The 56,090-nt window shown below is 63.8% G+C and carries 53 protein-coding genes and 1 pseudogene (2 of these 54 running past the window's edge); 33 read left to right on the plus strand and 21 right to left on the minus strand.

All coding sequences use genetic code 11. The annotated features are described in order from the left end of the window. The 3 genes from PVT71_RS19770 to PVT71_RS19780 all read left to right on the plus strand — a co-directional run. A protein-coding gene (locus PVT71_RS19770) for a sarcosine oxidase subunit alpha family protein (RefSeq protein WP_353474168.1) crosses the window boundary here: on the plus strand, window positions 1–38 show its 3' end. It extends 2,908 nt beyond the left edge of the window; 38 of the gene's 2,946 nt are visible here — the last part of the coding sequence; the start codon falls outside the window, past its left edge; the stop codon is at window positions 36–38. Further along, window positions 31–588: a sarcosine oxidase subunit gamma gene (locus PVT71_RS19775; protein ID WP_353474169.1), complete on the plus strand. Its 558-nt coding sequence runs from the start codon at window positions 31–33 to the stop codon at window positions 586–588. Before PVT71_RS19770 ends, PVT71_RS19775 begins: the two co-directional genes overlap by 8 nt. 90 nt (window positions 589–678) lie before the next feature. After that, window positions 679–885, plus strand: coding sequence for a SlyX family protein (locus PVT71_RS19780; protein ID WP_353474170.1), 207 nt, complete (start codon window positions 679–681; stop codon window positions 883–885). Window positions 886–898: 13 nt separating this feature from the next. Here the strand turns inward: PVT71_RS19780 and PVT71_RS19785 are convergent, their stop codons facing one another. Next, window positions 899–1,675 carry a hypothetical protein gene (locus tag PVT71_RS19785; protein ID WP_353474171.1) on the minus strand — a complete coding sequence of 259 codons (777 nt, stop codon included), beginning with the start codon at window positions 1,673–1,675 and terminating at the stop codon, window positions 899–901. 145 nt (window positions 1,676–1,820) lie between these two features. Further along, window positions 1,821–5,318 (minus strand): DNA polymerase III subunit alpha, encoded by a 3,498-nt coding sequence (gene dnaE / locus PVT71_RS19790; RefSeq protein ID WP_353474172.1) that lies wholly within the window; start codon window positions 5,316–5,318, stop codon window positions 1,821–1,823. Between the two features lie 288 nt (window positions 5,319–5,606). Between dnaE and xdhA the strand changes: the two genes are divergently transcribed. The 9 genes from xdhA (at window position 5,607) to PVT71_RS19835 (ending at window position 15,838) form a co-directional block, all read left to right on the plus strand. Then, a complete protein-coding gene (gene xdhA / locus PVT71_RS19795; protein ID WP_353474173.1) occupies window positions 5,607–7,019 on the plus strand; it encodes a xanthine dehydrogenase small subunit in 1,413 nt (470 codons plus the stop codon). After that, window positions 7,016–9,466 carry a xanthine dehydrogenase molybdopterin binding subunit gene (gene xdhB / locus PVT71_RS19800; protein WP_353474174.1) on the plus strand — a complete coding sequence of 817 codons (2,451 nt, stop codon included), beginning with the start codon at window positions 7,016–7,018 and terminating at the stop codon, window positions 9,464–9,466. The genes xdhA and xdhB overlap by 4 nt, the downstream gene beginning before the upstream one ends. Next, window positions 9,456–10,403 carry a xanthine dehydrogenase accessory protein XdhC gene (gene xdhC / locus PVT71_RS19805; RefSeq protein ID WP_353474175.1) on the plus strand — a complete coding sequence of 316 codons (948 nt, stop codon included), beginning with the start codon at window positions 9,456–9,458 and terminating at the stop codon, window positions 10,401–10,403. The genes xdhB and xdhC overlap by 11 nt, the downstream gene beginning before the upstream one ends. Then, window positions 10,373–11,893, plus strand: coding sequence for an ABC transporter ATP-binding protein (locus PVT71_RS19810; protein ID WP_353474176.1), 1,521 nt, complete (start codon window positions 10,373–10,375; stop codon window positions 11,891–11,893). The genes xdhC and PVT71_RS19810 overlap by 31 nt, the downstream gene beginning before the upstream one ends. Next, the gene (locus PVT71_RS19815; RefSeq protein WP_353474177.1) at window positions 11,880–12,056 is read left to right on the plus strand and encodes a hypothetical protein; all 177 of its coding nucleotides are present in this window, start codon (window positions 11,880–11,882) and stop codon (window positions 12,054–12,056) included. The genes PVT71_RS19810 and PVT71_RS19815 overlap by 14 nt, the downstream gene beginning before the upstream one ends. Further along, complete coding sequence (locus PVT71_RS19820; RefSeq protein WP_353474178.1) at window positions 12,053–13,138, plus strand: ABC transporter permease; 1,086 nt, start codon at window positions 12,053–12,055, stop codon at window positions 13,136–13,138. Before PVT71_RS19815 ends, PVT71_RS19820 begins: the two co-directional genes overlap by 4 nt. Continuing rightward, entirely contained in the window at window positions 13,138–14,046 is a 909-nt protein-coding gene (locus PVT71_RS19825; protein WP_353474179.1) for an ABC transporter permease, read from the plus strand. Before PVT71_RS19820 ends, PVT71_RS19825 begins: the two co-directional genes overlap by 1 nt. 69 nt (window positions 14,047–14,115) lie before the next feature. After that, window positions 14,116–15,189: a BMP family ABC transporter substrate-binding protein gene (locus PVT71_RS19830; protein WP_353474180.1), complete on the plus strand. Its 1,074-nt coding sequence runs from the start codon at window positions 14,116–14,118 to the stop codon at window positions 15,187–15,189. Window positions 15,190–15,337: 148 nt separating this feature from the next. Continuing rightward, complete coding sequence (locus PVT71_RS19835; protein ID WP_353474181.1) at window positions 15,338–15,838, plus strand: YdcF family protein; 501 nt, start codon at window positions 15,338–15,340, stop codon at window positions 15,836–15,838. 21 nt (window positions 15,839–15,859) lie between these two features. On the opposite strand, the gene PVT71_RS19840 is transcribed toward PVT71_RS19835, so the two are convergent. After that, window positions 15,860–16,291: a DUF1489 domain-containing protein gene (locus PVT71_RS19840; RefSeq protein ID WP_353474182.1), complete on the minus strand. Its 432-nt coding sequence runs from the start codon at window positions 16,289–16,291 to the stop codon at window positions 15,860–15,862. Window positions 16,292–16,513: 222 nt separating this feature from the next. Here PVT71_RS19840 and PVT71_RS19845 point away from each other — a divergent pair, with 222 nt between their 5' ends. After that, window positions 16,514–18,802 (plus strand): adenosylcobalamin-dependent ribonucleoside-diphosphate reductase, encoded by a 2,289-nt coding sequence (locus tag PVT71_RS19845; RefSeq protein WP_353474183.1) that lies wholly within the window; start codon window positions 16,514–16,516, stop codon window positions 18,800–18,802. Window positions 18,803–19,181: 379 nt separating this feature from the next. Here the strand turns inward: PVT71_RS19845 and PVT71_RS19850 are convergent, their stop codons facing one another. The 3 genes from PVT71_RS19850 to PVT71_RS19860 form a co-directional block, all read right to left on the minus strand. Next, a complete protein-coding gene (locus PVT71_RS19850; protein ID WP_353474184.1) occupies window positions 19,182–19,619 on the minus strand; it encodes a hypothetical protein in 438 nt (145 codons plus the stop codon). A 45-nt stretch (window positions 19,620–19,664) separates the two neighbouring features. Beyond that, window positions 19,665–20,087: a hypothetical protein gene (locus tag PVT71_RS19855; RefSeq protein WP_353474185.1), complete on the minus strand. Its 423-nt coding sequence runs from the start codon at window positions 20,085–20,087 to the stop codon at window positions 19,665–19,667. 341 nt (window positions 20,088–20,428) lie between these two features. After that, a complete protein-coding gene (locus tag PVT71_RS19860) occupies window positions 20,429–21,625 on the minus strand; it encodes a Mu transposase C-terminal domain-containing protein (protein WP_353474187.1) in 1,197 nt (398 codons plus the stop codon). Window positions 21,626–21,726: 101 nt separating this feature from the next. On the opposite strand from PVT71_RS19860, the gene PVT71_RS19865 reads away from it, so the two are divergent. Next, window positions 21,727–22,835, plus strand: a protein-coding gene (locus tag PVT71_RS19865) for an IS3 family transposase (protein ID WP_353474188.1) whose coding sequence is annotated in 2 segments (ribosomal slippage) — window positions 21,727–21,976 and window positions 21,976–22,835 — 1,110 coding nt in all. Because the reading frame shifts where the segments join, the coding sequence is not laid out codon by codon here. Here the strand turns inward: PVT71_RS19865 and PVT71_RS19870 are convergent. Both PVT71_RS19870 and PVT71_RS19875 read right to left on the minus strand, forming a co-directional pair. Continuing rightward, a complete protein-coding gene (locus PVT71_RS19870) occupies window positions 22,800–23,846 on the minus strand; it encodes a hypothetical protein (protein ID WP_353474190.1) in 1,047 nt (348 codons plus the stop codon). The two genes, PVT71_RS19865 and PVT71_RS19870, sit on opposite strands and share 36 nt — an antisense overlap. Then, a complete protein-coding gene (locus tag PVT71_RS19875) occupies window positions 23,846–24,589 on the minus strand; it encodes a hypothetical protein (protein WP_353474191.1) in 744 nt (247 codons plus the stop codon). The genes PVT71_RS19870 and PVT71_RS19875 overlap by 1 nt, the downstream gene beginning before the upstream one ends. A gap of 1,166 nt (window positions 24,590–25,755) precedes the next feature. Here PVT71_RS19875 and PVT71_RS19880 point away from each other — a divergent pair. Continuing rightward, window positions 25,756–26,502 (plus strand): annotated as a pseudogene (locus PVT71_RS19880) (IS5 family transposase); the annotation flags it as partial. A 95-nt stretch (window positions 26,503–26,597) separates the two neighbouring features. Here PVT71_RS19880 and PVT71_RS19885 read toward each other — a convergent pair. From PVT71_RS19885 to PVT71_RS19895, 3 genes are all read right to left on the minus strand, one after another. Then, the gene (locus PVT71_RS19885) at window positions 26,598–26,936 is read right to left on the minus strand and encodes a VOC family protein (RefSeq protein ID WP_353474193.1); all 339 of its coding nucleotides are present in this window, start codon (window positions 26,934–26,936) and stop codon (window positions 26,598–26,600) included. A 90-nt stretch (window positions 26,937–27,026) separates the two neighbouring features. Further along, complete coding sequence (locus tag PVT71_RS19890; protein WP_224917255.1) at window positions 27,027–27,770, minus strand: SDR family oxidoreductase; 744 nt, start codon at window positions 27,768–27,770, stop codon at window positions 27,027–27,029. Between the two features lie 35 nt (window positions 27,771–27,805). Beyond that, the gene (locus PVT71_RS19895) at window positions 27,806–28,216 is read right to left on the minus strand and encodes a DoxX family protein (protein WP_224917257.1); all 411 of its coding nucleotides are present in this window, start codon (window positions 28,214–28,216) and stop codon (window positions 27,806–27,808) included. A 155-nt stretch (window positions 28,217–28,371) separates the two neighbouring features. Here PVT71_RS19895 and PVT71_RS19900 point away from each other — a divergent pair, with 155 nt between their 5' ends. Then, the gene (locus PVT71_RS19900; RefSeq protein ID WP_321208913.1) at window positions 28,372–28,734 is read left to right on the plus strand and encodes a helix-turn-helix domain-containing protein; all 363 of its coding nucleotides are present in this window, start codon (window positions 28,372–28,374) and stop codon (window positions 28,732–28,734) included. A gap of 135 nt (window positions 28,735–28,869) precedes the next feature. On the opposite strand, the gene PVT71_RS19905 is transcribed toward PVT71_RS19900, so the two are convergent. The 6 genes from PVT71_RS19905 to PVT71_RS19930 all read right to left on the minus strand — a co-directional run bounded on the left by PVT71_RS19905 (window position 28,870) and on the right by PVT71_RS19930 (window position 33,859). Next, entirely contained in the window at window positions 28,870–29,562 is a 693-nt protein-coding gene (locus PVT71_RS19905; RefSeq protein ID WP_353474194.1) for a GNAT family protein, read from the minus strand. 132 nt (window positions 29,563–29,694) lie between these two features. Continuing rightward, window positions 29,695–30,438 carry an SDR family oxidoreductase gene (locus PVT71_RS19910; protein ID WP_353474195.1) on the minus strand — a complete coding sequence of 248 codons (744 nt, stop codon included), beginning with the start codon at window positions 30,436–30,438 and terminating at the stop codon, window positions 29,695–29,697. A 103-nt stretch (window positions 30,439–30,541) separates the two neighbouring features. Beyond that, window positions 30,542–31,306, minus strand: a complete 765-nt coding sequence (locus tag PVT71_RS19915) for an SDR family NAD(P)-dependent oxidoreductase (RefSeq protein ID WP_353474196.1) — start codon at window positions 31,304–31,306, stop codon at window positions 30,542–30,544. A 48-nt stretch (window positions 31,307–31,354) separates the two neighbouring features. Then, complete coding sequence (locus tag PVT71_RS19920) at window positions 31,355–31,789, minus strand: lipocalin-like domain-containing protein (RefSeq protein WP_353474197.1); 435 nt, start codon at window positions 31,787–31,789, stop codon at window positions 31,355–31,357. A 110-nt stretch (window positions 31,790–31,899) separates the two neighbouring features. After that, the gene (locus PVT71_RS19925) at window positions 31,900–32,646 is read right to left on the minus strand and encodes an SDR family oxidoreductase (RefSeq protein WP_224917267.1); all 747 of its coding nucleotides are present in this window, start codon (window positions 32,644–32,646) and stop codon (window positions 31,900–31,902) included. Next, a complete protein-coding gene (locus tag PVT71_RS19930) occupies window positions 32,639–33,859 on the minus strand; it encodes an MFS transporter (protein WP_353474198.1) in 1,221 nt (406 codons plus the stop codon). The genes PVT71_RS19925 and PVT71_RS19930 overlap by 8 nt, the downstream gene beginning before the upstream one ends. A gap of 102 nt (window positions 33,860–33,961) precedes the next feature. Between PVT71_RS19930 and PVT71_RS19935 the strand changes: the two genes are divergently transcribed. Further along, window positions 33,962–34,876 (plus strand): LysR family transcriptional regulator, encoded by a 915-nt coding sequence (locus PVT71_RS19935; protein WP_353474199.1) that lies wholly within the window; start codon window positions 33,962–33,964, stop codon window positions 34,874–34,876. 136 nt (window positions 34,877–35,012) lie between these two features. Here PVT71_RS19935 and PVT71_RS19940 read toward each other — a convergent pair whose 3' ends face one another. Then, window positions 35,013–36,536, minus strand: coding sequence for a PLP-dependent aminotransferase family protein (locus PVT71_RS19940; protein WP_353474200.1), 1,524 nt, complete (start codon window positions 36,534–36,536; stop codon window positions 35,013–35,015). Between the two features lie 165 nt (window positions 36,537–36,701). On the opposite strand from PVT71_RS19940, the gene dctP reads away from it, so the two are divergent. From dctP to PVT71_RS19955, 3 genes are read left to right on the plus strand one after another with little or no spacing between them, the layout of a single operon-like run. Next, the gene (dctP, locus tag PVT71_RS19945) at window positions 36,702–37,706 is read left to right on the plus strand and encodes a TRAP transporter substrate-binding protein DctP (RefSeq protein ID WP_353474201.1); all 1,005 of its coding nucleotides are present in this window, start codon (window positions 36,702–36,704) and stop codon (window positions 37,704–37,706) included. A gap of 57 nt (window positions 37,707–37,763) precedes the next feature. Continuing rightward, entirely contained in the window at window positions 37,764–38,279 is a 516-nt protein-coding gene (locus tag PVT71_RS19950; RefSeq protein ID WP_353474202.1) for a TRAP transporter small permease, read from the plus strand. Then, window positions 38,269–39,576: a TRAP transporter large permease subunit gene (locus tag PVT71_RS19955; RefSeq protein WP_353474203.1), complete on the plus strand. Its 1,308-nt coding sequence runs from the start codon at window positions 38,269–38,271 to the stop codon at window positions 39,574–39,576. Before PVT71_RS19950 ends, PVT71_RS19955 begins: the two co-directional genes overlap by 11 nt. 119 nt (window positions 39,577–39,695) lie before the next feature. On the opposite strand, the gene PVT71_RS19960 is transcribed toward PVT71_RS19955, so the two are convergent. Beyond that, the gene (locus PVT71_RS19960; protein WP_224917279.1) at window positions 39,696–40,109 is read right to left on the minus strand and encodes a nuclear transport factor 2 family protein; all 414 of its coding nucleotides are present in this window, start codon (window positions 40,107–40,109) and stop codon (window positions 39,696–39,698) included. 317 nt (window positions 40,110–40,426) lie between these two features. Between PVT71_RS19960 and PVT71_RS19965 the strand changes: the two genes are divergently transcribed. From PVT71_RS19965 to PVT71_RS19980, 4 genes are all read left to right on the plus strand, one after another. Next, on the plus strand, window positions 40,427–42,010 hold the full coding sequence (locus PVT71_RS19965; RefSeq protein ID WP_353474204.1) for an aldehyde dehydrogenase family protein: 1,584 nt from the start codon (window positions 40,427–40,429) through the stop codon (window positions 42,008–42,010). A 26-nt stretch (window positions 42,011–42,036) separates the two neighbouring features. Then, window positions 42,037–42,759, plus strand: coding sequence for a pyridoxamine 5'-phosphate oxidase family protein (locus tag PVT71_RS19970; protein ID WP_353474205.1), 723 nt, complete (start codon window positions 42,037–42,039; stop codon window positions 42,757–42,759). Between the two features lie 170 nt (window positions 42,760–42,929). Continuing rightward, on the plus strand, window positions 42,930–44,435 hold the full coding sequence (locus tag PVT71_RS19975; RefSeq protein WP_353474206.1) for an amidohydrolase family protein: 1,506 nt from the start codon (window positions 42,930–42,932) through the stop codon (window positions 44,433–44,435). A 10-nt stretch (window positions 44,436–44,445) separates the two neighbouring features. Next, window positions 44,446–45,378 carry a GTP-binding protein gene (locus PVT71_RS19980; protein ID WP_353474208.1) on the plus strand — a complete coding sequence of 311 codons (933 nt, stop codon included), beginning with the start codon at window positions 44,446–44,448 and terminating at the stop codon, window positions 45,376–45,378. Between the two features lie 160 nt (window positions 45,379–45,538). Here PVT71_RS19980 and PVT71_RS19985 read toward each other — a convergent pair whose 3' ends face one another. Then, window positions 45,539–46,240, minus strand: a complete 702-nt coding sequence (locus tag PVT71_RS19985; protein WP_353474209.1) for an XRE family transcriptional regulator — start codon at window positions 46,238–46,240, stop codon at window positions 45,539–45,541. 306 nt (window positions 46,241–46,546) lie between these two features. Here PVT71_RS19985 and PVT71_RS19990 point away from each other — a divergent pair, with 306 nt between their 5' ends. The 7 genes from PVT71_RS19990 (at window position 46,547) to PVT71_RS20020 (ending at window position 52,829) form a co-directional block, all read left to right on the plus strand. After that, a complete protein-coding gene (locus tag PVT71_RS19990; protein WP_224917291.1) occupies window positions 46,547–47,620 on the plus strand; it encodes an Ldh family oxidoreductase in 1,074 nt (357 codons plus the stop codon). Window positions 47,621–47,642: 22 nt separating this feature from the next. Next, window positions 47,643–48,293 carry a pyridoxamine 5'-phosphate oxidase family protein gene (locus PVT71_RS19995; protein ID WP_224917293.1) on the plus strand — a complete coding sequence of 217 codons (651 nt, stop codon included), beginning with the start codon at window positions 47,643–47,645 and terminating at the stop codon, window positions 48,291–48,293. A 23-nt stretch (window positions 48,294–48,316) separates the two neighbouring features. Continuing rightward, entirely contained in the window at window positions 48,317–49,180 is an 864-nt protein-coding gene (locus PVT71_RS20000; RefSeq protein ID WP_353474211.1) for a branched-chain amino acid ABC transporter permease, read from the plus strand. Further along, window positions 49,177–50,097 (plus strand): branched-chain amino acid ABC transporter permease, encoded by a 921-nt coding sequence (locus PVT71_RS20005; protein ID WP_353474213.1) that lies wholly within the window; start codon window positions 49,177–49,179, stop codon window positions 50,095–50,097. The genes PVT71_RS20000 and PVT71_RS20005 overlap by 4 nt, the downstream gene beginning before the upstream one ends. Then, the gene (locus PVT71_RS20010) at window positions 50,094–50,870 is read left to right on the plus strand and encodes an ABC transporter ATP-binding protein (RefSeq protein ID WP_353474214.1); all 777 of its coding nucleotides are present in this window, start codon (window positions 50,094–50,096) and stop codon (window positions 50,868–50,870) included. Before PVT71_RS20005 ends, PVT71_RS20010 begins: the two co-directional genes overlap by 4 nt. Further along, window positions 50,860–51,564, plus strand: a complete 705-nt coding sequence (locus tag PVT71_RS20015; protein WP_224917301.1) for an ABC transporter ATP-binding protein — start codon at window positions 50,860–50,862, stop codon at window positions 51,562–51,564. Before PVT71_RS20010 ends, PVT71_RS20015 begins: the two co-directional genes overlap by 11 nt. 65 nt (window positions 51,565–51,629) lie before the next feature. Beyond that, a complete protein-coding gene (locus PVT71_RS20020) occupies window positions 51,630–52,829 on the plus strand; it encodes an ABC transporter substrate-binding protein (RefSeq protein WP_353474215.1) in 1,200 nt (399 codons plus the stop codon). A 163-nt stretch (window positions 52,830–52,992) separates the two neighbouring features. Here the strand turns inward: PVT71_RS20020 and PVT71_RS20025 are convergent, their stop codons facing one another. Beyond that, window positions 52,993–53,925, minus strand: a complete 933-nt coding sequence (locus tag PVT71_RS20025) for a LysR family transcriptional regulator (protein ID WP_353474216.1) — start codon at window positions 53,923–53,925, stop codon at window positions 52,993–52,995. 191 nt (window positions 53,926–54,116) lie between these two features. On the opposite strand from PVT71_RS20025, the gene PVT71_RS20030 reads away from it, so the two are divergent. Next, window positions 54,117–55,400, plus strand: a complete 1,284-nt coding sequence (locus PVT71_RS20030) for a TRAP transporter large permease (RefSeq protein ID WP_353474217.1) — start codon at window positions 54,117–54,119, stop codon at window positions 55,398–55,400. A gap of 38 nt (window positions 55,401–55,438) precedes the next feature. After that, window positions 55,439–56,090: the 5' portion of a TRAP transporter substrate-binding protein gene (locus PVT71_RS20035; RefSeq protein WP_353474218.1), read on the plus strand. It continues 323 nt past the right edge of the window; the window shows 652 of its 975 coding nt (coding positions 1–652); it begins with the start codon at window positions 55,439–55,441; its stop codon lies beyond the right edge, outside the window.

The raw sequence follows: 56,090 nt of genomic DNA on the forward strand, positions 1-56,090 counted from the left end.
ATTTCGTCGACCCCGAAGGAGCGCGCCTGCGTGACTGACCTCGTTCCCCTCACCGCCCTCGGTGCCGAAACCCCGCGCCGCGCCGCGTTCGGCGCGCTGACCCTGACCGAACGTCCGGACATCGCCCTCGCCTCGCTGGCCCTGCGCCGCGGCGGCGCCGCGCCCGCACCCTTCGGCCTTGCTCTGCCGGGGCCGGGCGGGCTGGTGCAGGCGGATGATCACGCCGCGTTCTGGACCGGGCCGCAGCAGTGGATGCTGATGGCCGGGGGCGGGGCCGGTGCGGATTTCGCCGCCGCCCTCCTCGCCGCCGTGCCGGGCGCCTCGGTGACCGAACAGACCGACGGCTGGGCGATCTTCGACATCTCGGCCCCCGCGGCGGAGCCGCTGGAGCGCCTGCTCGAGCGGCTGGTCAACCTGCCGCCCGAGGCCACCGCCCCGGGCCGCGCCACCCGCACCATGCTGCACCACATGCCGGTCTTCGTCCTGCGCCGCGGCGCCACGGAGATCACGCTCCTCGGCATGCGCTCTGCGGCGCAGGGCCTCTGGCACGCGCTCGAGACGGCCGCCCGGCGGCAGGCGGCGGGCTGAGCGCCCGCAGCTGCCATGGACAAGCCGGGCCGCGCCGCCTATCTGCAGGGCACACCCCCAAGGCCGCCGGCCAGAGGCAAGGAGCCCCGCATGCCGCATCAGATGGAAGACCTGCAGGAACGCATCGCGCATCTGCAGCGCGCGGTGGACGACCTGTCCGAGACCGTCGCCCGGCAGGACCGCGACATCGCCCTGCTGCAGCACCGCGTGCAGATGCTGATGGAGCGCGAGGCCGCGCGCGAGAGCGACGGCGGCGGCGGGGTGATCCTCGGCGACGAGCGCCCGCCGCACTACTGAGCCGCCCGCGGCCTCAGTGCTGCTCGAGGGCGACGACCCGTCCGTCGTGCAGCAGCAGGTTCACGTAGCTCGAACTGCCGAAGGCCGGGTAGACGCTGACGAAGGCCGTGTCCCGCGCCAGCCGCGTCATGGCCCGGCCGCAGGGGCGCCCGGCGGGCACGCCGCAGACCTCGGCCTTCACCACCTCGTAGGCGCCGTCCACCGGCCCGGTCGGCAGCGTCCGTCCCGCCAGCCCGTAGCGCAGCTGCTCGTGCAGCGCCGGCTCGCCGAAGAGCGCCAGCGCGCCGGTCACCTGCCGGGCGCAGCCATCGCCGAAGCCGGTGATGTAGAGCGCGCGCGGCGCCATGGTGCCGGGCTGGCTGTCGTAGAGCACGTAGCCGCGGCGGGTCTCGGGATATTGCGCCACCGGCACGCCGAGCCGTCTTTCGCTTACGCCGCAGACCCGGGCGATCTCGCCGAAGGGCAGGGCGGTGCCGAAGGGCACCTGCCGCGCGTCGGGCCCCGTGCCCTTGGCCGCTGCGGCCTGCCCGCCGAGCCAGCCCAGAAGCCCGCCCTGCGGCGCGGCCTGCGCGCGCGGGGCCGGGGTCTCGCGGCTTTGGAGGAAGCCGCCCTCCTCGGACAGCTCGGCCCCGGAGGGCAGGGCGGCGCTCTGCCCGGCGCTTTCGTCGAGCTCGACGTCCGAGAGGCGCGGCACCTCGTCCGGGGTCTCGCAGGCGGCGAGCGCAAGGGCGGCAAGGCAGCCGAGGATGGGCAGCGCCCGCGGGGGGCGGCTCGGGGCGGGGCGTGACACGAAGGGCCTCCACGCAAGGGACCGTCGAACGCCTCCGGCCGCGCGAAGCCGCGCGCGGGCCGAAAACGTTAATCTTCGTGTAACCTTTCCCTTGCGGCAGGTCTACAAGCCCTTGGCGAGGCGCGGAAAACCGGCGGCGGACCGCTCAGAAATCCTCGACCGCCAGCACCCCGCCCAGCGATTTCACCGCGCCCTTGATCTCGGGGGTCACCGGGAAATCCTGCTGCAGGTCCATCTCGACCTCGCCCGGCAGCCCGTGGTCCGCAAGGCAGAGCCGCACCGGGCCGCGCCCGGCCTTCGGCATCTGCTCGGCCGCGCGGCTCAGCACCGAGGCGATCTGGCTGATCGCCCCTGCGCCCTCGATCCAGATCTTCAGCCCTGTCGCGCCAGCGCCCGCGACCACCTGCTCGACCGGACCCACCGAGCGCGCCAGCAGCTTGAGCTGGTCCGCCTCCATCGTGGCCTCGACGGTGATCACCACCTTCGAGCCGGTCTCGAGGAACTCGCGGCTCTTCTCCAGCGTCTCGGAGAAGAGCGTCACCTCGTAGGCCCCCGTGGGATCGGAAAGCTGCGCAAAGGCAAAGCGGTTGCCCTTGGCGGACTTGCGTTCCTGCCGCCCGGCGACGACACCCGCCAGCTTGGCGATGCAGGGCCCGCCGCGCGCCTTGTTGGTCGCCTCTTCCAGAGTCATCACGTCGCGCCGCTTCAGCGCCGGCATGTAATCGTCGAGCGGGTGGCCCGAGAGGTAGAAGCCGATCGCCTTGAACTCTTCCGAGAGCCGCTCGGCGGGCAGCCAGTCGGGCACCGGCGAAAGCCGCGGCTCGGGCAGGTCGTCCCCGGCCTCGCCGAAGAGCGAGACCTGAGCCGAGGCCTTCTGCTCGTGGATCGCGGCGGAATAGGCGACCAGCGCATCGAGGCTGTCGAACACCCGGCGGCGGTTCTTGTCGAGAATGTCGAAGACACCCGCGCGGGCCATCATCTCCATCGGGCGCTTGCCGACACGCTTCAGATCCACGCGCCGCGCCACGTCGAAGAGCGTGGTGAAGGGCGTGCTGCCGCGCCCCTCGACCACCAGCCGCATCGCCTCGACGCCGACGTTCTTCAGCGCGCCGAGCGCGTAGACCAGCTCGCCGTCCACCACGTCGAAGGTCGCCTGCGAGCGGTTGATGCAGGGCGGCACGAAGGGCAGCTTGAGCCCGTTCTTCATCTCGTCGAAATAGACGGCGAGCTTGTCGGTGAGGTGGATATCGCAGTTCATCACCCCGGCCATGAACTCGACCGGGTGGTTCGCCTTCAGCCAGGCGGTCTGGTAGGACACCACCGCGTAGGCCGCCGCGTGCGACTTGTTGAAGCCGTAGTTGGCGAATTTCTCGAGAAGGTCGAAGACCTCGGAGGCCTTCTTCTTGTCGACGCCGTTCTCGGCCGCGCCCTTCTCGAACTTCGGGCGCTCGGCGTCCATCGCCTCCTTGATCTTCTTGCCCATGGCGCGGCGCAGAAGGTCGGCGCCGCCCAGCGAGTAGCCCGCCATGACCTGCGCGATCTGCATCACCTGTTCCTGGTAGACGATGATGCCCTGCGTTTCGGCCAGGATGTGGTCGATCGAGGGGTGCACCGAGGTAATCTCGCGCAGGCCGTTCTTGACCTCGCAATAGACCGGGATGTTCTCCATCGGGCCGGGACGGTAGAGCGCCACGAGCGCCACGATGTCCTCGATGCAGGTGGGCTTCATGCGCTTGAGCGCATCCATCATGCCCGAGCTTTCCACCTGGAACACCGCAACCGTCCTGGCCGCGGAATAGAGCTCGTAGGTCGCCGCGTCGTCGAGCGGGATGAGGTTCATCTCGTTCTCGGCGCCCTCGGGCGGATCGTAGAGCTGCGTGCCGTCGGCGGCGACATGGATCGGCCGGCCCGACTTCAGGATCAGGTTCACCGCGTTCTGGATCACCGTCAGCGTCTTCAGGCCGAGGAAGTCGAACTTCACGAGGCCCGCCTGTTCCACCCATTTCATGTTGAACTGGGTGGCCGGCATGTCCGAGCGCGGATCCTGATAGAGCGGCACCAGCTGGTCCAGGGGCCGGTCACCGATCACCACGCCCGCGGCGTGGGTCGAGGCGTTCCTGAGCAGCCCCTCGACCTGCTGGCCGTAGGTCAGCAGCCGGTCCACGACCTCCTCGTTGCGCGCCTCCTCGCGCAGGCGCGGCTCGTCCTGCAGCGCCTTCTCGATCGAGACGGGCTTCACCCCCTCGACCGGGATCATCTTCGACAGCCGGTCGACCTGGCCGTAGGGCATCTGCAGCACCCGCCCGACGTCGCGCACCGCGGCCTTGGACAGCAGCGCGCCGAAGGTGATGATCTGCCCGACCCGGTCGCGGCCGTATTTCTCCTGCACGTAGCGGATCGTCTCCTCGCGCCGGTCCATGCAGAAGTCGATGTCGAAGTCGGGCATCGAGACCCGCTCGGGGTTGAGGAAGCGCTCGAAGAGCAGCGAGTAGCGCAGCGGGTCGAGGTCGGTGATGGTCAGCGCGTAGGCCACCAGCGAGCCCGCGCCCGAACCCCGGCCCGGGCCGATGGGAATGCCGTTGTCCTTCGACCACTTGATGAAGTCGGCCACGATCAGGAAGTAGCCGGGGAAACCCATGCCCTCGATGATGCCGAGCTCGAAGTCGAGCCGCTGCTGGTACTCCTCGACGCTCACCGCGTGCGGGATCACCGCGAGCCGCGCCTGCAGCCCCTCGTTGGCCTGCCGCCGCAGTTCCTCGACCTCGTCGTCGGCGAATTTCGGCAGGATCGGATCGCGGCGGTAGGCCATGAAGGCGCAGCGCTTCGCGATCTCGACGGTGTTGTCGATGGCTTCCGGCAGGTCGGCAAACAGCGTCGCCATCTCCTGCGGGGTCTTGAGGTAATGCTGCGGCGTCAGCCTGCGGCGCGGCTCCTGCTGGTCGACATAGGCGCCCTCGGAGATGCAGATGAGCGCGTCATGCGCCTCGTACATGTCGGCCTTGGGGAAGTAGACGTCATTGGTGGCCACGAGCGGCAGGCCCATCTCGTAGGCCATCTCGACATGGCCGCGCTCGGCAAGCCGCTCCTCGGGCGGCAGGCCGGTCTCGCCCGGATGGCGCTGCAGCTCGACGTAGAGCCGGTCGGCGTAGATCTGGTGCAGCCGCGTCAGCAGCGTCTGCGCTGCGGCGCGGTGGTTGTCGCGCAGGTGGCGGCCGATGGGGCCGTCGGGGCCGCCGGTGAGGCAGATCAGCCCCGCGCCATGGGTCTCGAGATCGTGGAGCGTCACGTGCGGCTCCTGCCCGTCACCGCGCAGGTAGAGGCAGGAGTTCAGCTTCATCAGGTTCTCGTAGCCGAGCTCGGACTGCGCCAGCAGCACGATCGGGGCGGGGGGCTTCGGCTTCTCGCCCGGCACCGGCGTCACGTAGAGCAGATCAAGCTGGCAGCCGATGATCGGCTGGATCCCCGCGCCGCTGGCCCCGACCGAAAACTCCAGCGCGGCAAAGAGGTTGTTGGTGTCCGTCACCGCCACGGCGGGCATGTCCATGGCCTCGCAGAGCCCGGGCAGCTTCTTCAGCCGCACGGCGCCCTCGAGCAGGGAATATTCGGTATGGACGCGGAGGTGGATGAATCGTGGATCGCTCATGGCGCCAGAGTAGGGCGGCGCGCGGGGGGGCGAAAGCCCTCGCGTGCGCCGCGACCGGAACGAGCGGGGCGCCGGGCGCGGGACTCCCCGCCCGCGCGGCGGCCCGCGCCATGCGCAAATCCGCGCCAGCCCCGCGCACTCTGCCTGCCAAACGGGCAAATTCTTCTTGCCAACCCCGAAATCCCCCGCCTAGCCTTGGGGAAAGAGACAAGAATCCGCGCGCCTTCTACGCCGCATCGAGGGCGCGCACCGGGGAAACAACCAATGGTAAGGCGGCGGGTCATCGAAATGGACATCTCCTTTCTTCTGAACGGGGAAAGCGTGGTGCTGCGCGACGTGTCTCCCACGCGCACGGCGCTCGACTGGCTGCGCGAGGAGCGCGGACTCAGGGGCACCAAGGAAGGCTGCAACGAGGGCGATTGCGGCGCCTGCACGGTGATGCTCACCGATGCGCGCGGCAGCCGGGCGGTGAACGCCTGCATCCTGCTGCTGCCGCAGCTTCACGGCAGGGCGCTGCGCACGGTCGAGGGCATCGCGGGCCCCAAGGGCGCGCCGCACCCGGTCCAGCAGGCGATGGTCGACCACCACGGCTCGCAATGCGGCTTCTGCACGCCCGGTTTCGTGGTCTCGATGGCCACCGCGCATCTCAACGGCGATACCGGCCACGACGACGCGCTGGCGGGCAACCTCTGCCGCTGCACGGGCTACGCGCCGATCATCCGTGCCGCCGAGGCCGCCACCGCCGCGCCGGTGCCCGAGTGGTTGGACGACCGGTCCTTCCTCATGTCGCAAATATCCTCGGGGGGGCTCGGCGCAGCCGAGCGGGGGGCAGACAGCCCCCCTCCGGCGGTGGCCGCCCCCGAAACCGCGGACGAGCTGGCGCGCCTCTACGAGGCGGCTCCCGACGCGACGCTGGTGGCCGGCGCCACCGACGTCGGGCTCTGGGTCACCAAGCAGCTGCGCGATCTGGGGCCGGTGATCTTCCTCAACCGCTGCGCCGACCTGCAGCAGGTCGAGGTCTCCGAAGAGACCATCCGCATCGGCGCGGGCGTCACCATGGACCGCGTGCTCACGCTGATGAAGGACCATTACCCCAGCTATGCCGAGATGCTGCGCCGCTACGGCTCGGCGCAGGTGCGCGCGGCGGCGACGCTCGGCGGCAACATCGCCAACGGCTCGCCGATCGGGGACAACCCGCCCGCGCTCATCGCGCTCGGTGCGGCGCTGCACCTGCGCAAGGGCGAGACGCGCCGCGAGATGCCGGTCGAGGCGTTCTTCCTCGATTACGGCAGGCAGGACCGGCAGCCCGGCGAGTTCGTCGAGGCGGTGACCATCCCGCGCAAGCCCGATCACCTGCGGGTCTACAAGCTCTCCAAGCGCTTCGATCAGGACATCTCCGCCGCCTGCGGCGCCTTCTGGATCGAGGTAGACGGAGGCGCGGTGACCGAGGCGCGCATCGCCTTCGGCGGCATGGCGGGCACCCCCAAGCGTGCCTCCCATGTCGAGCAGGCCCTCATCGGCCAGCCGTGGAGCGAGGAAACCCTGCGCGCCATCTCGGGCGAATGGGAGAAGGACTTCCAGCCGATGACCGACATGCGCGCCAGCGCCGGCTACCGGCTCGAGGCCGCGCGCAACATGCTGACGCGCTGCCTGCTCGCCGATCAGGGCGCGGCCACCGACGTGCGGGAGGTGCGGGCATGAGCGTCTCGAAGCCCCTGCCGCATGACGCGGCGCCGCTGCATGTCTCGGGCAAGGCCCGCTACATCGACGACATCCCCGTGCCGGCGGACTGCCTGCACCTCGCCTTCGGCCTCTCGACCATCGCGGCGGGGACGATCACCTCGATCGACCTCTCGGCGGTTCGCGCCGCCCCCGGCGTTGTGAAGGTCTGGGAGGCGAAGGACCTGCCCTCGGACTGCGACTGCTCGGCCTCGCTGCACGACGAGCCGCTGCTTTCGGACGGTAGCATCAACTACCTCGGGCAGCAGATCTTCCTCGTCGCCGCCACCAGCCACCTCGCTGCGCGCAAGGCGGCGCGGCTGGCCAGGATCACCTACGCGCAACGCGAGCCCATCCTCACCATCGAGCAGGCGCTCGCCGCCAACTCGCGCTTCGAGGAAGGCCCGCGCATCTGGGAGAAGGGCGATGCCGCCGAGGCGCTGAAATCCGCCCCGATCACGCTGGAAGGCTCGCTCGAGATGGGCGGGCAGGAGCATTTCTACCTCGAGAGCCAGGCCGCGCTGGTGCTGCCGCAGGACAATGGCGATCTGGTCGTCGCCAGCTCCACCCAGCACCCGACCGAGATCCAGCACAAGGTCGCCCACGCGCTGCACCTGCCGATGCATGCGGTGCGGGTCGAGACCCGGCGCATGGGCGGAGGCTTCGGCGGCAAGGAGAGCCAGGGCAACGCGCCCGCCATCGCCTGCGCCGTGGCGGCCTCCGAGACCGGGCGTCCGGCGAAGCTGCGCTACGACCGCGACGACGACATGATGATCACCGGCAAGCGGCACGACTTCCGGATCGACTACACCGTCGGTTTCGACGAGACGGGTCGCGTCCAGGCGGTGGACTTCCGGCACTATACCCGCTGCGGTTGGGCGCAGGATCTCTCGCTCGCCGTCGCCGACCGCGCCATGCTGCATGCCGACAACGCCTATGACATCGCCGCGCTGCGGGTCGAGAGCCACCGGCTCAAGACCAACATGCAGAGCGCCACGGCCTATCGCGGCTTCGGCGGCCCGCAGGGCATGTTCGGCATCGAGCGGGTGATGGACCACGTCGCCCATCACCTGAAGATGGACCCGGCCGAGCTGCGCCGCCGCAACTACTACGCCGACCTCGTCCCCGCGGGGACGGGGGCGCAGGGGGGGCCCCCGGGGGAGGCGGCGCGGGGTGCCCCGGGGGGGACGGCAAGCAAGAGCGTCCCCGCGGGGACAGATACGCTGGCGCATGACGACAGGGATGACCTCGCCTCGCGCGGCGCGCTCGGCGGGGCAGGCGCGGGCCATGCCCCGCAGGAGACCCATTACGGCCAGCCGGTCGAGGATTTCATCCTCGGCGCGCTCACCGCGAAGCTCGAGGAGAGCAGCGGTTACGCCGCCCGGCGCAAGGCGGTGGACGACTGGAACGCCGCGAACCCGGTGCTGAAGAAGGGCCTCGCCCTCTCGCCTGTGAAGTTCGGCATCTCCTTCACGCTCACCCACCTCAACCAGGCCGGGGCGCTGGTGCACGTCTACCAGGACGGCTCGATCCAGCTCAACCATGGCGGTACCGAGATGGGGCAGGGGCTCTTCCAGAAGGTGGCGCAGGTCGCTGCCGCGCGCTTCGGCGTGCCGATGGAAAGGGTGAAGATCACCGCGACCGACACCGGCAAGGTGCCCAACACCTCGGCCACGGCGGCCTCCTCGGGGTCCGACCTCAACGGCATGGCGGTGAAGGCCGCCTGCGACACGATCCGCGACCGCATGGCGCATCACCTCGCCGAACTGCACCAGGACCTGCCCGAGAACGTCCGCTTCGCCGGTGGCATGGTCCACGTGGGCGGCACCGACATCCCCTTCGAGGAGGCGGCGGTGCTCTGCTACCAGGGGCGCGTGTCGCTGTCCTCGACCGGCTACTACAAGACGCCCAAGGTGGACTGGGACCGCATCCGCGGGCAGGGTCGGCCGTTCTTCTACTTCGCCTATGGCGCGGCGGTCACCGAGGTGGTGCTCGACACGCTGACCGGCGAGAACCGCATCCTGCGCACCGACATCCTGCACGACTGCGGCGCCTCGCTGAACCCGGCGCTGGACATCGGCCAGATCGAGGGCGGCTACGTGCAGGGCGCGGGCTGGCTGACCACCGAGGAACTGGTCTGGGACGGCAAGGGCGCGCTGCGCACCCATGCGCCCTCGACCTACAAGATCCCCGCCTGCTCGGACCGGCCCGAGGTGTTCAACGTGGCGCTCTGGGAGGGCCACAACATCGAGGAGACGATCTACCGCTCCAAGGCTGTCGGCGAGCCGCCGTTCAACCTCGGCATCTCGGCCTTCCTCGCGCTCTCGGACGCGGTGGCCGCCTGCGGCGAGGGCTACCCGGATCTCGTGGCCCCGGCGACGCCCGAGAACCTGCTGGCGGCGGTGCGGAGGGTGCGCGATGGGCTTTGACCTCGCTGGGCTGAAGGCGGCGGTAGCGGCCCAAGGGCGCGTCGCCCGCGTGGTCATCGCCGAGGTTTCGGGCTCGGCCCCGCGCGAGGTCGGCTGCGCCATGCTGGTCTGGAAGGAGCAGGGAAAACTCTGCCAGAGCGGCACGATCGGCGGCGGCGCACTGGAACTGATGGCGGTCGAGCAGGCCCTCGGCGCGCCCGGCCTCACCCGACACCCGCTCGGCCCGGGGCTCGGCCAGTGCTGCGGCGGCGCGGTGGTGCTCTGGACCGAGGTCTTCGATGCCGAAAGCGTCGCGGCGCTCGCGGGGCAGGAGGTCATCGCGCGCGGCGCGGGCGCGCGCCCGCTTGCCGTGGAGCGGCTGATCGACCGCGCCCGCGCGCAGGGCAGGGCGCCCGAACCGCAGCTGGTGCAGGGCTGGATGGTCGAGCCGCTCGCCCGCCCCGCCCGGCAGCTCTGGATCTGGGGCGCGGGCCATGTCGGTCGCGCCACGGTGCAGGTCATGGCGCCGCTGCCCGATCTTGCGATCACCTGGGTCGACACCGGCCCCGAGCGCTTCCCCGCGGCGGTGCCGCAGGGCGTCACCGTGCTGCCCGCCGCCGATCCCGCGCGGGCGGTGCGCCACGCGCCGCAGGAGGCCGAGCACCTCATCCTCACCTACAGCCACGAGATCGACCTGCAGCTCTGCCATGCGCTGCTGCTGCACGGCTTCACTTTCGCCGGGCTGATCGGCTCCGAGACCAAATGGGCACGGTTCCGCAGCCGTCTGCGGGCGCTGGGGCATGCCGATGCCCAAATTGCTCGCATTTCTTGTCCGATTGGTCAAAAAACATACGGGCGGCACCCGCAGGCGATTGCCATCGGCGTGGCCGGGCAGCTATTGGGGCAGAAAAAAGGGGACGGGACGGCGTGGATACACTCCTCAGCATCCGGGGCCTGACCAAGGCCTATCCCGGTGTCGTGGCCAATGACGATGTCTCCTTCGACATCGGCAAGGGCGAGATCCATGCGCTGCTCGGCGAGAACGGCGCGGGCAAGTCGACGCTGGTGAAGATGATCTTCGGGCTGGTCAAGCCCGACGCGGGCGAGATGGTCCTGGACGGCGCGCCCTACGCGCCGGCCAAGCCCTCGGACGCGCGCCGCTCGGGCGTCGCCATGGTGTTCCAGCACTTCTCGCTCTTCGAGGCGCTTGACGTGGCCGAGAACGTGGCGCTCGGCATGGAGAACCCGCCGAAGGCGCGCGACCTCGCCCGGCAGATCCGCGAGGTCTCGGAAACCTACGGCCTGCCGCTCGACCCCGCGCGCACCGTCGGCACGCTCTCCGCCGGCGAGCGCCAGCGGGTCGAGATCATCCGCTGCCTGCTGCAGAACCCGCGCCTCTTGATCATGGACGAGCCGACCTCGGTGCTGACCCCGCAGGAGGTCGACATCCTCTTCCAGACGCTCAACAAGCTGCGCGCCGAGGGCACCTCGATCCTCTACATCTCGCACAAGCTCGAGGAGATCCGCGCGCTCTGCGACGAGGCGACGATCCTGCGGCTCGGCAGGAACGTCGGCACCTGCACCCCGCGCGAGGTGACCGCCCGGCAGATGGCCGAGCTGATGGTCGGATCGAGCTTCAACGCCCCCGAGGCCCGCGCCGGCGAGAAGGGCGCGGTGCTGCTGCGCACCGACAAGCTCTCGCTGCCCGCGCCGGGCGCCTTCGGCACGCCGCTGCGCGAGGTCTCGCTCGAGGTCCGCGCCGGCGAGGTGCTGGGCATCGGCGGCGTCGCGGGCAACGGACAGGACGAGCTCCTGATGGCGCTCTCCGGCGAGCGCCTGGCCCCCGCCGGCTCGATCTTCTTCAGGGACCGGGACATCAGCCGCCTCGGCCCGATCGGCCGCCGCGACGCGGGGCTGCTCTCGGGCCCCGAGGAGCGGCTCGGCCACGCCGCCGCCCCGAACATGAGCCTCACCGAGAACGGCGTGCTGACCGCCGCCCGCCGCGAGGGGCTGCTGCAGGGCGGCTTCATCGACTGGGGCAAGTCGAAGGCCTTCGCCGAGAAGGTGATCGAACGCTTCGACGTGCGCACCCCCGGGCCCGGCACCGCGGCGCGGGCGCTCTCGGGCGGCAACCTGCAGAAATTCGTCGTCGGGCGGGAGATCCTGCAAAGCCCCGACGTCTTCGTGGTCAACCAGCCGACCTGGGGCGTCGACGCCGCCGCCGCCGCGGCGATCCGGCAGGCGCTGCTCGATCTCGCGGCGCAGGGCGCGGCGATCATCGTCATCTCCCAGGACCTCGACGAGCTGATCGAGATCTCGGACCGCTTCGCGGCGCTCAACGAGGGGCGCCTGTCGCCCGCCCGCGCCGTGGCCGAGCTCGACATCGAGAAGATCGGCCTGATGATGGGCGGGGCGCATGACATGGAGGTGGCCCATGTCGACGGCTGACCCCCGGCGCGGTGCGGTCTGGCAGGCGCCGGATATGCGTATTTTCGAAGAGAAGAAGCCGCAGGCTTCGGTCTTCCGCGCAGCCCTTTCCGCTTCTTCTCTTTCCAAATACGCATGGCGCGGCGGTGACACCCGCGCGGCGCCGGTGGGAGGCTCCGCATGATCCGCCTCGAGAAACGTCCCCAGCCGTCGCGGCTCTGGACCATCCTGACCCCGCTGCTCGCGGTGGTGCTGACCATGATCGTGGGCGGCATCATGTTCGCGCTGCTCGGCAAGCCGCCGCTGGAGGCGATCCGCACGATCTTCTGGGACCCGCTGTTCCACCCGCAGTTCGCCAGCTACTCGCGGCCGCAGCTGCTGGTCAAGGCGGGGCCGCTGATCCTCATCGCCATCGGCCTCTCGATCGGCTTCAAGGCGGGGATCTGGAACATCGGCGCCGAGGGGCAGTACATCATCGGCGCGGTCACCGGCGCGGCGGTGGGGCTGGCCTTCTACCCCTCGGAGAGCGTGCTGCTCTTCCCGCTGATGGTGGTCGCGGGCGCGCTCGGCGGCTGGGCCTGGGCGATGATCCCGGCGGTGCTGAAGACGAAGTTCGGCACCAACGAGATCCTTGTCTCGCTGATGCTGGTCTACGTCGCCGAGAACATCCTCGCCTCGGCCTCCTCGGGCTGGCTGCGCAATCCCGAGGGCATGGGCTTCCCCGGCTCGCGCAACTTCAAGCAATGGGCCGCGGTGCACAATGACGAGCTGATCACCGGCACCGGCATGCACTGGGGCGTCGTCGCGGCGCTGATCGCGGTGATTGCCGCCTACGTGCTGATGGCGCGGCACATCCAGGGCTTCAACATCCGCCTCTCGGGCGAGGCGCCGCGGGCGGCGCGCTTCTCGGGGGTGAACCCGTCGCGCATCGTCTTCCTCTGCCTCGGCATCTCGGGGGCGCTGGCGGGCATGGCGGGGCTGTTCGAGGTCACCGGCCCGGCGGGGCAGATCACCATCGACTTCGGCTCGGGCTACGGCTTCACCGCGATCATCGTCGCCTTCCTCGGGCGGCTGCACCCGGTCGGCATCCTGCTCGCGGGTCTGCTGATGGCGCTGACCTACATCGGCGGCGAGCTGGCGCAGCTCATGCTCGGCCTGCCGGGCGCGTCGATCCAGCTCTTCCAGGGCATGCTGCTGTTCTTCCTGCTGGCCACCGACGTCTTCACCAACTACCGCATCCGCTTCGCCAAGAGGGAGCTGGCCTGATGGATCCCGTACTGCTTGTCGCCTCGATCATGGTCTCGGCGACGCCGATCCTGCTGGCGGCCATCGGCGAGATGGTGGTGGAAAAGGCCGGGGTGCTGAACCTCGGCGTCGAGGGCATGATGATCACCGGCGCGGTGGTCGGCTTCGCCGCGGCGGTGAGCACCGGCTCGCCGCTGGTCGGCTTCGCGGCGGCGGCGCTGGCCTCGGCGGTGCTGTCGCTGAGCTTCGGCTTCCTGACCCAGGTGCTGCTGTCGAACCAGGTGGCGACGGGCCTCGGCCTGACGCTGGTGGGGCTGGGGCTCTCGGCGCTCGTCGGCGCCTCCTTCGAGGGGGTGCGCGCGCCCGGCATGCACAAGCTGCGGATCCCGCTGCTGGCCGACATTCCGGTGTTCGGGCCGATGTTCTTCCGCCATGACGTCATGGTCTACGTGAGCCTGCTGCTGGTGCTCGCCGTCTGGGCCTTCCTGAAATACACCCGCGCCGGGCTGATCCTGCGCGCGGTGGGCGAGGACCACGAGAGCGCCCATGCGCTCGGCTACAAGGTGGTGCGGGTGCGGATGGCGGCGATCTTCTTCGGCGGCGCCTGCGCCGGGCTCGGCGGCGCCTACGTCAGCCTCGTGCGCGTGCCGCAATGGACCGAGGGCATGACCGCCGGCGCCGGCTGGATCGCGCTGGCCATCGTCGTCTTCGCCAGCTGGCGGCCGCTCGGCGTGCTGATCGGCGCCTATCTCTTCGGCGGCGTCACCGTGCTGCAGCTCAACCTCCAGGCGGCGGGTGCCAACGTGCCGGTCGAGCTGCTGTCGATGTCGCCCTACCTGATCACCATCCTCGTGCTGGTGATCATCTCGGCCCGCGGGGTGCATGGCGCGCCCGGTTCGCTGGGCCGCTCTTTCCACGCCTCGACCTGACATGACCGGCGGGGCGCCGACCACATCCGGGAACGACCGGACCTTCTGAAGACAGGGAGACTGACCACAATGAAACGCAGAACGCTTCTTGCCACCGCCGCGATGGGCCTCGCGCTCGCCGGCTCACCGGCCTTCGCGCAGGACAAGCCGAAGATCGCCTTCGTCTATGTCGGCCCGGTGAACGACGGCGGCTGGTCGCAGCACCACCATGAAGCCGCGATGAAGATGAAGGAGCACTTCGGCGACGCCATCGAGGTGATCGAGCAGGAGAGCGTGCCCGAGGGTGCCGACGCCGAGCGCGTGCTGACCCAGATGGCGCTCAGCGGCGCGGATCTCATCTTCACCACCTCCTTCGGCTACATGGACGCGACGATCAACGTCGCCGCCAAGTTCCCGGACGTGAAGTTCGAGCACGCCACCGGCTACAAGACCGCCGACAACGTCTCGGCCTACTCGGCACGCTTCTACGAGGGCCGGGCGATCACCGGCTACCTCGCCGGCGCGATGACCAAGTCGAACAAGATCGGCTACATCGGCTCCTTCCCGATCCCGGAAGTGATCCGCGGCATCAACTCGTCCTTCCTGCACGCCCGCAAGGCGAACCCGAACGTCGAGATGTCGGTCGTGTGGCTGTCGACCTGGTTCGACCCGGCGAAGGAAGCCGACGCGACCCAGGCGCTGCTCGACCAGGGCGTCGACGTGGTGCTGGCGCACACCGACTCGACCGCGCCGCTGGCGGTGCTCGAGAAGGCCGGCGGCTTCGGCTTCGGCCAGGCCGGCGACATGTACGACTACGCGCCGCAGCCGCGCATCAGCTCGATCATCGACGAGTGGGCGCCCTATTACATCGACCGCGTGCAGGCGATCATCGACGGCACCTGGGCCAGCCAGAACGTCTGGCAGGGCATCGGTGACGGCATGGTCGGCATCGGCGAGATCACCGGCCCGGTGCCGGAGGACGTCAAGGCCACCGTGCTGAAGATGAAGGACGACATCGCCTCGGGTGCCTACCACCCGTTCACCGGCCCGATCAACAAGCAGGACGGTTCGGCCTGGCTGGCCGAGGGCGAAGTGGCCGAGGACGGCGTGCTGGCCGGCATGGACTTCTACGTCGAGGGCCTGACGGCCGAGATCCCGCACTGATCCGCAGCGCGGTAGGGAACCGACGCCGCCGGGAGCGATCCCGGCGGCGTTTGCTTTTGGCGCCGGGCGTGCTTTGCTGAAGCGGTGCGCCGTGCGGTTCGGCCGCGCGGGCGTATTTGGAAAGAGAAGAAAGCGAAGAAGGGCAGGGATGCGGGAGACGCGCGCGGAGCGGGTGGCGCTGGTGCTGGGGGCGGCGGTCTGGTCGGGCGGGCGGGCCTCGCCGACGCTCGAGCGGCGGGCGCTGCACGCGGCGGCGCTGTGGCGGGCGGGCGAGGTCGGGCTGATCCTCGCCTCGGGCGGCGTCGGGCGCCATGGCCCCTCGGAGGCGGCGGTGATCGCGCGGCTCTGCCGCGCCGCCGGGGTGCCCGGGGAGGCGCTGCTGCTCGAGGAGCGCGCGACCTCCACCGAGGAGAACCTGCGCTTCGCGCTGCCGCTGCTGCGGCAGGCCGGGGCCGGGCAGGTGGTGATCGTCACCGATGGCTTTCACGCGCCGCGCGCGCGGCTCGCGGCGCGGCGGCTGGGGCTGCACGCGGAACTGGGGCCGGTGCGCAGCGACTCGCCCCGCGCGCCGCTCTCGGTGAACCGCGTGAAGGCAGGGCTGCGGGAGGTGCCTGCCTACCTCTGGTACGTGCTGCGCCTGCGCGGCTGAGCGGGCAGGGGGCGGCCGGGGCTAGAGAATGCCGATCTCGGCGAGCGCCCCGGCGAGCTCGGGCGGCAGCTCGTCGTCGTCGGCGCGGGCGGCCGTGAGGTCGGGCGGCGCGTCCCTGGGGTCGAGGTAGCGCCAGCCCTGGAAGGGGCGGCGCGGGCTGGTGGCGACGCGGTGCAGCTCGGGATCGAGCACCAGCGCGCAATGCCGCGTGCCGTCGTGGCCGGTCACCTCGTCGAGCCGCAGCACGCGCTGGCGGCATTGGATCATGCCCTTGAAAACCCAGTAGATCGAGCCGCCGTTCAGCAGCTCCGCCTCGCGCTTGGGCCACATGCGGGTGACGTGGCAGGGCAGGCGGTCGGCGGTCTGCGCGGCGCGGCCGGACTGCCAGGCGGCCAGCGTCTTGACGCTTTCGGTGCCGACGCTGAGCTTGATCAGATGGATGAACTTATCCACGGAATGCTCCACAGAGTCCTCAACAGGATGAGAATATATTGTAGCCTTTGTGTCCGGAGCTTCAAGCAGTGGTAGGCCCACGGGGGAAAAACGTGTATTCTTACGTATCGCGCGTCCTTGCATCGGGCGGCGGTCGCGAGTAGTCACACCGCCCTGCCACCTGCCGCGCGACACTGCCGCCGCGCCCTCGAAATTGACGAGCCAACAAGGAAGTCTGCTGCCATGACTCGCTTTGCCGCCCCCATCGCCGAACAGATCTGGGACATGAAATACCGCTTCAAGGAGGCGGATGGCACCCCGATCGACCAAAGCGTCGAGGACAGCTGGCGCCGAATCGCGCGTGCCCTCGCCGAGGTGGAGCAGGAGCCCGCGGTCTGGGAGAAGAAGTTCTACGGCGCGCTCGAGGATTTCCAGTACCTGCCCGCCGGCCGGATCACCGCCGGCGCCGGCACCGCGCGCTCGGTCACCCTGTTCAACTGCTTCGTCATGGGCACGATCCCCGACAGCATGTCGGGCATCTTCGACATGCTGAAGGAGGCCGCGCTGACCATGCAGCAGGGCGGCGGCATCGGCTATGACTTCTCGACCATCCGTCCCAAGGGCGCGCATGTGGCGGGCGTCGCCGCCGACGCCTCGGGGCCGCTGTCGTTCATGGATGTCTGGGACGCCATGTGCCGCACCATCATGTCGGCGGGCTCGCGCCGCGGTGCGATGATGGCGACGATGCGCTGCGACCACCCGGACGTCGAGCATTTCATCTCGGCCAAGGCAGACAGCGCGCGGCTGCGCATGTTCAACCTCTCGGTTCTGGTCACCGACCCGTTCATGGAAGCGGTGAAGGCGGACGGGTCCTGGGACCTGCAGTTCGACGGCAAGATCTACCACACGGTCAAGGCGCGCGACCTGTGGAACAAGATCATGAAGGCCACCTACGATTATGCCGAGCCGGGCGTGATCTTCATCGACCGGATCAACAAGGCGAACAACCTCAGCTACATCGAGCAGATCGCCGCGACCAACCCCTGCGGCGAGCAGCCGCTGCCGCCCTACGGCGCCTGCCTGCTGGGCTCGATCAACCTTGCGCGGCTCGTCGACACGCCCTTCGAGGCGGGTGCCGAGATCCCCGAGGACAAGCTCGACGAACTGGTGGCCCTCGCGGTGCGGATGATGGACAACGTCGTCGACGCCTCGAACTTCCCGCTGCCGCAGCAGGCCGAGGAAGCCCGCAACAAGCGCCGCATCGGCCTTGGCGTCACCGGGCTTGCCGACGCGCTGCTGATGATGGGCCTGCGCTACGGCTCGGAAGAGGCGGCCGCGCAGACCGAGAAATGGCTCAAGCGCATCGCGCGCGCCTCCTACCTCGCCTCGGTCGAGCTGGCCAAGGAGAAGGGCGCCTTCCCGCTCTTCGATGCCGAGAAGTTCCTCGCCTCGGGCAACATGCAACAGATGGATGACGACGTGCGCGAGGCGATCCGCACCCACGGCATCCGCAATGCGCTGCTGACCTCGATCGCGCCCACCGGCACCATCTCGCTCTACGCCGGCAACGTGTCGTCGGGCATCGAGCCGGTCTTCGCCTATGCCTACACCCGCAAGGTGCTGCAGAAGGACGGCACCCGGACCGAGGAAGAGGTGGTCGACTACGCGGTGCAGATGTGGCGCGACAAGTTCGGCGACGCCGAGCTGCCCGACTATTTCGTCAACGCCCAGACCCTCGCCCCGCTCGAGCACGTGCGCATGCAGGCGGCGGCGCAGAAGTGGATCGACAGCTCGATTTCCAAGACGATCAACTGCCCGGAGGACATCTCGTTCGAGGGCTTCAAGGACGTCTACATGGAAGCCTACGAGACCGGCTGCAAGGGCTGCACCACCTACCGTCCGAACGACGTGACGGGCTCGGTCCTGTCGGTGTCGGAAAAGACCGAGAAGACCCCGGCCGAGACCCCCGCGGTGGTCACCGCGGTCGAGGGTGGCGGCGCCGAGGTGGTCTACATGTCCGAGCCGCTCGACCGTCCGCAGGCGCTCGAGGGGCACACCTACAAGCTCAAGTGGCCGGACAGCGAGCACGCCATCTACCTCACGATCAACGACATCATCGTCGGCGGCCACCGCCGTCCGTTCGAGGTGTTCATCAACTCCAAGAACATGGAGCACTACGCCTGGACCGTGGCGCTGACGCGGATGATCTCGGCCGTGTTCCGCCGCGGCGGCGACGTGTCCTTCGTGGTCGAGGAGCTGAAGGCAGTCTTCGATCCGCGCGGCGGCGCCTGGGTGCAGGGCAAGTACATCCCCTCGATCCTCGCGGCGATCGGCGGCGTGATCGAGAAGCACCTGGTGGCGACCGGCTTCCTCGAGGGCGAGGGCAAGGGCCTGAAATCCGACCCGACGGCCAAGGTCGTCGGCCTCGACGCCCCGCGCGGCAAGGCCTGCCCCTCCTGCGGCCAGTTCTCGATGATGATGGTCGAAGGCTGCATGACCTGCTCCAGCTGCGGGCATTCGAAGTGCGGGTGAAAGTTGGGGGGTGAGAGAGTCAGTGTTCCGACAAGCTTAGTTTGGCCATTTTGTCCAAAAAAACGGCCATTTACACGCTAACTACGGCCATTGGGTGTGTTCAGCTCCAGGAGCGGGTTTTTAGCGTCGGGGCGGTCGTTTTCTCGTTCTGTCGGCCTCGAATGGAATATGGGTCCAGTCGGGCGTGACGGGAAACGGAAGTAACAGATTTTTGGGGACCGTGAGCCTGTTTGGCAAGGCATCTCCGCCGCGCCAGTGAAACGAAGAAGGCCGCAGGTTTCCCTGCGGCCTTTTTTGATACGGTGGTGGGGCTGTCGATCTCGGAGGCAGGAGTCGGCTCGGCGTCCGGGGCGCTACCTGCTCATAGTCTGGCGCAGTCTCAAACGACTTTTAGGCGAGACATCTGGCGGTGTGCATCGACCCGCGCCGAGAGCAGGGCGCGCATTGCGCAGATCATCAGAAAGTTCTGTAGCAGCGCGTCCAGAGCACATCCCTGTTCCGAAAGAATGGGCACCTGCCGGATTGTCCCGATAGAACCGAGATCAGGGTCATCGTGGCCGTCAAAAACATTGCGGACGCCCAGGGTCTCTCGGTCGACGACATCGAGAAGCAGGGCCTCAATACGGCTCACATGATCCTCGGAGCCCCGTGCTAGGGGGCCATCGCTTCGAAGGCTGGCGAGGGATTGCAGCAGCGCGTTCCGCTTGGTGGCCGAGAGGCCCTCTTCGGTTTGCTCTACCCGGGCGTAGAGGTGGTCGACTTCCTGGAGCGTCCGCGTCCAGAACTCTTCCAGGGACAGATGTTCGAAGTACTTCATGTGGTATCCTCGTGTCGTTGAAAGGTGGGTTCCGTGGGCGCGGGTTCAGGCTGCTTCCCGGTCGTCAACCGCAACCGCAACCGCGAGCGCCAAGGCGTCCATTTCGTCGTCCAGTTCCCCGATCTCGACGAGCAGGTCGAAGAGACTGTCGGCCAGCAGGCAGATGTCTTCGACGTCCCGGCTGCCCGGATCGAGGAACTGCCAGGGGGCTTCGTCGGTTTCCGGATCGCCGAACACCGGATCTAGAGAGATCAGCCGGTGGAGGTCGATCAGTCGGCGCCGCGTGGCGCGCTGCAGCTCGGTCGTCGTTCGGAGGTCGGACATGATCCGGAGCACGCTGGCCTTGCCGGCGTCGCCCTCCAGCAGCTTGGCGGCATTGCAGAGCGCCTCGCCATGTTGCGAGAGATGTGCGCAGGCCGCGGCGTGTTGCGGGTCGGTGGACAGGGTCGTCGGTAGGGTGAGCAGCATGGGAATCCTCCTGTGAGCTGTGCTGAGCCATTCGTGGCAGTTTCAAGCCTGTCCGCCGGTGTCCTCCTTCGCTGAGCCTCTCGGTGTCATGGGCGCGTCCCATGTGCTGTCGTTGCATGAACAAGATTGGCCACCCTCGCCAATCACGAAGAAAAAACATTGAACGTGCGGAATTTTTTGGGGCGCATCTGGCGGGCGGCATCTTTGAGCCGCCAAGCCGCAGCAGGCGCGTAGATGACAATCCGCTGCGACCAGCGGGGTCACACGCAGATCGCCGGCAAGAAAAAGCCCCCGCAGTCAATGACGACTGCCGGGGCTTCAAATGGGCGCGTTGTGACGCGCTACTTGTCCTCGATGGACCAATCATCGTCCGGGTTGGGCAGGCCGTAGGCAGCGGCCTCCTCCGTGGAGTCGGTTCCGGCAGCCGAAGAGCGTGCGGAGCGCGGGTGGCCGGTGGGCAAATCCATGCCCAAGCCATCGTCGCCGGACGGCACGATGGGGTCGCGCGGGGAGTCCTCGATCTCGAACCCGATCAGCATTTTTTCATTGAGCGACTGGAGTCGCTCCGCCGAGTAGTCCGGCACGAACAGTTTCTGACGGGTCATCGCGTTGCCATTCATCGCCACGATGTGATTCATGGTCTTGGCGATGATCTCCTCGCCGACCTTGGCCTCTGCCGCCCGCGATGCACGGATTTCGCGCTCCGCCATGAGCCATGTCTGCGCGCACCGACCCCGATAACAAGCCAGCACCGAGGGGATCTCGACCCACCTGCCGTCCAGTTCCACGGCGATCGCACCGAGATCGTCGGAGTACCAGCGCACGCGGACCTCGGTCTTTCGGGCATGCATGAACCAATGTGCGAGCGCCTCGGAATGATATCGAATGCCCAGAATGGAGATGCCCTTCTTCGTCACTGTGTATTTCATCCGTGTTCCCAGCGCCATGCGGCGACGCTCCAGGCAAGGCATCGGGGCGACGCCGTACTTCTCGACCAGCCGGTTCCAGCAATTCAGAGGCGTTTCCCCACCAAGTCCGGCGTGCGGGCGGCGGTGATAGACGTCCACCACCCAGCGCACCAAGGCCTCGCTGAGCTCTTCAGAAGTCAGCGCTGCGCGCGCATCGGAGTCGTAGTCGCCCTTTACCACGGTGTTGCTGAAGGTCCGGCCCGTGAAACGCGAGATGAAACTGCTGGCCAAGGTGCCGAACATCCGTTCCATGGTGCCGCGGAACTCGGGCATGCCAGCGGGGCCGGCAATGATGTTGATGCCCAGATCGGTGGCCGCGGCACGGGTGTCGAAATCGGTGAACCCGGATCCGGCATCGGTGACGATGAGTTCGGGCGTTCCCGACATGCTCCACGGCGTCAGGGTGCCGACGGCATCGGTCCAAAGCCCTTTGTCCCGCACGATCATATCAATCGCTTGAACAGCGCTCCTTGAACTTTCAGCGCGGGAAAACTTCATGGCCAGAATGCACCGGGTCGTGGTGCAGATGGCTGCAGTCAGATACCAGCGAGTCTTGTTGCCGTCTTCCAAGCCGAAGGCTGCTTTCTCTTCGTCGCTGAGGATCGATGGCCTGCTCCCCTGAAAAGTCCGCGGTTTGAGGTTAGCCTGTTCTCCACACGAGGAGACAGACGATGCGGAAAAGCCGTTTCAGCGAAGAGCAGATCATTGGCATCCTGAAGGAGCACCAAGCCGGCATGGGAGCCAAGGAGCTGTGCCGGAAGCACGGCGTCAGCGATGGCACATTTTACAAGTGGCGCTCGAAGTATGGGGGCATGGAAGTGTCGGAGGCCAGACGGCTGAAGGCGCTTGAGGCCGAGAACGCGAAGCTGAAGAAGATGCTGGCGGAGCAGATGCTCGATGTCGCCACGCTCAAGGAGATGCTGGGAAAAAACTTCTGAAGCCCGGTGCAAGGCGGCGAGCTGTGGACTGGGCCATGAAAGAGAAGAACTACAACCAGCGGCGGGCTTGTGCATTGGCCGGGATCGACCCGCGTGTCTATCGGCGTGGATCAACCAGGCCTGCAGACATCAAGTTGCGAGAGAGGTTGAAGGAGCTGTCCGGCGAACGGCGGCGCTTCGGCTATCGGCGACTGCACCTCCTGCTGGGCCGAGAAGGCTGGCAGGTGAACTGGAAGAAGCTCTATCGGATCTACCGTGAAGAAGGCCTGACAGTGCGCAAGCGCGGCGGTCGCAAGCGCGCGATCGGAACGAGGGCGCCGATGGCGATCCCGCAGGGGCCGAACCAGCGATGGTCCCAGGACTTCGTCTCGGACAGCCTGTCGGATGGGCGCCGGTTCCGTGTGCTGTGCGTCATCGACGACTACAGCCGGGAATGCCTGGCAACGGTCGTGGACACCTCGCTGTCTGGGCTGCGCGTTGGCCGTGAGCTCGACAGCATCGCTCGGGTGCGCGGCTATCCATGCATGGTGGTCAGCGACAACGGCACGGAGCTGACCTCTAATGCCATTCTGAGTTGGCAGGAAGACCGGAAGGTCGAGTGGCACTACATCGCGCCTGGGAAGCCCATGCAGAACGGCTTCGTCGAGAGCTTCAACGGCCGCCTGCGAGACGAGTGCCTCAACGAGCACCTGTTCGCAAACCTGCGCCACGCCCGGGAGCTGATCTCGGCCTGGCGCGACGACTACAATCACCACCGCCCCCACACGAGCCTCGACGGGCTCACCCCGTGGGAGTATCACCAACGGTCAGTAAAGGACCAAACCCTGAACAGAGCGAACTAATAACCGCGGACTCCACGGGGAGCAGGTCATCGACCAGATCCCGCACGTCGCCATGATCGTCTTGAGATCAACCACCCATGCGTCCATTTCTACCCGTTCGAGCGGCCTGGTCACGACCAAGCCCCTGCCCACCGGGGCAAATTTTTTGCGCGCCGCGTCGAGACCTTCGCGGACGGCAACAACTTCGAAAGGGTCGAGCTTCTTGATTTCCCGCCGGATGGTTTCGCGAGATGGGAGTGCCAGGTAGGACGTCTTCCTTCCTGGGCGCTCGCCGTTCAGCTCCCTTTCGGTCAGCTCTTTGCGTCGTTGGTTTTCTGCGCGAAAGGCGCGGTCGACGTCTTCAACAATACTCGCGATCGTGGGCTGTTCCGGCGACAGAAAATTCCGGACTGTCCTGGTCAGGAGGCAGAGTTCGTCCGGGCTGATGCGCCGCGCGCGGCTGTTCTGGATATCTTGGCCGTAGAGCGCAGGCAGGCCATCACGGCAATATGCGGCGACGCGCTTCAGGAGCCTGCTTGCGCAGACCTTCTCGGGCGAAACCCTTGTGTTTTTGGCGGCCTGTCCGTCATCCGACTCGCTGGGCACCGAGTAGTATTTCCCGGCCCGAAACTTGATCTCTTCGAGAACGCTCTTGGTGGATGCGTCGGTGCGTTTGACCTTCCCCTCCTTTTCCATCTCGAGAAACGCCAGCACGAGCGCCTCGTGATACTTGGCCTTGCGCTGGAGCCTCGGCGAGAGTGTCGACAGTTCCCGGCTTTGCAGCCGAAGGCGTCGCTTCGCACTTTCGGGGAGGAAAAAGTCACGCTTGTGTTCGAGGGTCCCATTTGTCACGCATTGGGACAGGTAAGCATGGGAGAATTCCTCTGTGACGCCCGTGCCGTCGCGTCGGGTAAAGGTGCACGCGTGCGGGAAGCTATCTTCAACGCGATACGAAATGCCCTTGATGATCACGTCATCGAAATCGCCAAACGCGAAGCGCGGCAGTGTCGGGCTGGATTGAATATCGAGCATCAGGCAGCCCGCCGCATCACAAGACAGTCGTAAGCCACGCGAACCCGACCCTGGAGTTCGAGTTCGCGAGAGCCGATGAGGCGCGCAATGGATCGAAAACCACGGCCTCCCAGACCCGTGTGGGCGATCAGGTCTTCGATCTTCGCGGCACCGTTCAGTCGACTGATTGCCTGGCGCATGATGGCATCGGCCTCGTCATCGGGGTGGCGGACCGCGTTGAACAGGGTTGCATTGAACACATCGACCGGGTCGAGGTGCTTCTCGGTCAGCAGCGTCACGCGATCAGCGAAATGCGGGGTGACTTGGGCGGCGATTTCGGAGATTTCGGCTCGAAACTCCTCCTCCCCGAGTTTGTCGTCATACTTGACCATGATCGCCACGCGGCTGCCGTCGACCATCGTCGCGCGGAAGTCGAAGAAATGCGTGTGCGTCGACCCGTCGTTTGCGACCCAGCTGAAACCCACCTGGTTTTCCAGGCTGACAACGTCGGGGCGGGCCAGCAGCACAAGCCCGACACGATTCTCGGTGAGGCTTTCCGTGTTCATGACAACGCCTGCGCCAGGTCCATAGACGAACGCGCAGGAAAAGCGCTTCTTGGCGCCCACCCTGGGGTTCCGATCGGTGACAGGGCGCGCGGGCAATGCGTCGTTGGCAGCCAAGTTGGCGGGGGCATTGTATGGGCCATGAGGCATCACCCCTTCGGTCCACTCGATGTCGGTGTCGTTCCAGTCTTGGTCCATCATTGTTCCTTCTCTGCTATCGACCGAGCAGCGCCCGGCCTTGGAAGGAAATTGGTCGAGTGGACAAATGACGGAGCAAATTTCGGAGAGAAATCTCGGAAAATTGTCCACTGTATGCGGAAGTATCTGAATTTAATGAATAAAAATTTTCACTTTTTGAGGCAGTGGTTGGCCCGCTTATATGGAAAGGAGCCTTCTCAGCCTAGAGGCTGCGCTTCCCAAGCCGAGGCTGATGGGCGGCTTCTGCACGACGACCATGCGAGCGTGCACCGATTTTTCAGGGAACCGGTTTTGGGCAGCCATCATTCGTTCCATTTCATACTCATGACGGACGTGCATGAAGATGCCGGTCGAAGAATTCACGAAGAGCGAAATGAAAGGAGGATGGACGTATCCAGATGAACTGGACGCTCGGAAAGAAGATTGCCGCCACTCAAAAATGCAGCGCGCTGCGGGGACATGATCTCTCCCCAAGAGTGGTGAAATCCGCTTGAATGGAAACGTACCCGTGCATTTGGATGGTGTCTTCATGATGCCCGTCTCGGAAGGTCGGTCACGACGACCTTCGATATCCCGGCCACCGACGGGAAAACTTGACGGGCGCGGTGGCGCTCGTCGCCTTGTTCGATAGCAAATTCTGGCGCATGCGCCGCGATCATCCTGGACGAGACCCTGGCATGGGGCTCATGCTGCGTCAGACCGATTGTCATGACGTTTGGATACCACAAACACTTCCGTTCCCGGGAACGGAAGCCAAAGGCATTTGTGGCCGACCTCTGCAAGGCGGCGATAGGCTTGGCAATCGACGCGCTGCCTGAAATCATGTTGCTGCCAGATGGAATTGCCCAATGCCCGGAAGCCATCACGCACGTGTTCGGTACTGTACGCCGGTCGATGGAAGCTGCCCAGCGAGTGCGGATACATGGAAGGCGAAGGCGAACTTCTGGTCGCTGCCGATCAGCTTTTCTCTTTCCTGCAAACACCCGCCTCGACGGATGGCGCATTCTTCTCGGTGATGACCGAAGGTCCCGCCGGGCAGCCGATCCCGTGGCACTACCACAAGCACCATACCGAGAACTTTCTCTGTCTCGCAGGCCGGATGGCGCTGTGGGTCAACAGTCTGGATCTGACCCTGCACCCCAGTGACTTTTGCCCAAGTGACGGCGGGCAAGGTGCTCTTCGGCCTGCCGGTTCGGCAAACGACCGGAATGGTCGCCAGCATCCTCGAGATGGCTGGTCTGGATTGGCCGGTCCCGTACTTCTCCACACTCAGCCGCCGCCAGAAGACAATCGCGGTCCAGCTTTCGTCGCGCCGGGCTCCGGGCCCTCTGAACCTGCTGGTGGATAGCACCGGGATCAAGTTCTTGGGCGACGGAGAGTGGCTGGCGAGGAAGCATGGCACCCACCGCCGCCGCCAGTACCGCAAGGTCCATCTGGCGATGGACACGGCGACCGGCGACATCCGGGCGGTGGAATTCACCTCTAGCCGCGAGGGCGACAGCCCCGTGCTCCCTGATCTTCTGGACCAAATCCCGGAAGACGACGAAATCGGTACTGTTTCCGGTGATGGCGCCTTCGGCACCGGCCGTTGCCATGCTGCGATCCTCGCGCGCGGTGGCACAGGGATCATTCCCATCCGCAGAAACGGCGGCGTCTGGAAAGAAGATTTCCCCGCCGCCTTGGCCCGCAACGACATCCTGAGGGCAACCCGGCGCCCCGGCCGGACGATCTGGAAAAGCTGGTCCGGCTATCATGTCCGCAGCCGGGTCGAGGCCCGGATGCGGAACCTGAAATCCTTCGGCGAGCGGATCGCCTCGAGGGACCCCGACTGCCAGACAACCGAGGTCCACATCCGCGTGGCGCTGATGAACCGCTTCAATGCCCTCGGCGCCGCCGAGATCGAACGCGTGGCCTGACCTTAGCTGGGAAAAGGGCCATCATGTCTTTGAGCCGATTTCTGCAACGATGCCGGTCTGACGTTGCCGTGGACGTTCACGAAGGGGCCCTTGAATCACTCCTGGACAACATCGAAGAAGTTTCCGTCTGGATCTGCGAATGATGTAAAGCGGATCTCCGGCAGCGCGATTTCTTTCAAGACCGTCGCTCCTAGACTCACCAGTCGAGCGGTTTCTCGATCCAGATCAGATGCCTTCAGATCAAAATGAACGCGGTTGCGTTGTTCCGGCACATCTTCGATCTTCTGAAACTGTATCGGAGGAATGGACGCCGAAGTACCCAGTTGAACGATCATTCCGTAATCCATGCCCATCGGGATTCTGAGAGCTTCGGACCACCAGGCCGCGAGCCGTTGCGGGTCACTCGTGTCGATGGTGATGGCGTGGAGCTTCATTGTGCTTGTCCTTTCATGGCCATGTTCTGGCTACGCCCAAGCCCGGAAGAGGCTTGGGAACGCGTTGTCGCTGTATCGGTTCAGGCTTTCTCACCGGGCGCTGTCGATGATCGAGCCCCCATCGGGCGTCATCGTGTAGCCGGTGAGAAATTGCGCATCCTTGCTGGCAAGGAAGAGGACCACAGGCGCGATGTCATCTTCGGGAGAGCCATAGCGCCCGAGCGGGTTCGTCGCCGGTGGAATATCCGCTTCGGGGCCCCAGGTCTCGGCGACGGGCAGCAGGTTGTTCACGGTGATCTGGTCGGCGGCCCATTCGCGTGCCGCGGTCCGTGTCAACGCGCGGACGGCTTCCTTGGCCATGTTGTAGGGCGCCATGCCGACGAGGCCGATAACTCCGGCCATCGAGCCGAAATTGATCACGCGCGGCTGCGCGCTTTGCTTCAGGTGCGGATAGGCGGCTTGCATGCAGCGCAGGTAAGCGATCGGGCCCATTTCGAAGTTGCGTTGCAGCTGCTCTGCCGTGAGGTCGAGCACTGATGCGTAGGCGACGGATGGGTCGAACGCGTTGTTCACGAGGATATCCAGACCGCCATAGGTCTCGACCACCTTGGCGACAGCTGCAGTGATCTGGCTGGGGTCGCTGATGTCGGCGGGGACAGCCATAGCAATGCCGCCCGCGGCTTCGATTTCGGCCACGACTTCCTCGACCTTGGCTGTCGTGCGCGAAAGGACTGCAACCTTAGCGCCCTCTGCGGCGAACAGTTTCGCGGTGGCGCGGCCGATACCGCGGGACGCGCCCGTCACTAGCGCGATCTTTCCGTCAAGTCTTCCCATATCTGGTCTCCAATTCGGTTTGTTTAGGGAGGGCTTCAGGCGCCCTGCTGCGACGCGACCCGGATCTGAGGTGCGTAGGGCGATGATGTGTCTCGTGCGGCGTTCTGCGTCGCAAAGGACAGGCACAGAAGCAGAAGGCCGATCACGGCAGGTATGGCACCCGCAGGCTTTCTGACCCCAAGATGCGCACTGCCCGACAGCACGAGGTGAAACAGGATGCCGGCATAGGCGAGGTCGCTCAGGGCCGGGCTCAGGCGCAGGAGGATCACCAGTGGCGCGGCGATCTTCACGACGACCATGAATGGCACGAGATAGGGGGCAGGATAATTCAGTTCAGCCAAGGTCTGGCGGACCCATGCCCCCTTGGCGAGGTAGATCGCTGCCGAGCTGAGATAGAGCAGGGACAGCAGTATTGTGCTGCCCCAGTAGAGTATTTCCAGGGTCATGTCGCTTCCTCATCCCGGCTCGTAACGGGACCGGTTTGCTTTCGGTTGAAGGGCGTCGTTTGCGGCGGCGCCCACTGTGAATGTGGAAATGAGCTGCAGCATATGTTATTGCAAGTAGGATGAATTTTAGAACCATAGTATGGAAAATATGACCTATGGGCGACGAACCGATCAACATGCACGAGGAAATGCGCCGCGCTTTCACCCTGCTCGCAGGAAAATGGAAGCTGGAGATCATGTGGTTGCTGAACCAGCGGACGCACAGGTTCGGAGAACTGCGCAAGCAAATCCCTGGGATCACCCAGCACATGCTCACGTCCCAACTCCGCGAACTCGAAGCTGACGGGCTGGTCGTGCGGACCGTCTTTGCAGAAGTGCCGCCGCGGGTAGAGTATGAGATGACTGACAAGGCCCGCGGTCTTGGTCCGACCATGCAGGCGCTCACCGCTTGGTGGGAGCAGTATGGGCATACCCTGCCACAGAGGCCAACCTCGCGCGGGCGAAAGCCGTCCGGGTGAACGAGGGCGGACCGGTCAGGGGCGTGATCGCCAATGAACGGAGTGACTGTAACCGCTCGACACCGGCGATAATTGCGAACAATGCCGGTGTCGGGCCTGCCGGTGCAAACCTATGGGCGCCGGGGACGCTCAGGTCTACGACGCCGCTGCAAGTTCCTGGCGGACTGCCTTGAGCGTCTTGCGCTGCATACCATCAGCCTCGAAATTGTCAGCTTTGAGCCAGATCTCATAAGCCGACCTGAGCGCCTCCCAATCCCTGTCGAGCATGGCAAACCAGGCAGTATCCCGGTTCCGGCCCTTGACGATCATGTGCTGATGAAAAACACCCTCGTGCCGGAAACCAAAGCGCAGGGCGGCGCGCTTGGAAGGCAGGTTCGCGTCGTCGCATTTCCATTCAAAGCGACGATAGCCCAAATCGTCGAATATATGACGGGCCGAGAGGTAAAGCGCTTCGGTTGCGGCCGGCTTTTGAGACATCAGCGGACCCCAATAGATGTGACCGATTTCGGCAACTCCGTTTGCCGGATCGAGGCGCATGAGGGCCTGGCGGCCAGCCACTTTCCCGGATGTCTTGTCGATGACCGCATAGAAAAGCGGGTCTTGGCTGGCCGCCGCAGGCTCTACCCAACTGCGGAACTCAGTGCGGTTCTGCGGAGGCAGGTCGGGTAGCCAATGGAAACGCTCGTCACCATCAGGCTGGGCGGAGGCGTCGAACAATCCGTCGGTGTGTCTTGCCGGATCAAGCTTCTCCAACCAGACGAAGCGGCCTTCTATCGCTTCGACTGACGGTCGTGGGCGCGGTGTCCAATGGAACAGGTCTTCTGCCATTTCTGGCTCCTCGGGTCTTGGGGCACGATGGACCAAGGCGCCTCCGCGCTTGGCCCATCGACGTCTTTCAGGTGTCGCGCGTGGTGATCCTCGGCCCAGAACGCATCAAATTCTCTGGTGCCAATCGACGAATTACCAGGGCTGGTTTGCCGGCCCCACGGTGAATTCGTTGATCGTCGTGTCTTCGGGTTGGTCGATGGCGATGGCCACGACATCGGCAACGCGCTCTGCCGGAATCCCGTAGGTATCGTAGATCCCGTGCATGGCTTCAGAGGTCTTCTCGTCGCCGATCGCATTCAGAAGCTCCGTGCTGATGGCCGCCGGATAGATCGTGCTGGTGCGGATATTGGTGCCCTCCATCGCGGACTCCATGCGCAAGACCTCCATGAAGTCCTTCACGAACCACTTCGTGCCGCCATAGACCGCGCCGTTCGGATAAGCCTTGAGACCGGCCACGGACGACGTGGCGATGATCTGTCCGCTCTTCTGGGCGATGAAGGAGGGCAGGATGGCACCGACCCCGTTGAGAACGCCTTTGACGTTGATGTCGACCATCTGGTGCCATTCGGCCATGCGCAGGGCCGAGAGGGGAGAGTTCGGCATGATCCCCGCATTGAGGAAGATGACGTCCACGTGGCCATAGGTGTCCTTGGCGAGCTTGACGATGGCGTCGTTCTGGTCCTGCCGGGTGACGTCCAGCTCTTGGTATACGGCCTGGCCACCTCCCCAGTTTATTTCATCCGCGATGTCCTTGAGCTTGTCAGTACGACGCGCGCCGAGAACGATCTTGGCGCCCTTGTCGGCCAGAAGCTTGGCGGTCGCTTCGCCGATGCCAGACGATGCGCCCGTGATGATGACGACCTTGTCCTTGATCATGATGAAGTCCTTTCTTCCGTCTGCGGTCGCTCGTTCTTTCGGCGACAATAAAGGGGGAGTGAGGTGCCGGCCGCGCGCGGTCGGATGCTGTCCGTTGGTTTTGCTAGAGATGGAGTCCGGACAGGGCCTGACACCGCTCCAGAACTCGGTCCTGGACCTCGGTCTCGCGAGTCCCGCGTTGCGGCGCGCGCACGCCCATATGATAAAGAAACTCGCCGCTCAGGTTCTGCAGCGCCCGGGAGCTACCCGAGGCAAGCGCGGCTTGGGTCGTGGCACCCTGCGCCAGATCGTCGGGCGCAGACTGCCCGCCCATGCGCGTCGGCACCCAACCGGGATCCACGGCGTTGGAGCGCGTATTCGGGCGCAGGCGCGCCACGGCGAAGGCCAGGGCCGTCACGAGGAACTTGCTTTCGGAATAGGCGGCATACCCGCTCCAGCTGCGTCGGCGCCAGAGCATGTCGTCGAGGTCAGGCGTGACGAAGTGCATGTCCGAGCTGATATAGACCAGACGTTTGGGGCCGGGGATGCTCGCCGTAAGAATGTAAGGGGCGAGGACGTTGACGCCAAAAAGATCAGGGATGCCGTCAGACGTCATGGTTAATCGGGTATCGGCACCGAGTCCGGCATTGTGGATGACGGCATCAGGAGCACCAAGCGTATTGACCTGGTCCGCGACATCGAGGGCGCCCGAGACCGTGCTGATGTCGCCTGTCACGATGCTTGCGCCATCGCCGATGCTCTGCTTCAGCGTATCGGCCCGCGGGGCGTTACGGGCGTGGAAGATCACGTCGTGCCCCTCTGCCAGAAGGGTTCTGGCGGCGATGAGGCCGAGGCCGGTTGTCGATCCGGTGACGAAGATGCGCGGCATGGCTCTGGCTCTCCCGTTGAGTTTGGGCCGGCGGACCGGCCCGGTTGTTCACATGCGGTCGTAGGTGACGCGCCAGGGTTCGCTGGAGTTGGCCGGGCCGATGGTCAGCTGATCGTCTTCCACCGACCAGACACGGGTCAGCTCCTGGCCGATCAGGTCGCGCACCAGCGAGGATTCGACGGTGATTGTGAAGGTGCCGTCTTCATCGTCGATGGCGACGGGGCCGTAATATGCCTCGTAGGCGTTCGCCGTGTAGGGCGTGGGCGCCGCATCGGGGTTGGCATCCATCGCCTGGACCGAGAGCGTGCCAGCTTCGGTGAAGATCAGCTGGCCACTGTAAGGGATCTCGGTCGTGGTGCCGTCATCCTGGGTGATCGTGAGCGCGGTCATGCGCCACGCACCGATGATCGGAGACGTGGCGTCCTGAGCGAAGACGGGCGCGCCCATCATAAGGGCGGTGACGGCCAAAGCGGGAAGTCGCATTCTATTTTCCTCTCTGTTGGAATGGCGCGGTAGTGCCGTGAACACCGGGTACGGACGTGCCCAGTGATTGAATGCGGAAGCGGCCATCCGAGCCGCTTCCGCAACTCCGATCAGCCCAGCTGCTGCACCGGACGGAACAGAACTTCGTTGATGTCGACATTCTCGGGCTCGTTGATCGCAAAGGCGACCGCGCGGGCAAAGGTGCCCGGCTCAATCGCGAAGCTGGCAATCGCGTCCTTGACGCCTTCGCGGACATCCGCCTCGCCGATGTGGTCGGTCAGCTCGGTTGCAACGGCACCGGGCGAGATGATTGTGGTGCGGATGTTGTAGGGCTTGGTTTCCTTGCGCAGGCCTTCCGACAGGGCGCGCACGCCGAACTTCGTGGCGCAGTAGACTGCGGCGCCCGGATCAACGACGTGGCCATAGACCGAAGACACGTTGATGACGTGACCGGATTTTTGCTCTTGCATGTAGGGCAAGGCTGCCGCGATGCCGTAGAGGACGCCCTTGAGGTTGACGTCGATCATGTGATCCCATTCGTCGGTCTTGAGGCGGTCGAGCGGGGCGAGCGGCATGACGCCGGCATTATTCAGGATGACGTCAATCCGGCCAAAGGCTTCGACGGCGCGATCCACCAGTGCCTTCACTTGATCTTTCTTCGTCACGTCAGTCTGAACGGCAATGGCTTCAAACCCTGCGTCGGTCAGCTGCTTTGCGAGGGCGTCGATGCGATCCGCGCGGCGCGCTCCGATCACGACCCGTGCGCCTTTCTCTGCGAGGTGGCGGGCGGTGGCCTCGCCCAGACCGCTGCTGGCGCCAGTGATGACGACGACTTTGTTTGCGATGTTCTCAGACATGAGGAACTCCTTCGGGTTGGTATTTGAGGGATGAGGGGTTTGGGATGCGGACCGTGGCCGCAGCGAGCAGCGCCGATCCGATGAGGAGGAGGGCGGAGAGCAGGAAGCCGCTCCACCAGCCGATGTGATCGAAAAGGACCCCACCGACGAATGCCCCGCCGGCGAGGGCGCATTGCATCAGCGCGACCTGCACGCCGCCGCCGGCTTCGAGATCGTCAGGGATGGTGCGCGCCATCCAGGCGTTCCAGGCGACGATCAGCGGGCTCGTGAAAAGCCCCCAGAGGACCAGCAGAGAGGCGGTGATGGGCCGCACGTCTCCCAGGGCGATTAGGAGAAGTGCGATGATCGCGGTGATTGCGGGAAGGCCGATCAGGACAGGATTGGTTCCCCGGCGCAGGACACGCCCGATCAGGGTCAGACCCGCCAGCCCGCCAAGGCCGAGGCCGAGCAGTGCGAACGAGACGGCAACCGCATCAAGGCCCGTGATGCTTTCGAGGAAGGGGCGCAGGTAGATCGACAGTGTGTTCTGGCCAATGAAGGCTATGGCAATGGCGGCCATGCCAGTGGCGAAGTCTCTCCGGTTCAGGAGACCGACCATCGCGGCGACCGAAGCCGAGGTCCTGGGCGGCATCTTGGGGAGCACGGCAAGCTGCCAGACGAGGAGTGCAGCGCCGATCGGAACAGTGACGAGGAAGGTCGTGCGCCAGCCGATCAGGGCCTCAAGGAAGCTGCCGAGAGGGGCGGCGATCACAAGCGCGGACGCGTTGCCGATCTGGAGCAGGGCGATGGCTTTTGTGACGTCCTCCTTGCGCGCCAACCGGGCGGCGAGCGCGGTCGAGAGCGACCAGAACCCTCCGATGGCGATGCCTGCGAGGGCGCGGCCAACAAGGAATACGGTGAAGTTGGGGGCGGTCGCGACCGCGAGGCTCGATAGAGTGAGAGCGGCCGTGTACATCAGCACCGTCTTGCGGCGATCGATATGCCCGAGCAGCGTGTTGCCAAGCAGGCTTGCCATCACGGCCAAGGCGCCGGAGATGACGATCGACAATCCGGCCTGTCCTTCAGAAATGGCAAGATCCGCAGCGATCGGTGTCAGCAAGCTTGCGGGCATGAATTCGAGGCCGACGAGCAGGAAGGCCAGCACTGAAAGGCTGGAGACGGCCATCCACGGCGTTACCGTCGGCTCAATTTTTGTGGTGGTGGCGGTACTCATCAGTCCAGCTCTCTGGTTTGTGTTCTGGACCGTGAAGTAAGGCTGCTGGTTTGTGGCGACTAGGTGGTATAATATGAACCTAGTAGTGAAATAGGTTCACCAATGAAGCGTGACGAATTCAGTGAGCTAAGGGCCCTCATCGAGGTGGCGCGCGAGCGCAGCTTTACCCGGGCCGCAGCCAATCTCAGCGTTACGAGGTCTGCATTAAGCCATACCATCCGGGCACTTGAGGAGCGCCTGGGTATTCAACTGCTTTCACGCACGACACGAGATGTTGCACCGACCGCCGCAGGCGAACGTTTGATCGAAGGGATTGCGCCCCACTTCCAGGGTATTGCAGCCGAGGTCGAGGCCTTGGGCATCTTGCGAAGCAGACCTGCCGGGAACGTCCGCATCGTCTGCCCCGATGACGCCATCGCGATCGTTTTCCGGCGCCGAATGCCAACCTTCCTGAAGGAATACCCGGACATCAATGTTGAGCTGGTTGCGGACAACGGCCTCACGAATATCGTCGAAAGCCAGTTCGATGCAGGTGTGAGACTGGGAGAGGCGATCGCGCTCGACATGGTTGCGGTTCGTGTCAGTCCCGACATCCGCTATGTCGTTGTTGGATCGGAAGCATATCTTGCAGAAAATCCCGCGGTGGAGACGCCAGATGACCTCACGCGCCATCAATGCATCAATCTGAGGCTCCCCACATCGGGTGCGATCTACCCATGGGAGTTCCAGAGAGGAGACAGGGAATTCAGTGTGCGCGTCAGTGGGCAACTGACATTCAACAACCTTCAGCCGGCAGTCGAGGCCGCGGTCGATGGCATGGGGTTGATGTATGCCCCGCGAACGTTCCTCCAAGGCTACCTGGATTCGGGAAGCTTGCGGGAAGTCCTGAATGACTGGACCCCGACATTCCAAGGGTACCACCTCTACTATCCCAGCCGGCGAAACCTCTCGCCGGCCTTCTCTGCATTCGTGAAAGCTTTTAGGCATCGCTCCGAACTCGAGTCTGGATTTGGGTGACGGGAACTGGTTCTCAACAGCGACGCGCAGAGAATGTCGTGCGGCCAGCTGCGTCCAGCGCACCCTAATGCCAACGAGCCCACATCGCAGGCTTATCGCCAGTCACTCAAGGGGAACTGCAAGACCAAGGGGCCGGTTAACGGCCCTGCGCAGATCTGTCACCTTGCAGTTTTTCCCTGATCACCTTTCCGGTCGTACGGGCAGCCTTTCGCAACTCCTGGATCGAAAACCCGCTGTAGCCCAGGAGCACTGCAGAACGTCTGTTCGCCGTTTCCTCGAACATTGGGCTCAGCGCGCGCGACGCGATGCCGTGTTCTCTCAGCTTGGCGCAGAGTGCCACATCGGAAACGCCGTCTGGCAATGCAATGGAAAGTTGCATCCCGGCGTCCGGCTTCTGGATCTCAAGGCACCCCTTCAGCTCCTCTTGCAGTACACTGACAATGGCGTTCAGGGCCTCCTGATAATATGCCCGGGTTCTTCGAATGTGACTGAGGAAGTGCCCTTCGGCGAGGAAATCCGCCAGGATGTCCTGCTGGCTCGATGGCGGGTGACGGTCCAGCAAGGCGCGACAGCCGCAAAAAGCATCAACGAGTGCAGGCGGCGCCACGAGATATCCCATTCTCAGCCCCGGAAGCAGCACCTTGCTGAACGTTCCGATGTAGATGACGCTGCCTCGGCTATCGAGGCCTTGCAGGGCAGTGATCGGTCGTCCTGCAAATCGGTACTCGCTGTCATAGTCGTCTTCCACGATCCAGGCCCCAGTCTTTTCTGCCCAGGCCAGCAGTTCCAGCCGTCTCGGAACAGACATGATCGCTCCGGTCGCGAATTGGTGGGATGGGGTGACGAAAGCACAGTCGGCTTCCGGCGCGAGGGCCTTCCCAGCCTTGATAATCATTCCGTGTCCGTCGATCGGCACCGGGACGCAGGTCACACCATGCGCGGTGAGTGCTGCCTTGCTGGAAGGGTAGGCGGGATCTTCGACCCAGACCTTGCTTTCGGTACTGAGAAGCGTCCGGATGACGATATCCATCGCCTGTTGTGTGCCTGAGACCACAAGGATCTGCGACGCCTCGCAGGAAACACCACGGGAGACGCGCAGATAGTTCGCGATTTGCTCGCGCAGGCGCAGGCTACCGAGCGGCGAGGAATAGCCGCGATGAGTATCTCCCAAAGAGCCAGAATATTTGGAAGAAGTACGACGCCATGCATCGCGAGTGCGCGCATCCAGAGTACAAAGACCGGAGGCAAACGGGACTGTCATGAGTGCGTTTTCATTCGCGGAACGACCGATGTCAGCGAGCCTTTGGAGCCTGCCAGAATCTCCCTTTCGACCAGCCGTATCCTGAGCCCCGATGGTCGGTCGCTCGGCGGACACCAAGTTGAGTTCGCTAAGTTGCGCGACATATGTTCCCGAGCCGTGCCGCGTTTCGACATAGCCTTCGGCGGCAAGAATTTCGAAGGCATCGACCACTGACGTTCGCGAGACGCCCAGCTGGTCGGCGAGTGACCTTGTGGAGGGGAGCGGGGCGCCGGATTCGATCCGCCTCTCGAGGATCGCGTTGCAGATTATAGTGTATATCTGCCAGTAAATTGGCTTCTCGTCGGATTTGTCGACCGTGAAATCCAGAAGGCTGGCCCAACCGGCATTCTTCTTGGACATGGACCCTCCGGGCTTGTTGGACAGAGAAGTGGTATGGCTCATCCCGGCGCAGTGGCTCTTAGGAGTAGGGCCAAATCCGCATACTGGTTCTCCTCACTATCCGTCAAGGCAGCCGCGGCCCGACATGCCGTACAACAATAAGCTGCCCCAACATGGGAGCATCACATGCACACACGTAGAAAATTCCTTCGAGTCGCTGCTGGCGCAGCGCTTGCGACGCCCTTCATCGCAACTCCGGGCTTGGCTCGCGGTCGGGTTCTGAACCTTCAGACCTGGTCGGGCGCAAATTCGACGCCGTTCAACGTTATCTCGGCCTGGGCCGAGGCTCTGAATGAACGGACCAATGGAGATCTGCGCATTCGTGTAAGCCCCGGCGGCTCCATCGTCTCTGCCTCCGAGACCTTCGAAGCGATGCGCAACGGGGCGCTGGATGCGCACTATTCCAGCCTCGGCTACTTCGCGACCCTGGACCCTGCATTCATCATTCTCGGCGATCCCGGTCCGACCTACGCCAACCCGGACCAGCTGGGGAACTGGATGAACCAGGGCGGTGGTATCGAGCTGGCGCGGGAACTGTATGACCGCTTCGATATCCATTTCCTGCGATCGATCTATTACCCCAGCGAGCAATTCGTCTCGAAGACGCCCATTCACGGGATCAGTGACCTGCAAGGGCTCAAGATGCGTATTCCTCCGGGCCTGATGTCGGTGACCTTCGCCAAGGCCGGGGCCGCCACCGTGAACATCCCGGGCGGCGAGGCCTACAACGCCCTGCAATCTGGGATCGTGGACGCGGTGGACTGGTCGACGCCTGCGGTCAACATGCAGACGGGCCTCTACACCCTCGCGCCTTATTCCATCGACGCTCGTCATTCGATGGCCGTGATCGACCTGGCCTTTGGCAAACGAACCTGGAACGCCCTTGGGGCTGACCTCCAGGGTGTTCTCACCGAGGCCAGTGCAGAACTCGATCTGCAGATGAAGGGCGCACTTGTCTCTGAGGATGCGGCCGCGATCAGCAGCCTCGAAAGCGGAGACGAGGTCGAGATCATCACCTGGTCCGAGGACGAGATCGCCCGCCTTCGCGAGATGACGCAGGCCACTCAGGCGGAAGTTGCAACGAGCGACATTTCGCAGCGGATCCTCGAAAGCCTGGTCAGCGCAGCCTGAACCGCCACGGGCGAGAGCGGACCTGCGCGGTGCGCTCTCGCCTATAGAGGAAATTCCATGAATCTTATCCCTAGGATGGACCGGCTGGTCCTGAAAATTGGTGACATCTCCAGCCTGAGCTTCTTGCTGTGTCTGATACTGACGCTAAAAGAAGTTTTCTGGCGTTACGCGCTCGGTGCCCCATCGACCTGGGCGCAAGATGCCACGGCGATGCTATGCGCGATCGGCTTTTCGTTCGGTGGTGCCTATGCCATGGCCGAGAACAAGCACATCAAGGTCACGGTCTGTTACGACCTCTTTCCAAAGCCTTTGAAGACGCTGTGCGACAAGTTCGGCCTCTTGATCGGTGCGCTCTATCTGGCCGCTCTGGGCTACGGCCTCGGTGGCCTGATGTTCAGTGCAGTTTTTCGGTTCCCCAACGGTGAGTGGAGCCCGGAAAGCACGGTCGTGCCTCCCTATCTCCCCATACCCAGCGTGACCAAGACGACCCTTTTCGCAGGGGCGGTTCTGTTTTGCGTGGTGACTACCGTGAAGCTGCTGGCCGACAAGAAAGACCGCACCGATGATGTATGACCCCGCAATCATCAGCTATGTTCTGGGCGGAGCCGTCGTGCTGCTGCTCGTGCTGGGCATTCCTCTGGCGTTCTCGACCGGGTTTGTTGCCGTCGCAGCATCGATGCTGCTCATGGGGCCGAACGGCCTGTATATCATTGCGAGCCGGACATACTCCTTCTTCGACTCCTCGGCCCTTGCTGCTGTTCCACTGTTCATCCTGATGGCCTCCACCCTGGAACGGTCGAGCCTCGCACGAGATCTCTACCAGGCGATCTACATTTGGACAGCGCGCTTGCCGGGTGGCGTGGCACTCGTGACTGTCTTTGTCGGTGTCATCCTGGCAGCCGCCGTGGGTGTGGTCGGCGGCGAGATCGTGCTTTTGGGATTGATCGCTCTGCCGCAGATGCTCCGCCTGGGATATGATCGCAAGCTCGCGATCGGCACGGTCTGCGCCAGTGGCTCGCTCGGAACGATGGTTCCGCCGAGCATCGTCCTGATCTTCTACGGCATCAACACCAGCACCGATGTTTCTGCGCTGTTTAAGGCCGCTGTGATACCGGGGCTCTTGCTCGCCGTGATGTACTGCCTGTACATCGTGCTGCGGACGCTGCTGAATCCGCGTGTTGCGCCGCGGCCCTCGGTCGAGGAAATGCAGATTCCCCTCCGGGAAAAACTCAAGATCACGGCAGGTATCGTCCCTGCTCTGGCGGTGGTTCTCTGTGTGATGGGCAGCATTTACATAGGCATAGCATCGGTCACAGAAGCTGCAGCCCTGGGAGTGCTGGGCACATATATCGCGACGGCCATCCGGGGAGAGCTGAACATCGACGTCGTGCGCGGTTCGCTCAAGCAGACCATGTCTACCTGTGGCATGGTGTTGTGGTTGGTCGTCGGGACCAATGCGCTGATCGGGATCTATACCGTGGTCGGAGGCGTGGATTTCCTGCGCGACCAGTTTGCTGATCTGACGATCGCACCGATCTATGTCATTCTGCTGATGCTCGGCGTGTTCTTCATCATGGGCGCCTTCATCGACTGGCTTGGCGTGCTGCTTCTGACGATGCCCGTCTTTGCGCCTGTCGTTGCCGATCTGGGATACGATCTGGTCTGGTTCGGTATCCTCTTCAGCCTGACCATGCAGGCGGCCTATCTGACCCCACCATTCGCGCCAGCGGCGTTCTACCTCAAGGGCGTCGTGTCAGACGATATTTCGCTCGGGGAGATCCTGAACTCGATGTGGCCCTTCATTGCGGCGCAGCTGCTGACCCTGGCGCTGGTCCTCTTCTATCCGCCTTTGACAGGCCTGCTGAACTAGCCAGGGACTGAAATCTCCCGGCTTCTCGCCAAAAGAAAAACCCGGCCCTTTCGGGGGCCGGGTTTATCGTGACTGTTGGCCGGGGAGGCGAGACGTGCCGGAAGACGTCTCGGGCTGGTTCAGGAGGTGGTATAGATCGAGACGTTGTCCCAGCGGCAGATCTTCCCGTCGCGCACCGTCAGGAACTCAAAGGCACGTCCTGACTTGTGCGTCTCATCCGACCCGTCGTGGAAGCTGACCGTCGCATCGATGCCGACGACGTTGCCGGTGACACACCGGGCGATTTTCTTCAGGCTGTACTGGCTGAGCGACGCATAGCGGCTTGCCAGGAAATCCCGGACTGCGTCCTTGCCGTTCAGTTTGCCGTATCCGGCGTAGTCCACGGCAACATCATCCGTGAAGCACTCCATCATGATCGAAAGGTCGAGCGTTTCGAATTTCGCCACGATGCCATCGATCCACTGTTGTGCCTCGGGCAGATCGAAATCGGTCTCGATGTAGGGTGCAACATTGCCCGCTGTGTATTCAGTCATTCTCGATTCCTGGTCAAATTGAATTGGTCTGGAATTCTGAGACGGAACTGCACAGGTGGTAACGGCCACTTTCAGGCGCTGAAGGTGGCCACTTGCGTCGCCTGCCTATGCCAGCGCCAGGCCGAGAGACGATCAAACCAGTGACGTCATCCTTGCGATGAAACGCGTTGGCAAGCCTTCACTGCAGCTCCCCGGTCTGCCTTTGGGGAAGCGGCATGGTCGCCAAAGTGGTTCGCTTCACATGCCTGTAGTGGACCTTCTCGGATACCACATTGCGTCGCTAGGTTGCCGCTCAATCGACGAAACAGGAAAGTCCAATGTCCGAAAATCTCCCACGTGTGACATACACCGACAATCCGGCCGACATGACGCCGCTGCATCTGCATCTCGACAACGTGCTCGAGGGGCTGGATGATACTTATCTGGGCAAGGAGTTCGGACACTTCATCAACGGCGAGTGGGTCGCTGGCAGCAAGCACTATGAGGTGTACAGCCCGGCCGACAGCGCGCGGTTCATGGGGACGTTCTCCGACGCAACAGAAGCGGAAATCGATCAAGCCGTCACCGCGGCCCGGGCGGCCTTCGGAGAGTGGCGCACGGCGTCGTGGCAACAGCGGGTTGCCGCGATGCGCAAGGTGGCTGATGTGCTCGAAGAGCGGCGCCATGAACTTGGCATGATCATCCTCCACGAGGTCGGCAAATCCCGGATGGAGGCCATGGGCGAAGCCGAAGAAGTGCTCGCCTTCATCCGGTACTACTGCGACACCGTCGAAGAAAACCAGGGTTACGCTCACCCCAACCTGCAGTTGTCGTCGTCGGAGAGCACGTTCAATTGCTTCCGTCCTCACGGGGTCTTTGCCGTGGTGTCGCCGTTCAACTTCCCGGTGGGTCTGGCGACCTCGATGCTCACCGGCGCGATCCTTGGTGGGAATGCCGTGGTGCTGAAGCCCAGCCAGGCGAACGCACGCTCGGTTTTGTTCTTCGCCGAGGCGGCCCAGGCGGCAGGGTTACCGCAAGGCCTGCTCAATGTCGTGACGGGCGGTGCCGAGGCCGGCGAAGCGCTGGTATCGCATGCCGGGATCGACGGGATTGCCTTTACCGGCTCGCGCCGCGTTGGCATGAAGCTACACCGCGACGTTGCCAACGGTCCCTATGTCCGGCCCGTCATCGCAGAACTCGGTGGGAAGAACTCATCCTTCGTGACGAAATCCGCCAACCTGGCTGACGCCGCCAAGGGTGTGGCCAGCGCGGCGTTTGGTCTGCAGGGCCAGAAATGTACGGCCTGTTCGCGTGTCTTCGTTGAAAAGTCTGTCGCAAAGGAATTCGTGGAGCTTCTCCAGCGCGAGGCGGCCGGCATGACGATCGGCCACCCCACCGACAAGACGGTCTATCTGGGCCCCGTCATCGACGAGCGGGCAGGTCAACGCTACCTCGAGGCGGTGGCCGAGGCCGAGAAGGTTGGCACGGTCGCCTTCGGCGGCAAGCGCAAGACGGGCGGTGTCTTTGACCGCGGATGGTATCTGGAACCTACCATCGTGACCGGGGTGCCTTTTGATCACTGGCTCAATCAGGAAGAACTTTTCGTTCCCTTCCTCTCGGTGGTGGAGTGCGATGATTTGGCGTCTGCGGTCGAAGCGAGCAATCGCTCACCCTACGGATTGGGATCCGGCGTCTACACGCGGGATCAGGCCGAACTGGACTACTTCCTGAACCATATCGAAGCCGGGGTTCTCTACGCCAACCGGTCCAGCAGTGCCACGACCGGTGCCTGGCCGGGAGCACAGAGCTTCTGCGGCTGGAAAGGCTCGGGCCACACCGGAAAGGGCGGCATGGGGCCGAACTACATCACCCAGTTTATGCGGGAACAGAGCCACACGCTGGCCAAGATCGAAATGCTCTGAGCGGAACGAGGAAACAGGAGAACTTTATGAGCACGGAAAACGCACCGCAGGGCGAAGCCTTCGAGCGGACAGAACGTACCACGCTTACCCGGCGCGCCCATCGTGGCATCTACGACAAGGACTTCATCTACGACGTTCTGGATGGCACGTTCATGTGCAACGTCGCCTACCTGCACAACGGCTCGCCGATGGTGCTGCCCACAGGATACGGGCGGATGGGTGATTACATCTACATCCACGGCTCCAACAAGAGCACGATGCTGAGCTCCGCGTTGAGCGGCCAGGAGGTCTGCGTTCTCGTGACCCTCGTGGATGGTATCGTGCTGGCGCGTGCGCTCTACAACCATTCGGTCAACTACCGGACTGTCGTCCTCTATGGCGTGCCCGAAGAGGTGACCGATCTCGAAGAGAAGCGTGCCTCCTTCAAGGCTTACGCCGATCAGATCGTGAAGGGCCGCTATGAGGATGCGCGTCCGCCGAATGACAAGGAACTGGCCACGACGACCGTTATGCGTATCCCGCTGACCGAAGCCGTTGCGAAGATGCGCGCTGGCCCGGCGATGGACTTTGACAAGGATCTGGACCGGGATTGCTGGGCGGGCGAACTTTTCGTCAAGCAGGTCTTCAGCGAAGCTGTTCGCGACCCGCGTGGTGACCAGACCGCGCAGATGCCCGACTATGTCAAAAATTATGAGGTGCTCCCCAGCAAGGAACGCCAGGAAACCGAGAACACATCGGACAACGTCTGATGACTTCGGACGGGGCCGCTTTGCGCGGCCCCGATTGCATTTTCAAGACTTGCGGAAAAGCCTAAACCCCGAAGCGGGAGGCCGCTCCGCTCGCTAATTCGCCGACCCTGATGACCGCTCCCAAACATGAGCGAAGGTATCGATTCCGGCGCACCTCGAAAGGTATAGACATGGGCAGGATCCTGATCACGGGTGGATGTCTGATCGACCCCGCCAACGCGGTAGAAGGAGAAGCTGACGTCCTGATCGAGGATGGAAGGATCGTGGCTGTCGGCAGCAATATCGGGACAGCGGACGAAACGATTGACGCAACGGGGTTGATCGTTGCGCCGGGCTTCATCGATCTGCACGCGCACGGCCAGTCGATCCCCGCCGACCGTATGCAGGCTTTCGATGGCGTCACGACGACTCTGGACCTCGAGGCAGGTGTCTCTGACGTCTCGCCCTGGTACGACCACTGGGGCCGGACAGGGCGCGTCCTCAATTACGGGACCGCTGTGAACTGGGCGTTCACGCGCATCGGGGCTATGACCGGATTTTCGACCGAAGACGCACGCGAGAAGTCTCTCGAGGTGCTCGGTAATGCCATGGCAGATCGCCGCTGGATGGAAAACGTCGCCAATGAGAGCGAGCTCGCGGACATTCTGGCTCGCCTGGATCATGGGCTGAACGAAGGCGCATTGGGCGTGGGTATCCTGAACGGTTATGCTCCCGGTGCGGGCGTCCAGGAGATGACCGAAGTCTGCCGTGTGGCGAAGCGGCATGAGGTCCCGACCTTTACGCATATCGCCTTCATGTCGCAGCTCGATCCGGAGAGCGCCGCCGAAGCCTATATCCGCCTGATCGGATATGCGGGCGCGACCGGCGCACATATGCACATCTGTCATTTCGGCTCTTCCAGCAAAACCGATATCGAGCGATGCCGCGATCTGGTCCTGCAGGCGCAGGAGCACGGGCTGCCCATCACGCTGGAGTCGCATCCCTATGGTGTCGGCTCGACGGTTCTTGCCGCCGCCTTCTTCAGCGAGGAAAACTTCGAAGCCCGTCATGGGGTAGGCTACGATTCCGTCCAGCGGATGAGCGACGGGCATCGCTTCAGCACCCGTGACGAGCTGCTTGCAGCACAGGCGCAGGAGCCTTCATCGCTGGTGCTCTGGCACCTTCTCGATATCGAAAACAGCGCACATCATCGCAAGCTTCTGGACATGGCTGTCCTCTATCCGGGAGGCGCAATTGCCTCGGATGCGATGCCTTGGACGTTGGCCGACGGCAGTACCTATACCGGCGACGCCTGGCCGCTGCCGGAAGATGCCTTCGCACACCCCCGTTCCTCCGGCTGCTTCACGCGCTTCATCCGCGAGTGGGTGCGCGAGAGGAAGACCCTGTCCCTTTCGGAGGCTATCCGAAAATGCTCCACAATCCCGGCGGAGATCATGTCCGCGGGGACGCCTGCCATGCGAAACAAGGGCAAGCTCTCGCCAGGCGCAGATGCCGACGTGGTAATCTTCGACTTTGACAGGCTTACGGACCGCGCTGATTTTACTTCCATGAACCGCCCAGCCGAAGGGGTGCGGCATCTGGTCGTGAGCGGTCAGCTTCTGATCCGCGATGGCATTCTGGACGTCGAGGCACGGCCCGGCACGCCGGTCCGGCGCCCCCTTGCTCAAGCGCGCTGATAGTATCGACATGGCAGTTCCTATCCACCTCGTGACCGGCTTTCTGGGCTCTGGAAAGACCACGGCGATCAACCACATGCTTACGCATTCTCATGGCCGCCGGATCGCCGCCGTCGTCAACGATTTCGGGCAGATCAACATCGATGCAGAGTTGATTGCCGCAGTCACGGATGACGTGATCAGCCTCTCGAATGGCTGCATTTGCTGCTCGCTTGAAGGAGAGCTGATCCGGACGGTTTCCAACATCCTGAAACGCGATCCCAAGCCGGAGATGATTGTCATCGAAACAAGCGGTGTCGCCAACCCGGGTGATATCGTGCGAAGTCTGATGGATCCTTTCATCTGGCAGGAAGCCCCATTGGAGCAGGTCCTGTGTCTTGTCGATGGATCGCTGCCACTCGAAGACCTCAGCGATCCCTTGAAACAGAGCCAGTTGCAGGCCGCCGACCTGGTTGCCGTCACGAAGCTGGACCTTGCGGGCGCGGGGCAATTGGAGAAAATCACGGAGGGGGTAAAGGCAATCTCCCCTGTGAAGTCCGTCATCGCGGCACCACATGGCCGGATTCAGTCCGAGTTACTTCTGCCCATTGACCTAGAACAACCCAAGACGGAGCCGCGCGTACCGAAACAATCGGCGACCGGAGATCGCTTCGAGACGCGAATCTGGACGTCCGATCAGCCTTTGTCCATGCCGCGCTTCCGCCAGACGATCGAAAGACTCGCGCCGATTCTCCTGCGAGCCAAGGGCATGGTCGCTTTCGATCAGGTTGGTGAAAGCAGCATGGTGTTCCAGCTTTCCGGTGGGCGCGCAACATTGGCGCCCCGGCGCAAATCGACGCCACCTTTGACTAAAGATGCCGTGCGTATGGTGTTCATAGCAGAGAAAGGCGAACTTTCCCGGATCAATCTTGACGCGCTTATGGACGCCTGCGTTGCAGGCTAAGGGTTTTTCAGGCAATTCCAGATGCAGCAGGCTGATTGAGTTCGTACTTCTTCACGCGTCACGTCCTTCTTCGCGTCAAAGCCCGTCGGCGTGGTAGCAACTGCTGAGATCCAGCCAAGTCAATATCTGCTCCTCGCTTGAGTCCCCGTTCTGAAGACGATCACTGTCCGACAGGGGGCAGGCTCCACCAGTCGGAGGGTTCGTGGTCCTGTCCGGCAGCACAGATCACCATGAGCATGTGAGCCGCCAGTTCGCCCTTGCGCTCCGCACGGTGGGGGAGCGAGGAGTCCAGCATGATGCTATCGCCCTTATGCAAGCGGTGAACATCTTGGCCGATGTAGAAATCGATTACCCCATCAAGAACATAGCAATATTCCTGACCTTCGTGGGAGACGAGCGTTCGCATCACCTCGTCTTCCGGGAAGATCAGGTGGAACACCTTGAAGTCATTCAGGGGTTCCTTTCCCCCCAGCAGCAGCCAGTTATAGCCGGTGGCGGCGAATTCGTGCTCTTGGTCGCCGGAGCGGGTGATCTGCACCCGCGACGGTTCGGCCGGTCGGGAGTCGCTCATCAGGTCGTCGAGGCCGACGTTGAGAATCTTGCACAGCTGCAAGAGCGTGGTCACGCTAAGTGCGGTACTGCCCCTTTCGATCCGGGAGAGCGAACTTTCGGACATCCCGGATTTCTCCGCGACTTCGGACAGCGTCTTTTTCTGCGCCCGACGGGCATTCCTGAGGCGATCGCCGATCTGAAGCACCGCAGCATTGAGAAGATCATCTTCCACTTCCCGCGTTTCCCTAGAGAGGCGGGTTGCGCTCTGTGCAGCCTGCGTCGTTCGTGTCTTCACCATGGTGTCCTTCACGTCTGGCCTTGCATGTTTGGCCGGGCAGGCCGGCGCTCAGACTATCGCGGTGATGGACCACTGGCAACGAAGACCCTTCGGGAAACTTGCGTCAGCTGGCAGAGTTTTTAGATGCCATTTCCTCGGCGTTGCACCCTGACGGGCGCGGAGTGCCTCGCGGCCAACGCAAGGGGGGCAAGAGGCGACTTCGCCTAAACTTGCATCACAAGCAAGAACGATCTGACATAAATCTCATTTGGCGCAAGTTCATGCTTGACCGATTGACGCTGGCCTTGCTGTAACTCTCACAGAAACAAGGAGGGCATCATGCCAGAAGACGTCATCAAGAGTTTGCATGAGGTGCAAGACCTAGCAGAGGCAGTGATGGTTGCGCAGGGATTTTCAGAGGCGCAGGCAGGGGCGATTGCTCGAAATGTGACCGGTGCGGAGCGGGACGAATGCCGTCACCACGGGCTCTTCCGGGTGGCATTCTACGTCAACACCCTTCGCGCCGGGCAGGCATCCGGTACCTGTGTTCCGGAACTATCCAGACTGGCGCCTTCGGTTCTGCGCGTGGACGGAAAATACGGCTTCTCGCCACTGCCGCAGGAAACCGGCCACGACGCGCTGGTCGAACTGACCCGCGAACATGGCATCGCTGCGCTGTCGATCAACAACGCGCATAACGTCGCCGCGCTTTGGCCCGAAGTGGAGCGTCTGGCAGAGGAAGGGCTGAGCGCCATGGCCTTCGTGGCCGCCGCCCCCTACGTCGCGCCCGCGGGGGGGACAAGGCCGCTTTACGGCACCAACCCGATGGCATTCGGCTGGCCGCGGCCGAACAATTTGCCGCCGGTCGTCTTCGATCAGGCGTCCAGCGCCAGCGCGCGGGGCGAGATCCAGATCCGTCTGCGTGATGGAAAGAGCCTTCCCGATGGATGGGCGATCGACGCAAAAGGCCAGCCCACCAATGATCCGCGCGCCGCTCTTGAAGGCGCGCAGCTGCCCTTCGGCGGGGCCAAGGGCGCTTCCATCGCGATGATGGTGGAGCTGCTTGCGGGTCCGCTTCTGGGCGATCTTCTGAGCTTCGAGGCCGGGGAGAAAGACAAGGCCCGCACCGGTGCCCCCTGTGGCGGGGAGCTGATCATCGCCATGGATCCGGCGCATTTCGTGCCAGGCAAGGACCGCGATGCGCAACTCGCGCATTCTGAAAAACTGTTCAGGAAGATCCTGGAGCAGGATGGCACCCGGCTGCCGTCGATGCGCCGCTACGAGGCGCGCAAACGCACTCAAGCGGAAGGCGTCCGGATCCCGAAGGTTCTCTACGAGAGTCTGATGGTCCTGAAGGAAGGCGGCTATTCCGCCGAGCGCCAGAGCTACGAAGGCGATCACATCGCATCCTGAGACCGAAGGACGGAGAGCTATCATGACCTATGAAGTGACAGAACGCACGACGGTCAAGCGTCGGCCCGAGCGGGCACATTACGATCGGGATCTAGTACATTCCATCATCGATGAGGCCTTGGTCGCCCATATCGGATTTGTCGATGACGCGGGGGTTCCCCGCGTCATTCCCACGGCAATCTCGCGCCGGGGAGAAGAGGTTATCATCCATGGCAGCACCAAGAACCACTTGATCACCACCCTGGCCAAGGGTGGCACCGCTTGTATTTCCGTAACCCTGGTGGATTCGATTGTCGCCGGCAGGTCGGGGTTCGGGTGCAGCATGGATTACCGGTCTGTGGTGCTTTATTCTCAGGCCGAGGTCGTGCCGGATACCGAGAAAGCGGCCTATCTGGAAGCACAGGTGCAGGATCTGATTCCGGGCCATGTGATCCGTGAACACCGCCCGAACGAGCTGAAGGCAACGATGGTGCTGCGGTTCCCGATTGCCGAGGTCTCGGCCAAGGTACGCGACGCCGGCTGCCTGGATGTCGAGGAAGACTATGCGTCGGATCGTTGGGCAGGCCGCTTCCCTGTCTCCACGGTGATTGGCCCGGCAGAGAACTGTCCGCGGCTTGGGCCGCAGGTCGCCATTCCCGAAATTGCTGCCGGTCTGCCGCCACGCGGCCGCTAAGCACCGGAACGGATCAGAAATACATGACCCTGTTTTTGCAGTACGTGGTCACCGGTGTCGCCACCGGTGCCTTCCTCCTCCTTGCGACTTTGGGATTTTCCCTGACCCGGCGCGTGGAGGGGTTCCTGAATATCGCGCATGCCAACCTTCTTGGCGTGTCGGCCTTTACCACCTGGGGGCTCAACGTACCGGGGGGCTGGCCTATCGTTCCGGCAGCCCTGGCCGGAATCCTCGTGACCGCAGTTGCAGGCCTGATAATCGGCCGGATCGTCTATGATCCGATCCGCTCGTATGGGCCCGCGATCCTGCTGATCACCTCGGTCGGGGTGTCCTATGTGCTGGGCGGCCTCATGCATGCCGTGATCGGCACGGGGATCCGGACGCTGGACATTCCGCTGGCCAGCAGCATCCGGTTCTGGGGGCTTCGCATCACGGATTACCAGCTTCTGGTAATCTGTCTGGCGGCCCTGACAAGCATCGGTCTTGCGCTTTTCATGAGCAGGACAAGCACCGGTCTGGCCATCAGGGCAATGTCGGCCAACCCCGAGCTTGCCGCATCGCGCGGGATTGACGTGCGGCGGACAAGCCGCGCCACCTGGTTGCTGTCCTCGGGCCTGGCCGGTCTGGCAGGCGTGATGCTGGCCGTCATCGCGACGCTGTCCACCGACATCGCCTTCCACCAAATCCTTCAGATCATTGCCGTCGCCATCCTGGCGGGTCTGGGGTCGCTCTACGCAGTGATCGCGGCGGGGCTGATCGTGGGCATCGCCATGGATGTCTCGGTCTTCTGGATCCCTGCGGGTTACCGGCCGCTCATCGCCTTCGCGGTGGTGATCCTGGTGCTGCTTCTGAAACCCAATGGCCTTGCTGGGGAGAAACGCACATGATCGCCGGACTGCTGACTGCCACAGTACAATTCGGTGCCCTTTTCGCCGTAATGACGGTGGCGCTGAATCTGCAATATGCCCGCGCTGGCATGATCAACTTCGGCACGGTCGCCTATTTCGCTGCCGGCGCCTACGCCTACGCCATCTTCACGCAGGACCCGCCCAGCGGGCTGGATCAGTATGCCCTCGGGCTGGGACTTTCGCCGTTTGCCGGGTTCATCGCCGCCGGGATCGCCGCGATTGTCTTTGCCTTGCTGACCGGCTGGCCCACGCTGCGGCTCCGGGGCGAATACCTCGCGTTGACCACCTTTGCCTTCGCCGAAGTCCTGCATTCGCTGCTTCTGAACGAACGCAGCATCGGCAACGGGTCTGTCGGTCTGACCAATGTGGAACGCCCTGCCGATCTGATGCAGGGGCTGGGTGACAACGCGCAGTATGCGCTCATGGCAACGCTCTTGCTGATTGCGACCGTGCTTCTTAGCCGGCGTCTGCTGACCTCTCCCTACGGCCGGCTGGTCGATGCGGTGCGTGACGACGAGGTTGCCGCCGAAGCTGTTGGCCGCGATGTCCGTCGCGTACGGCTTGAGGTCTTTGTGCTATCTGCGCTGCCGATCGGCTTTGCCGGTGCGCTTTACGCGATGATCACCACGCTCGTCTCTCCGGCGATGTTCACTTCCGAGGTAACCTTCTTCGTCTGGATCGCTCTCGCACTGGGCGGTGAACGCACGATCCTCGGGGCCATTGTGGGCACCTTCGCCCTGGTCTTCTTTCAGGAAGTCGTCCGGATCGTTCCCTTTGAGACGGTCCGGGGGGCGCAGCTTGCCGCCTCTCTGGAAGAAGTCGTTACGGGAATTCTTTTCATCCTGGTGCTGCGGCTACGTCCGTGGGACCGCCTGAAGTGGAGGACCGCCGCATGACGGACCAGAACATCCTGTCCCTCAAAGACGTGGTGCGCGATTTCGACGGGCTGCGCGCGGTCGGCGGAAAGGACGGTCTGACCTTCGACGTCTCCGCCGGCAAGATCCTCGGGCTGATCGGCCCGAATGGAGCCGGCAAGTCCACCACCTTCAACCTGATTTCCGGGGTACTCAAACCGACGTCCGGCAGTGTGCGCTTCAACGGCACCGACCTGGCCGGGCTGCGGCCCAGCGACATCGCCTCGCTGGGACTGGCGCGGACCTTCCAGACCCCGCGGGCTTTCACCTCTCTCAGCGTGCTGGACAACGTGCTGGTCGGGCTGGCGCATTCCCGCGAAGGGCTGCTGCCCGGTATCCTGGGCACCTGGCAGCGCCAGGATGCAGAGGAGCGCGAGCAGGCGCTGCATTGGCTGGACCGTCTGGGTCTGGCGGGGCTGCGCGATCAGGACGTCACCAACCTGTCAGGCGGTGAGCTGCGCATGCTGGAAATCGCCAGGCAACTGGCGCGCGGTCCCCGAGCGTTGCTTCTCGATGAACCGACCGCAGGACTCGACTCGACCTTCCAGGAGCGTCTGCTGTCCATCCTTCAGGGTTGTCACGCAGAGGGCATGACCCTTGTCATCGTCGAGCACAACCTGCCGTTCATCCTCGAGCTGGCGCAGGACATGCTGGTCCTGCAAAACGGCGCCCTTCTGGCGCGCGGCACGCCTGAGGACATCCGGCGAGATCCCATCGTCATCAAGGCCTATCTGGGAGATGAACATGAAGCTTGACGTCAAGGATCTGGTGGCGGGCTACGGCAAACTGATGGTGCTGCACGATGTCGGCTTCTCCGCCGAACCCGGAGAAATCACCTGTGTCCTGGGTCCGAACGGCGCAGGCAAATCCACCCTGATGAAGACCATTGCGGGGCATTTGCCCGTCAGCGGGGGAACGATCGTCCTCGATGGGCGTCGCGTGGACGGTCAAGGCGCCCTGACACTGGCCCGCGCCGGGATCGGCTACGTCGCACAGGAAGGCAATACTTTCGCCGAACTCAGCGTGCGCGACAATCTACAGGCTTCAGCCCTGGCCTATGAAGGCACGGGTGCGCGGGTCAACGATGTGCTGTCGCGCTTCCCGATCCTGAAGGAGCGCGCCCGTCAAGCGGCCTCCACCCTGTCGGGCGGCGAGCGTCAGACTCTGGCCATTGCCAATGCCCTGATCGCTGGACCTCGCCTGCTGATCCTCGATGAGCCCACGGCAGGGCTGGCGCCCATTTTCGTCGACCGGATCGTGGCCTGGGTCCGCGAGCTGGCAGAGAACGGAATGACCGTGATCTGGGTCGTGGAACAGGACCCGAAGAAGGTTCTCCAGGTGTCGAAGACATCCTGGTTCCTCGAATCCGGCCGCGTCCGGGCGACCATGCCGAGCGCACAGCTGCTCGAACGCGGTGCTTTGCAGGAGCTTCTTCTGCAAACCAGCTGACCAACCAAATAAGCCAGGCACCCCACGTGCCGATAGTCAAAACCGACCCCAACATGGAGACAACAATGAAGAAAACCATCACACTTTCCGCAACTCTGGCGCTCTCTGTCAGCGCCGTCGTCGTCCAGGCACAAGAGCCTGTTACCGTCGGCGTCCTGGTGCCGCTGACCGGAGAGCTGGGCGAATTCGGCTCCATCGTCGCGAATGCGGTCGAGCTCGGCGTGGCCGAGGTCAACGCTGCGGGAGGCACCGCCTGCGGCCCCCTCCGGACGGTCATCGCCGATACCCAAGGTAGCGCCGAACAGGCAATCCGCGAGGGTAACAAACTGATCGATAGCGAAGGCGCCGTGGCGATTTTGGGACCGACCTCAGGCAGCATGGTCGCTTTGGCCGATATGGCCGTGCGCCGCAAGACGTTGCTGATGACGCCCTATGCAGGCACGACCACACTGAACGAGCTGGGCGGCAACTACGTCTATCGCACGGTCTCCTCCGACCTCGGCGATGGCGCGGCCTCCGGCATGTGGATGACTGATCGCGGCTACGAGAGCGTTGCGATGCTGGTTCAGAACGAAGAATCCACGATCTCTCCGGCGCAAGTTGCGCGCGACCGTCTCGAAGAAGCCGGTGTCGAGATCACCGATTATATCATCTACAACCCCGGCCAGCCCTCCTATCAGGCCGAGCTGATTTCGGTGCTGGCCCACAACCCCGACGCGATTTACTTGGCCGGCGGACAGGAATCCGGCGTTACCGTCCTGAAAGAAGCCGCCGCGGCGGGCTTCGAGGGCGAATGGCTGCTGACCTCTGACTTGGCCGTGCCCTACACCTTCGAAATGGTTGATCCGCGCATCCTGAACGGCAGGGCCTTTGTGGAATTGGCCGAAGCCGACAATAGCCTAGATGAATACAAGGCCTTCGCCGCGCTCACACAGGAAAAGACCGGCGCGGCGCCGCTGCCGTTCTCTGCCAACACCTATGACATGGTGAACCTGGTCGCCCTGTCGCTTGATCTGGCTGAAACCTGCACTGGCGAAGGAATTAACGCCGTGCTGCGCAGCGTCACCGAGGGCGGGAAGAAGGTGACCACTTATGCAGAAGGCAAGGCCGCCATCGCGGCGGGCGAGGATATCGACCTTGAAGGCGCCTCCGGTCCTCTCACGATGGACGACAGTGGCACCCCCGCCGGGTCCTACGCGATCTGGAGGGCCGAGGACGGCGCCTGGGCGCTTGAAAGGTTCTATCCCGCGACTGTTTTTGAGTGATCCAGGGGGGGGGCTCGGCGGATTGTAGGATCCCTGAGTTGAAGCTTTTACGCTGCCGGACTTTGTCTGGCGGCGTTCTGCATTTGATCAGGATAGACGGAAAGCTGCCTCTCGAACCAGCTACCCTCCTGTCAAACCTAATCTGTTCCGAGATGTTCTCCTCTCAAACCGAGTGCTTCGGCTCTGGGAACATTTCTCGAAGGGAAGCAAGCAAAGCTACCTTGAATGCGTCAACGGTCCTTCTCTGTGGCTCGCCCTCGCGCTCGATGCAGGTTAACTCGATCTCGGGGATGCCGATGATAGGCCGGGAAACAATATCATCATTCCTGAGCGCTCTGAACACGATCTCATCCGTGATTGCCACGCAGTCAAGAGATCGCGCCAATCCTATGGCGAAGGACGGTGTGAAAGAGGTCATCAAGCGCATCGGTCGGAGTCCCGCCTGCTCGAACGTTGCCAAGACCATGCCACCTATCGGGGCGGCAGGGCTGGGCAGAACGCAGGGATGGCGGGCAAAATCTGCGAGAGTGATCTCGGTCTTGCCTGCGAGCAGATGCGTGTGTGGCATGGCCGCGACGAGCTTGTTGCGGTGCATTGGTGTGACACGCAGACCAGGAAGCGGCTCAATGCTACCGGCAATGCCGATGTCGATTTCGCCAGCACGGATGGCGCGGATCTGGTCTACGGCTCGTCCCGAGTCGAGAGTTGCCTCGGTCCTTGGAACCTGCTTCTGCCATAGGGCCAGAGCTTGCGGTATCAGTTCGAAGCATGTTGAGGCCGCAGCCATGATCCTGAGAGGTTCGCCTTCGCCGGCACGGATCATGTCGATGCTCTGCTGTACGTAGGTGAGGCGTTCCGAAAGGCCGGAGGTCTCCGCATAGAGGCGGTTGGCCTCCCAGGTCGGCTCGATGCGGCCAGGCAACCGGGAGAACAGCGAGAAACCAACTTCGTCCTCCAATATGGCGAGGTGTCGGCTGACAGTCGGCTGTGCCATCCGGAGGCGCTTGGCAGCAGCATTTATCGAACTTGTCTCGAAAATCGTTCGAAAAATCTGAAGTCGATGGACGTTCAGACTGGGGTGCTTGTTCTGCCGCATTGTCGAAACCTCAGATTTTCGGTGAAATTTTAGTCAATGACTCTGTGCGGTGAACCACAAGAGTTTCCCTGCATCATCAGATTCCAGAGGTTTTGCAAGAAGCATCATAGCTAATAGCTATATCTCTTGGCAAATTTTTGCATTGCGACATATCCCGCGGGAGGGCTTTCAGAAGAGCAAAGGAGACGCTCATGCCCGCTTTGCCCTTCATATTCCTGCTTCTGACCGTCATCTCAGGAGGCGGGATCGCCTACTTTGTCGGTGGGGCAGCCGTCCTGGCCTTCATCACAGAGGATCAAGCTCGCTTCCTTGCAGCACTGCCGCAGCGTGTCATGGGACAACTGAATGTCTTCGCCTTTCTGGCGATGCCACTCTTCATTCTGACCGGGGAATTGATGAACCGGGGCGGCGTGACAGAGGCCCTTATCAAGTTCTCCATGTCGATCATGGGGCGCTTCAAGGGGGGGCTGGGGCACGTCAACATCCTGACATCAGTCTTCTTCGCCGGCGTGTCCGGTTCCGCGACGGCCGATGCCGCCGCCCTTGGCAACACGCTGGTCCCTGCGATGGAGAAAGAGGGATACAGCCGCAACTATGCCGCCGCGATCACGGCCGCGTCGTCGATCATCGGTCCGATCATCCCGCCCTCTGTCATCCTGATCTTCTACGGGGCGCTGATGAACACGTCGGTCGTCGCGCTGTTTGCGGGGGGCATCGTGCCGGGCTTGCTGCTGGCCGCTGTCCTGATGGTGATCAACGCCGTCATCGCCCACCGAGAGGGGCATCCCGGCGGCAGAGGGGCGGAGGTGCCGGCATTTTTCCCCGCCCTGCTTCAGGCCCTTCCGGCGCTTTCGCTCCCCGTCATCATCATGTCGGGCATCCTCATGGGGTTCATGACGCCTGCCGAAGCGGCCGGTGTCGCCGCCGTCGCAGCACTTCTGGTCGGACGCTTCTATGGAAGGCTTGGGCTTCGCGATGTGATCATCTCATTACAGCGGACGGTCGTCCTGACGGGCGCGGTTTTCATCATCCTCGTTGCGATCGCGACCTTCGGTTATCTCATGTCGATCGAACGCATTCCCCAGGCCTTGGTCGCTTGGGTGGAAGCCATGAACCTAGGCAAGATGGAGTATCTCCTTCTGCTCAACGTCATCTTCCTGATTGCGGGCATGCTCATGGACGTGAAGGCAGCGCTGGCGCTTCTCGGCCCTCTGCTGATCCCGCCCGCGATTATCCTCGGCGTTGATCCGACCCATATGGGGATCCTCATCGGCTTCAACCTGACCGTTGGGCTGCTTACCCCCCCGCTTGGAGGTGTGCTGCTGATCCTCGCGACGGTCCTGAAGATGAACTACTGGCGCCTCGTGCGAGCCGTTCTGCCCTTCCTTCTGGCAGAACTGGTCCTGCTGGCGGCCCTCATCCTTGTCCCCGATCTGACGCTGGCCCTGCCGCGCTACCTCGGCCTCGTCAACTGAAACGACAGACCACCGCTCCCAACAGGAAAGAAAAAACCATGAAATTCAAGATGCTGCTGGCATCCGCCGCCACGCTCACCGCACTCGCTGCTCCGGCATTCGCGCTTGGCCCGATCAATCTCGCATTCGCAGGTCCGGAGGATGCCCGGGTGGACGGTGAATACGTCTTTGCCGAAGCCTTCCGCGATAGTCTTGCCGCGCATGATGTCGAGGTCATCATCAATCCCAACGATACGATGGGCAACGAAGATGAGCGCCTCGACCAAGTCTCGACGGGGCTGGTCGAAGTGAACCTTGGCAGCCCTGCCGCCTTGTTCAAGATGTCGCCGATCGCGCCGGCGCTCTACCTGCCCTTCATGTTCGAGAGCGAGCAGCAGATGGACGAGATCGTCGCGGAAAGCGGCCTGCTCAATGAGGTCAACGCGCAGACCGCGAACTACGGCGTGATGATCCCGGGCTTCAACATGCGCGGAGGTCTGGTGGGGATCTTCACGACCGACATCCCCGTCACCAAGATGTCCGATCTGGACGGCGTCCGCCTGAGGGCCCAGAACGGCGAGCAGATCAAGTTCTTCGAAAGCTGGGGCGCGCGCGGCACGGTGGTAAGCTTTGCCGAGGTGCCGAACGCGTTGCAGACCGGCGTGGCGCAGGGCTACTTCAACCCGCCGTCCTCGGCGATCAAGGCGCGTC

Source organism: Salipiger sp. H15, assembly GCF_040409955.1.
GTDB lineage: Bacteria > Pseudomonadota > Alphaproteobacteria > Rhodobacterales > Rhodobacteraceae > Salipiger.

Bases quoted from the DNA above. Each gene is read 5' to 3' on its own strand.
- PVT71_RS19935 (WP_353474199.1), top strand. From the start codon at position 33,962: ATGAAGCGTGACGAATTCAGTGAGCTAAGGGCCCTCATCGAGGTGGCG.
- PVT71_RS20015 (WP_224917301.1), top strand. From the start codon at position 50,860: ATGAAGCTTGACGTCAAGGATCTGGTGGCGGGCTACGGCAAACTGATG.
- PVT71_RS19940 (WP_353474200.1), bottom strand. From the start codon at position 36,536: ATGTCCAAGAAGAATGCCGGTTGGGCCAGCCTTCTGGATTTCACGGTC.
- PVT71_RS19850 (WP_353474184.1), bottom strand. From the start codon at position 19,619: ATGAAGTACTTCGAACATCTGTCCCTGGAAGAGTTCTGGACGCGGACG.
- PVT71_RS19965 (WP_353474204.1), top strand. From the start codon at position 40,427: ATGTCCGAAAATCTCCCACGTGTGACATACACCGACAATCCGGCCGAC.
- PVT71_RS19910 (WP_353474195.1), bottom strand. From the start codon at position 30,438: ATGATCAAGGACAAGGTCGTCATCATCACGGGCGCATCGTCTGGCATC.
- PVT71_RS19830 (WP_353474180.1), top strand. From the start codon at position 14,116: ATGAAACGCAGAACGCTTCTTGCCACCGCCGCGATGGGCCTCGCGCTC.
- PVT71_RS20020 (WP_353474215.1), top strand. From the start codon at position 51,630: ATGAAGAAAACCATCACACTTTCCGCAACTCTGGCGCTCTCTGTCAGC.
- PVT71_RS19845 (WP_353474183.1), top strand. From the start codon at position 16,514: ATGACTCGCTTTGCCGCCCCCATCGCCGAACAGATCTGGGACATGAAA.
- xdhC (WP_353474175.1), top strand. From the start codon at position 9,456: ATGGGCTTTGACCTCGCTGGGCTGAAGGCGGCGGTAGCGGCCCAAGGG.
- PVT71_RS19950 (WP_353474202.1), top strand. From the start codon at position 37,764: ATGAATCTTATCCCTAGGATGGACCGGCTGGTCCTGAAAATTGGTGAC.
- PVT71_RS19970 (WP_353474205.1), top strand. From the start codon at position 42,037: ATGAGCACGGAAAACGCACCGCAGGGCGAAGCCTTCGAGCGGACAGAA.
- PVT71_RS19870 (WP_353474190.1), bottom strand. From the start codon at position 23,846: ATGCTCGATATTCAATCCAGCCCGACACTGCCGCGCTTCGCGTTTGGC.
- PVT71_RS19980 (WP_353474208.1), top strand. From the start codon at position 44,446: ATGGCAGTTCCTATCCACCTCGTGACCGGCTTTCTGGGCTCTGGAAAG.
- PVT71_RS20025 (WP_353474216.1), bottom strand. From the start codon at position 53,925: ATGCGGCAGAACAAGCACCCCAGTCTGAACGTCCATCGACTTCAGATT.
- PVT71_RS19875 (WP_353474191.1), bottom strand. From the start codon at position 24,589: ATGATGGACCAAGACTGGAACGACACCGACATCGAGTGGACCGAAGGG.
- PVT71_RS20010 (WP_353474214.1), top strand. From the start codon at position 50,094: ATGACGGACCAGAACATCCTGTCCCTCAAAGACGTGGTGCGCGATTTC.
- PVT71_RS19975 (WP_353474206.1), top strand. From the start codon at position 42,930: ATGGGCAGGATCCTGATCACGGGTGGATGTCTGATCGACCCCGCCAAC.
- PVT71_RS19825 (WP_353474179.1), top strand. From the start codon at position 13,138: ATGGATCCCGTACTGCTTGTCGCCTCGATCATGGTCTCGGCGACGCCG.
- PVT71_RS19780 (WP_353474170.1), top strand. From the start codon at position 679: ATGCCGCATCAGATGGAAGACCTGCAGGAACGCATCGCGCATCTGCAG.
- PVT71_RS19955 (WP_353474203.1), top strand. From the start codon at position 38,269: ATGATGTATGACCCCGCAATCATCAGCTATGTTCTGGGCGGAGCCGTC.
- PVT71_RS19855 (WP_353474185.1), bottom strand. From the start codon at position 20,087: ATGCTGCTCACCCTACCGACGACCCTGTCCACCGACCCGCAACACGCC.
- PVT71_RS19925 (WP_224917267.1), bottom strand. From the start codon at position 32,646: ATGTCTGAGAACATCGCAAACAAAGTCGTCGTCATCACTGGCGCCAGC.
- PVT71_RS19890 (WP_224917255.1), bottom strand. From the start codon at position 27,770: ATGGGAAGACTTGACGGAAAGATCGCGCTAGTGACGGGCGCGTCCCGC.
- PVT71_RS19990 (WP_224917291.1), top strand. From the start codon at position 46,547: ATGCCAGAAGACGTCATCAAGAGTTTGCATGAGGTGCAAGACCTAGCA.
- xdhB (WP_353474174.1), top strand. From the start codon at position 7,016: ATGAGCGTCTCGAAGCCCCTGCCGCATGACGCGGCGCCGCTGCATGTC.
- PVT71_RS19915 (WP_353474196.1), bottom strand. From the start codon at position 31,306: ATGCCGCGCATCTTCGTCACCGGATCGACAACCGGCCTCGGCCTCATC.
- PVT71_RS19895 (WP_224917257.1), bottom strand. From the start codon at position 28,216: ATGACCCTGGAAATACTCTACTGGGGCAGCACAATACTGCTGTCCCTG.
- PVT71_RS19930 (WP_353474198.1), bottom strand. From the start codon at position 33,859: ATGAGTACCGCCACCACCACAAAAATTGAGCCGACGGTAACGCCGTGG.
- PVT71_RS19960 (WP_224917279.1), bottom strand. From the start codon at position 40,109: ATGACTGAATACACAGCGGGCAATGTTGCACCCTACATCGAGACCGAT.
- dctP (WP_353474201.1), top strand. From the start codon at position 36,702: ATGCACACACGTAGAAAATTCCTTCGAGTCGCTGCTGGCGCAGCGCTT.
- PVT71_RS19905 (WP_353474194.1), bottom strand. From the start codon at position 29,562: ATGGCAGAAGACCTGTTCCATTGGACACCGCGCCCACGACCGTCAGTC.
- PVT71_RS19835 (WP_353474181.1), top strand. From the start codon at position 15,338: ATGCGGGAGACGCGCGCGGAGCGGGTGGCGCTGGTGCTGGGGGCGGCG.
- PVT71_RS19900 (WP_321208913.1), top strand. From the start codon at position 28,372: ATGGGCGACGAACCGATCAACATGCACGAGGAAATGCGCCGCGCTTTC.
- PVT71_RS19920 (WP_353474197.1), bottom strand. From the start codon at position 31,789: ATGCGACTTCCCGCTTTGGCCGTCACCGCCCTTATGATGGGCGCGCCC.
- PVT71_RS19995 (WP_224917293.1), top strand. From the start codon at position 47,643: ATGACCTATGAAGTGACAGAACGCACGACGGTCAAGCGTCGGCCCGAG.
- PVT71_RS19820 (WP_353474178.1), top strand. From the start codon at position 12,053: ATGATCCGCCTCGAGAAACGTCCCCAGCCGTCGCGGCTCTGGACCATC.
- PVT71_RS19885 (WP_353474193.1), bottom strand. From the start codon at position 26,936: ATGAAGCTCCACGCCATCACCATCGACACGAGTGACCCGCAACGGCTC.
- PVT71_RS20000 (WP_353474211.1), top strand. From the start codon at position 48,317: ATGACCCTGTTTTTGCAGTACGTGGTCACCGGTGTCGCCACCGGTGCC.
- dnaE (WP_353474172.1), bottom strand. From the start codon at position 5,318: ATGAGCGATCCACGATTCATCCACCTCCGCGTCCATACCGAATATTCC.
- PVT71_RS19815 (WP_353474177.1), top strand. From the start codon at position 11,880: ATGTCGACGGCTGACCCCCGGCGCGGTGCGGTCTGGCAGGCGCCGGAT.
- PVT71_RS20030 (WP_353474217.1), top strand. From the start codon at position 54,117: ATGCCCGCTTTGCCCTTCATATTCCTGCTTCTGACCGTCATCTCAGGA.
- xdhA (WP_353474173.1), top strand. From the start codon at position 5,607: ATGGACATCTCCTTTCTTCTGAACGGGGAAAGCGTGGTGCTGCGCGAC.
- PVT71_RS20005 (WP_353474213.1), top strand. From the start codon at position 49,177: ATGATCGCCGGACTGCTGACTGCCACAGTACAATTCGGTGCCCTTTTC.